Source organism: Vibrio sp. CAU 1672, assembly GCF_029223195.1.
Taxonomy (GTDB): Bacteria; Pseudomonadota; Gammaproteobacteria; order Enterobacterales; family Vibrionaceae; genus Vibrio.
The window spans coordinates 461,374-515,602 of sequence record NZ_JARHUF010000001.1 but is presented as its reverse complement, the minus strand read 5'-3'; the positions used below and the strand labels follow the sequence as shown (position 1 = coordinate 515,602).

Below are 54,229 nucleotides of genomic sequence, written 5' to 3'. Positions count from 1 at the left end.
TAATACTGATCGTCAAATCGATCCATAAGTCATTGCATTTTTTATGACATCACTGTAGAAATGAGTAAAAGTAGGCTCTCACTTAGGCCTTATTCCACAAGAGTTTTTCATGATCTTGCCCTGCTGCATCACCACATTCCTCATACATTTTTACCCACTGTAGTCTTTGTTGGATTTCTCTGTCCATAGACACCCAGTATAGTTGAAAGGATGTCTATGAATCACACATCTAATGATAGGGCTTGAAGCCTAAGCCCTATCATTTTTTAATATCAAGATAGTTTGCTTGATAGGGCCGATATTTGTTTGTGATTACGCACGGAAGCAATCCCATCTTCAACATGTGCTGCCCAAGCTTGTTGATATTGTTTACTATCAAGCTCTGGGTAGTACATTTTCAAAACTAACTCAGTAACATCGCTAGTCTCACCAAGCCAAGTATACTTATCCAACACAAGTGAACCGTCTAACTTAGCTTCTTGACCTTGGTAACGGAAATCACTTTCAATTGAACGGAAGAAAGCGATACGCGCCGATACGTTTGGAGTGATGCCAGTATAGCCCTTCAACTTCTTAAGCTGCTCTTCAGTAGTTCGGGTTAGGTTCATACGATTTGGTAGCATTACACTGCCTCCTTAACTGCTTCTCTCCAGAAGTAACCTTCTTTTAGCCTTGAAGATTTAGTCGAACCATCAAAACAAATTTCGTAAGTACGAGCCATATCGTCTTGGAGGCGACTCATGAAGTATTTCTTATCTATCTCAGTATCAGTAGATAGTATTACTACTTGATGGCTTGCGTGAGGAAAGTAACTCTCTACTAGTTTGTCACGGTGGTGTGAGTCCAGTCGGCCAAGTGGTGTATCAATAATAATTGGCAGTTTACGGCCAGAGGTTTTACCCAGAGCTTCCAGTATTGAGATAGCGTAAATTTGCTTTTCACCGGCAGACATAGCTTTACGGTTGATCTTAACGCCGTGTTCGTCCATCAGCTCAACGTCAAAAGTCGATGGGTTAATTGCTGCGGTAAGTTTAAGATCTTCTTTACGGGCCAGTTTCTTGTATGACCGAACGAACTCACTTTCCAGTTGGATAACACGGGCTTTGGTGAGCTGCTCTCCGAACTTGTCCAGAAGCAGGATTGCATTTTGTGCATTGCCGATGCTTTGGTTTTTACCTGCCTGATCTTTGTGCTTATCGTGAAGCTTCTGAATTTGGCGAGCGATTTCCAGAGCTTGTCGAAGCTCTCTTTTCGCGTGCTCCAAAAGTTCGTGATACTCGATAATCAGTTTTTCTTTCTTTTTATCTAGTTCGCGAATTTCAGCAAACAGCTCTTGCACTTGCTCTTGCTCTGGAGCTCGCGCGATATTGTTTGAGGCATTATCGATTTCTTCTTCTACCTTTTTAAGCCGTGTTCTCGCATTCTCAAAGCGGTTGAAAGAATCGGAGGACAGTTGTGTTACTTGATATTCTATCGTTGTTGCCTGTCGGTCAGAGATATCCAGTAGTAGTTCTTGGTTGTGAGCATCTCCAAGATGTTCTTCAAGACTGTCAGTAATCGCTTCTAATGCAGCTGGCGCTGAACTGCTAAGGTTAAACGATAATTTTGCTCGGAGAGTCTCAAGGAACGAATCTAGTTCATGGCCAAAGTTTTGCTTTTGCTTAACACTTTGTTCTTTTTTAATTAACCCAAGGAGAGAGCTCATTGTGTTCGGGGCCAGTGCGAAAGGTAGGCTTGTCTCCATCTCCATGCGGATTTGTTTTTCAAGCTCTATTTTCTCTTTGAGCAAGCTATCTACTTTTTGTTGCTCATCTTCTCGAGTTTTAGCCCAAGCGCCACCATTTTGGGACAACTTGTTTTCTAGTTTGAGGATATCGCGAGAAACAAGCTCTATTTGCGCATCAACAATGTCAGCTTCCCCACGTAACTTCTCTGCTGCGCGTTCATGGCTGATACGTAGCTCATCCAGAGAGTTCATTTCCTCTTTCAAAGACTGACTCAACATGCCAGAGCCTTGCTTTTTCAGGAAGATGTTTAAGTCGCTCTTGAGTTTAGCAATAACATCTAAGCCTAATAGTCGACGAACGGCCGTTTTCAGAACCGTACCTGACTCATCTTCTGCAAGATCAGCAATCTTTTCTCCGTCAAAGAAGAATAAGTCTGCGATGCCAGTAGGAATCAGCTCATTCAAAAAGCCCTGACATTGATCGTAATTAAGTTCTGGAATCTGAATGCCATCTTTTTCAAGGCAAAGGCTGTCTTTTTTACCGCGTTTCCAGCCACGAATCACTTTGTACGTGTTCTCTTCGCCGTTTTGGCTGTATTTGAACTCCAGTTCAATAGAAGCATTATCTTGAACGCCACCATGGCCGACGCCTTTGTGGATGAGCTCTGACAAAGCTTCAATGTATTCGCCGTTTGACAGTACTTGGCTAAAGGATTGGCGTCCGAATAGTGCTAAGCGTACAGCAGTTAAAATAGACGTTTTACCCGCGCCATTTAACCCACCAAATAAAATAATAGGACGTTCGGTGCCTTCAATAGGGCCATTTTTGCTCAGACGAGCAGGAGCTGGGCGTAAATCAACCTCATGTACGCCACGAAACACACGAAAGTTGTTGAGAGTTAGTTTAGTAATTAGCATGTTAGTGTTTAAAACTCTTTTTGAAGCTGCTTATCTAGGTCTGCAAGTTGCTCGTTGTAGCGCTCAATTTCTTTTTGGTGAATATCAAATTCAGCTTTGCTTTGTAGCGATGCATGCTTCTGTTTGATCTCTTCCAAGCTTCCCCAGTCTTGCTTCAGTAGTGACGCAATTTTATTCGAAATACCACTGCGACGACTTAAGCCTTCCATCGAGATTTCCAGCTCTATAAGTTTCATGATCATTTCTGGAGCGACATCGAAGCTATCACAAAGCTCATGAATCAGTTGAGCGTCATCTTTGCCAAAGCTAGCGTTGTCGTCATATACCCAATCAAGATCGTAGCCATATACTTCTCTAAAAATCGTTGGCAGAGAGTCATCCCAATCCGGCTCGTTTGGATCATGAATCCACTCCTGACGAATCGCGTGCAGCTCTGGAATGGTAATCAGCTCTATTTCCCTACCTTCTGATTTGAACTTCTTATCGAGTTCAAGTAACTCGCGTAACCATTGGCGACGATATTTTAACCAATAAGGGCCTGGTACGTGCTTACGCTCAGTGGCAATATCTTCGCCTTCTTTCGCGTATTGATAGCTTACTTTTCCGGTGCGGCGTTTGTGGTTTCGATATTCTTCTTTGTTAGCCGGATCGGTCGTCATTGATAACTTGTTCCGGAATTCCAGAAGCGGAGCCATCCACTCCTCGCCATTTTGGATAAGGCTTTCCATCGCACGGTCTTTGGTTACGACAGTACATGTCCAGCAGCCAAAACGAGAGTTACCACAAGATGGTGTTGTCTCATCAATAACCATTGGACACTCCCCCTGACCCGAGGAATCTTTGTATAGATTCCAAAGAACGAGGTTTTTACCACCCCAAGGGTTTTCCCATTCAAGATCGTACTTGTCGATCCAAATGTTCTTTGGCCCATAAGGTGTGTGCTTGGTTTCTAAATGGCAAAGACGCAAGAGTTTCCATACATCGTCTACACCCCATGTATCAATAGGGGTAAAAATGAACGCATTAGCAAGTGTTGTATGACGTGCTAATCGAGAGCCATCGATTTTATGTTTGGCGATAACTTGTGCACGTGACGCACTTTCTTGGCTACGAGAACCCAGAACAACAATCACTTCGTCAAATTGTGAAACTTTTGACTTGATGAAGTCGCTCACAGGATCAATCTTCATACGCTCTGTACACCAACGGAAAGAACGTGTTGGTGCCGGGTAGCCTTTACCAAGCAAATTTGCCCAGAACGTTTGGTTGTCTTGTGGAACTACCTTGTGACAAGTGATCGGTAGGTTATCGCGTTTTGCACCTTTCTCGATTGCTGCTAGTGAATCTTTGATATGGTTTACAACAACGGGGGTTTCAACCAACGTATCTGAAGAAACAACAAATACTGGTTTATGGCGGTCATTGGGCTCTAAGCCAAGTAGCGCTAAATAAACTAGTGACATCACCGCTGATGAATCTTTGCCGCCACTGTAACCGATAACCCAAGGGCGTTTGTCTGCGCAGTAGACGCGCTGCACATCTGCAATGTAGTGACTTAATTTGTTGTTGGCGAAGTCTTCTGCATTAATGAAGTCTTCGTATTCGGCTAAATCTTCTGCCAATTGTAGCTCGTGTATCATGATAACTGCTTCTCTAGAGCTTTTTCTTCAGGGGTTAATGGTAACCCGAGTTCAATTTTTAGTGCGTTGGCAGTAAGCTGAATGTTCGTGGTCGACTTACTCAGTTTACCGTGGTTCATGCTTCGCTGGATCCATTCCGGATTGGTTTTTAGCCAGTTCACTTTGGCTAGTTGTTTAAGCTTTTCTTTCCAATGTTTAGGTTCTTGGCAAAGAAGGTGTTTTCCTAGCACGCCAATGGCGTGTAATCCAACGCCGTGCGCGTGAATATACTCTTGGCGGAGTTGTGCAGGCGATACTTCTTTATCAATCACCATTTGCCAATCTTTAATGTGGCGAGTGACTTCTTCCCAAAACTCAGCAGCTAGCTTCTTCTCTTCATCACTGAAACCATCTTTCGGTCCTTTACTGAGTAAAGCTCGAGTTGATTGCTTAATGCTGCTTAAAGTGAAAAGTTTGTTTGATTTAGGACTGATGTTGGATTTTTCCATTTCGGTCAGGCCCATAAAGGGTCTGACGTTAGTTGCTAACTCGCGTGCAAGCTCAGAGCTTTCATCTCTATGGTCATATAGAGTACCCAGTGAAGGACTAGGTTTTACTGCGTATTTGTTGAGATCCGCAAACATTTGTTGACTGCGAGTCAGGCCTTCGTCAATGAAGAACAAAACTGGAATGTTGTCTTGGCCTAAATCAGGGTTCTCTCTCAGCGCTTCTTCAATGGCTTTGCGGCGGTGTTGTCCGTCATTAATCAGAATCTGAGCATCCATAGGAATTTTAAGGGTTCCCAAGTTTGGTGCTCCGTCATGATCCGCAAAGGCAATGTCTACGCCAACAGACGCAGTGAGTGCTGAGAAAACGTAATCTTTTGGGTTATCGAGTAAGTATTTGACCATTTCAGGTATACGAGTTTTGTTGAGAGTTCTCTGAGCTCTTAGCTCAGGAGGAACGTCATCTTCGTTATAGCTGAAAATTTTAGGGATGATCCTGAGAGGGCAAGTCGCAATGTAGAAAGGACGCCCTGCTTGAATGCCTCTAACTGCCGGGAAAGAGTAGCAGTAGCCTGAATCTTGAATTTGCATACGATACCTTAGTTGGTTTGTTATTTTATGACGTAATGACTAAAGGTAAGCCAAGTTTATATATCTTGGTATGTCAAAAAATAACATACTAAAAGTTCGATTATGTTATGTATGAGTTTCAGCTTTGCGAAATATTGCATCGGTTTGCCAAAATAGGTCGGACATTTTACAGGTATGTATGTGAGATTTCTATGCTGAAGTATGGATTTTCTGAAGGTTTAACTGACTTGTCGAGTACTTAAGCAGAACCCTTTGATTTGTTTATTGTGCTTACTCAAAAGTACCTCAAACTCAGTTCTATGCATCTGAGTTTCTTCATCAGGTTCAAACTCCATCAATTTCGCTAAGCGCTTGTCAAAACTCAACTGTTTTTTGTACCTTTCGTGGTCGGTTGGCATGTACAGGTGCTTGTTTATCAGAGGTGGCCTGCGCTCTTCATTCACATAGTCAAAGAAGTCGATATCTTGCTCCGCCATTTTGATTTTGATGCGCTCGACTAAGAAGGGCACAGATTTCTCAAAATCATCATAAGCGGTTAGGGTGAGTTTGCCTGAGGTGATGTGGATTTTGATGAGATCGATTTCTTCATCCAGCTCGCCATACATTTGCAATCCTGCGCCAACGTATGTACGAAGTAGCAACGGCAGTTCATCGATATAGTCACGGTGTAAGATGAGTGAGTGGCCGGTATTCAATAAACTTGCAGGCAGCTGTGAGTGAGCTTTTTCACACTGGTTGTTTATTAGCCCGGTATCGGCAATCGCAAACAACAGTTCTGCAGCGAGGTTAAGAGCGGTTTTGTAATCATCAAACAGCGCTTTGATATCGCGTTTGAGTGATTCTGGTTGCTGTGTGTAGGGCTTTCTTTTTTCAAATAATCCCATCGCAAAATACAATAGCAAATCTTCTTTGCGGCGTTTTTCAGCTTGTTCAAACTCTTTGGTATCAAACATCTCTTGCAGCAGGCTGAAGACTTTTTTATGGGAACCAATAAGCTCTCGTACCTTATTGGATTGCTCAAACTCATCGTTCGATGGTATACGGCCAAGGTCTAAACAGGTGTTCCAGAATCCGTCAAACAGTTCTTGATTTTGAGTAATCAAAAGCTTGGCTTTATCTTTCGCTTCAATAGGTGCCGGCGAGGTGAGTTGCTGCCATTTATGATGACGTTTGTACTTGCTTTGTAGATACAGCTGCTCTTCTAGCTTGTCTTTGAAGATGTAAAAAATGCCAGGTGCAACGGTGATGGCATCTTCTTGTAAGCTTCTCTCTATGTAGGCTTTTATTTCCGACTGGGCATAGTATTTTTGAAAGGTGTTGAGAGAGGTGATTACACCATCTTTATAAGGTTTGAACTGGGCGATATAGCTTTCGTTTGCTAGCATGACTGACACCACCAGAAACTTGTTTGCGAGCTCCCACGCCCCCAGTAGGGCGTCTAAACGTTCATCTTGATCTTCGATAACGTTGAGCACAAACCCCAAGTTAACGATGTCAGAACTTACTCTGTCGTTGTCTGGTTGAAAGTTTGGATCCCAACCTAACGCATCTAACCCGTGCGCTTCCAGTTCACGTAAGTCATCACCTCGTCCGCAGCCATAATCAAAAATAGAGTAAGTTCCCTCAAGGTAACCATGTTTAACCAATGTCTTCATCGGGGCTGATAGCTCATGCCTTACCAATGCGGTTTTGTGTCGGTCGATGCCGGATTCTTTTGTTTGAGCAACGGCGGAGCTGCGGAATAAACGCCCATCAACAAGTTCATAGCCATGACGTGCAATGATGTTCTCCCAAGAGCGCTTAAAACCGATCAAGCGGCTGTTTTCATACAAACCTGCGTTATCGCCTTCTTGTGTTAGAGAGGTGAAGTGTTGGTAATGCTCACTGTCCGGCAAGATCATGGTCTCTTTTCGGTGCAAGATGGGCGGATTATCAGAATCAGCGTAACTTGTGATTTTGTGGCTAAGTTTTGAAAGGTCGACGTTCAAGCTTTGTCGTAAGGCCGGGTAGGAATCTGTATAAAAGTCGGGGTAGTGCAGTAAAGATAAGCGGAACTCTCTTTTGAACAGCTTAACGAGGTTCCAACTTTCGTCGTCCAAACTCACCGCTTTTGCGACAGCAGGAATGAACTGAATCAAGACTTTAGGCAGGGCATTGAATGCGTCTTTGTGAAGGTAGATGGCATCTGGCAGTTGTTTTCCTATCTTAATTTGCGCGACGAGTTCAGCAAACAGCTCTTCGTTCATTCCCAATCCTTAGTGATGTTTTTAGGATTATAAGCCAGCAAATAAGGTCTGTGAGTACTGCCTTTTGCGCTTATTGCGTTTATGAAAAAACCGGTATTATGTATAAACTAAATGCATATAAATATGATAGTGATCACATATGGTTCGCAGTCGTATGATGTAAAGTTGGCAGCCTTTGTTAACTAATAAATAATGATAGAAATATAATAAAAACAAATAACTATTAGTAACTGTTGTGGTTTTCTGACCAATCACATGACCCCGGTTCAATCGGCTTATAGTCAGAAGTATAGAACTGTCTTCAATACCATTAACCTTGTTTCGAGGTGTCGGGAATAGATGGGAGTTGATATCTGACTCTTGACATAATCTATCTATGGAAAACCTATGGATTTTTTTAATCAATTAAAAACAAATATAAAATCGTCAGCGGCGCTAAATCAGATTATCAGTCATGAAACATTGCGAATTAGGGCGGCAATGATTCGGGCTGCGAGAGAACTGGAGTGCGAGCTGTTCACCTGGAACAGTCATGACAAATTGCGTCTCTACGAGGAGGGTATATGGCGTGACTTGGAGGATGGTGATCAACCCCATGAAGTATTGGAATGGTTACTTGAGCATAGTAAAACCGAGGGCAGGCGCGATTTTATTGTACTGCTAGAAGACTTTCATCATCACCTAACTTTGGCAGACCACGCTCTCATCAGTAGGCTTCGAGCATTTGCTATCGCTGTCGCATCCAGGGAAATATCAGGTTGCTCTGTTGTTTTGTCCCAGCCAATTCCATTGTTGCCAGTAGAACTGGAAAAAGATGTCCAGGTTATAGAAATGCCATTACCGGATATTGATGATATGCGTAAACTGATGCAGCAGGCAAAGGAACGCTATGATCTTGATGAGCGTGATTGTAGTGATTCACCTGAGTTACTTGAAGCAGCATTGGGCCTTTCTACTAGTGAAGCTCAGTTGGCTTTTTCTAAGGCTATCGTAGAGTTTAATCGCCTTACAACGACCGAGATTCCTTTTATCGTGAAGGAAAAAGAGCAAGTAATTCGAAAGAGTGGTCATTTGGAGTATTTTCACCCAGTAGCAACATTGGAAGATATCGGTGGTTTAGATAACTTGAAATCCTGGCTGAAACGGCGGCGTCAGGCTTTTACCTCGGATGCTCGTTCATTTGGTCTTGAATCCCCACGTGGAGTTTTGCTATTAGGTTTACCCGGGACGGGTAAAAGTTTGGCCGCAAAAGCTGTCGCTAATGCTTGGCAGTTGCCACTGTTACGATTAGATATGGGCAAGATTTATGGTGGCATTGTAGGTCAGTCAGAGGCCAATATGCGCTCAGCCTTGCAGATGGCAGAGGCACTATCACCCAGTATTCTCTGGGTCGATGAAATTGAAAAAGGGCTTTCAGGGATGCAAAGCTCTGGTTCTACTGATGGCGGTACCACTGCCCGTGTACTCGGGAGTTTTCTAACCTGGATGCAGGAAAAGGATAAACCTGTCTTTGTTGTCGCAACAGCCAACCATATTGCTCAGTTACCCCCTGAGTTACTCCGAAAAGGACGAGTAGATGAAATTTTCTTTGTTGATCTACCTGTAGAGCAGGATCGTAAAGAAATCCTTTCTATTCACCTTAAGCACAAAGACCGGCTAGATGATTTCTCTGATGATGAACTGAGAGACTTGGCACGTATGAGTGAAGGGTTTACAGGTGCGGAGTTGGAAGAAGCCATTAAAGAAGCGATGTTTCTCGCTTTTGATGAAGGGCATCAGCTTAATAAGGACGATATTCTTAAGGCAATTACCGCAACAACTCCATTGTCTCAAACTATGGCAGAGATGATTAGCCAGACTCGTCAATGGGCTGAAGGGCGCGCTGTGCCTGCTAGCTCTGCTCCACCAGAAGCATTAGCAAAGTCAAATACCAAAAAGCCGCGCCTTAAACAGGAAGGCGAGAATCCTTTTATCTGAGTGGTAGGGACTAATGGATAACCCGTTTTTTACTGCTTTAGAAAGTCCAGGTTTTAAAGCATCTAATTTGGCGTCTCAAACCGAAAAGGTTTTGATGCCGTTCATACATTACCTGGACAACAGCATTAACGCTCTTGAAGACAAAGAGGTCAGTTGTGAATGGCGTCCGGTTGCTGGTCGACGTTACCAATTGACTCCCGATAAACGAATTTATCAGGTAACACCTGTCAGCCAGATAGAGATCCTTTCCGAAGAGGAAGGCTGGTATGAAATTTTAAGTGAGGTCGGAGGGGGCTCTCTTGATGAGAATTTTGTCCCGACGATTGAAGACCCGGTAATCGTTGGTAAAGGAGCGGAGCGTCGTCGTTTTGTACTTGAAGAACCTCATTATCAATCTGGAAGTGGCCAGTTTAAGCTCTACCTGCCTGAGCTTGATTCAGCGACGGAAGTACAATGGAGTGGCTATCAGTTATCGATTCGCGCTCTGACCGTTTCATTAGAGGGGCTCAAAGAAGTACATGTTGATAGCCATGCCTGCAAGATTAAGTTAGTTAATCGTAACTGTGTGCACTTGTATGGTCAGGTTAATCCCCAAAGTACAGTGACTATCAATGGACAAAATACTCGGTTTGAGGTCATTGCGTCACTGGATGACAATCAGTTAGAAAGCTATTCACCACGTCAGAATGGTACTAGTTGGCTACTGTTTGCTCCTAATAAACCCAATTTTGATGGTTATCCTCTAAAGGACGTTACATCTAAAATGTTTGGTGAGCTGGTACCTGAGCATTTAACTATTGATGGTAGTGGATTAAGTCAAGAGCTTTGGTCGTTAGAGAACAATGATGAAGGCATACTTGTTTTGGAAGCAAGTGATATGCAATCCCCAGAGTTTGAGAATAACACTAAGCTTAATTGCACTCGTTTTTCTGAGGTCTTATTTAGTGTCAGCGAAGCGAAGGTTGATGAAAAATGGATTCAGCTTGTAGAAAAAGAATCTGGTGAGGAAACAGGTAAGTCTGATCTTGATCATTTCTTTGGTGACAATATCAAGATCCTAGATCATACCCAAAGAAAGTTCGAGGATGGGTTTCGGGTTATAAAGTCTAGACCGGAAGAACGGCAGATTTTGCTAGCGAAAAATACCCGGGGTAAGAAAAGCTGGAAGAGTGAGTATCCTAACAACCAAGGAAAAGTTCCTGAAATACGGGTTAGTGTTGATACGTCTCAGTTGAAGAGGCAAAAAGAGGCCATCAATCAGTTACGGAGACGCCCATCCTATGGGCATTTACCAATCATACACTTGTTACAAGAACGACAAAGGGTGCGTTGGCAGGATATTCAGCCAGAGAGCGGTATTGACTGGAAAGTTTTGACCAACTCTGACTTTGATGGTTGTGATCGTCAGCGTGAGTTTGTTGGAAAGGCGTTGGCAACACCAGATTTTGCCATTCTAGATGGCCCGCCGGGGACTGGCAAAACTACGACTATTTTAGAGCTGATAATCCAATTAGTGATGCAGGGTAAAAGGGTGTTACTTTCGGCTTCAACTCATGCTGCGATAAACAATGTTCTTGAGCGGATTCAGGAGGATTCAAAACTAAGTCAGCATATATTTCCTTTGCGAATCGGTGATGAGAGTAATGCTGTAGGTGTTGAAGGCTTTCAGTTTGATAATCTACATAAGCAGTTAAAGAGCAGCAATTGTGGGGAAGCGTTTAGTAAACAATTGATGGTCGATGCTTCTAACCTAATTTGTGGCACAACAATTGGTATATTACGGCTGTTTAATGAACGTGAAGTGGTACTGGATCGTGGTGAGCCACCGTTCGATGTCATGATTATTGATGAATGCAGTAAAACCACGTTTCAAGAGTTTTTAGTTCCGGCTCGCTTTGCTAAACGTTGGATTCTGGTTGGTGATGTCCGCCAGTTATCGCCTTTTACTGACCGTGAGCAGATTGTCGCGAATTTGGACAATTTGATGCTGACACCTCGTCGAGGCAAAACAGATGCTGAGACATTGTCTCCTGCCATACAACAGGCTTGTTTTCTGCTTGAAGAACTTAGAGGGAATAATAGGAACCCATATGAACAACCCATGTTGGTTTCGGTATCTAAAGGAGTTTTAAAGGCATTAAACGATGAGATTGAAGCTCGTGTGGGCTCTGAATTATTGAGCAAAGGGTTAGAAAATATTCTTCTCATCCAAAGTCGTCGTATAAGGGCTCATGAGCCTGCGTTTAACCAACTGACAGATATGAGAACACTGGAGAGAGAGCCTTGGCGGCTATATTCCCGTACGCTTTGTTTTGTAGATGAAACGTGTTTGAGCAGGCTACAAGCCATGCTTCCAGATGATATGCTGATGTTACACTCAGACTGGTTTAGAACAGAAAATGCTTTTCTTCATAAAGCAGCGGGTCAAGCTTCTGATAAGTCGTTTACAGTTAAAAATTCAGATATTAGTTCGACTACCGAGATTCATGGTGAGTTGCTGGATCGCATAGGTAGCACAAAGTGGTCAGAACAAGTTTGTTGGAGGTTGGAACGAGAGTACTGGCTGCGATTGTCTTCGAATAAGCGGCTTAAAAACAATTATGCGTCAACCCTAGACCGGTTATTCCCCAAGTCGATCAAAGCAGATGGACGTATCCACATTCTTAAAAATATTGCTTTCCCTTCAATTCTGGAAGCGTTATCAGGTGATGGTTTACAAAAACGTAAGAATGATGATCCTATAACTTTGAACCAAGGTTTTAAAAAACATGAGAAGAAGCAGCGTCATTCAACGTTAACTTATCAACATCGTATGCATCCCGATATTTCAAGTTTTCCCCGCAGCCAGTTTTATGAGCAAGGCGTGTTATTAGACGGAAGTAAAACACGAGGTGATCGAGATTGGGAATACAATCGTTACAAAAAACGTAACACCTGGTTAGATGTTCAAGGCAGTGTATTTAGAAACGTTAATACGAAAGAGGTAGAAGCTATTGTCCATGAACTTAAGTTATTTTGCGAATGGGCTGAAGGGAAGAGGAAAAACAAAAAAGATGAGGCATATGATGTAGCTGTTTTGACTTTTTATAAAGGTCAGGAAAAAGCGTTACGGGAGATGATGCAAAAATCCTTACCAGGTAATAATAATCGGTATGCACGTTTTAACTACAAAGGTATTTCTATAAAGCTCGCGACAGTCGACTACTTTCAGGGGCAGGAGGCTGATTTGGTTTTCTTGTCTATGGTAAACACGAGTCGGGATGGATTTATGGATTCACCAAATCGGCTTAATGTTTCAATTACGCGAGCACGCTATCAACTGGTGGTTGTGGGCAGCCATAATTATTTTAGTCAGCGCTCACGAACAAAAGAACTTAGTGAGTTAGCAACGTCAAGTGATGTGGTAGTGCCGAATAAAATGCACAATAAGAGAACCAGAAGGAATAGAAAATAGTGAACAAAAAACAAAATCCTTCAGTGAGCAAATCGACAGCGATTGGAGCTAGTTTTGGGAAGAATGAGTTAAATATTATTCTTAGACGAAAGGTTGAAGTTAAGCGCTACCCGGTTGTCGCCAAGGTGACTTTCAAGAAAGAAAGGCAAGATTTGGTATCGTTGCTGAAAGCAAGCCAACGGAGCGACGTGCAAATACCAGCTCGGTTGAGAGCATACTTAAAAAGGGAAACATTGTGGGATCCTGAAACGGCAGGATTAACCCAAAAAGGTCAACAAGTTATTGATACCTGTTGTATAGATCAGGAGGAGAGAGGGCTATACCATATTTGGTATACCAACAATGACCCTTTGCTGGGTACCCGTCCAATATTCGTTCAGAGGTATTCAGCTTTTGGTGAGCCAAATCATAATGTATGGAAGAAGGGAAATGATGCGTTTAATTCTGGTTTTGCTGTAAATACAAATTGCGAAGTAGATTTACTTGAGGAAAAACTCAACGCTCCGAAAACGGATCAACATCAGGGTAAGGCCATCATAGCGTCTATTAAGCCAGAGGTATTGTGCTCTGCAGAGGCTAAGGCTCATCTGGATTTAGAGTGGGCACTTAGTTATGGGCATTCAAGCGTTACTTTAAAAGGGCAAGTAGAAGCACTGAAATTCACAAGCAAGAGTGCTAAGGCGGTTGTCCGCGATTTAGAAATGAATATCGAAGACTATCAAAACCATCTTCCGGAGGTACTGGGTTATATTGCAAAGCAATTTGGTGGGGTGTGGGATACGCAAGCTAAGCGCATGCGCGTTACATTAGATGCGGTTCGCAAATATTCGCAAGCAGTACAAAAGCTTGAAGTGGGCAGTCGAACAATTCCGGGGCTGAATACACTTTTTGGAAACTTTGAACGAGTTCAGTGTCAGCATCTGCCAATTAAACCGGAAGATCCTTCCGATGCGAAACAGTGGCATCAATACTGGTTAGCGAGCTTTCATAGCAAAAAGTATTCTAGTGATTCAGAGGCTCACTTACAGCAGTCAAACTGGTTAGATCATGAAGGAATGAGTGATTTCGATCTTCCTCTCAAACTAGGTCAGGAGCTATTGGGTAGTTTTGGGCGTGAAAATAATCCTGAAGCATATTGGCACGTAGCAGCTGTAGCAGATTTGTCACCATCGAACAGTAAAAAACAATCCCTGCCAATTACCTTAATGCAGTCCGATGAACTCAGCATTGAGGCTCTTATTTATCAACTTGCCCATGGTCAGCAGGTTCAAAAGATAATTTATTCAGACCGGTATGTGCATACCAGAAGACAGAGTCATAACCTCAAAGTGTTTGCTGACAAATCGCGTGCGTCTCACGGGTTGTTGATGACATTAAATCCACCTTTAGGGAAAGGTGAAGCAGAGTTACCGATGAACTGGGAGAGGCGTACTTTTAAGAAAGATAGCAGTAATCACGGTCGTTACTGGATCTTGTTTGGTCGCTCACAAATATGGTGCTGGGAATGTAGCAGCGGGGTAGATTTTATTAGGCATTCAGGTGATACCTATATGGTTGAAGGTACACCAACTTTTACACCAAAGGAGAAAAACGAGTTACCACACTATCTGCAGGAAGAAATTAAAAAAATGAAAATGGAGGAAGTCATCTGATGGCTGTAATCGAAGCAAGGCAGGAACAGTTTCAAATTGATTATACAAGTGAGCTGTTACCCGGGTTATTTCATAAGCAGGATAGTGACAGCAACTTTTCGGATGCTCTTCTTCATGTCGATTGTGAATGGCTTAAAGCGAATTTGATTAAGTCGTCCAAACTCACTCTGTTAATTGCAGTTGAGCAAATCAGTGATCAAGGGTTAATTAAAGTCATTCAGGAGACAGCAGATCGCGGTGTTCGTATTTATTTGCTGTTAGGTGATGAACGCGTTAACCAAGCAGCCATCGATGCGTTGTCAGGACGTTGCTTGATTCGTACCGGAGTTGCTCAGTGCGGAGCGTTGGTGTTGGCCGACCATTCAACAAATAAAGCTCAAGGGTGGCTAGTAATGAACCATCTGATATTTTCCGATGATAAAGCTGAGGCTTGGGCGATTCAATTAGAGGCTGACCAAATAGACGATAGCTTTCGAAGCTTTTGTAAATTGTTCTGGGAACATAGCCAAAACGAATATTTGCAACAAAATTTGTTAACACAGAAAACAGAGCACCCAGACAAAAAGATCGTGACTAACCATTCTCACCATTTGTGTGGCACGCTAGAAGAATGTTTAGGAGATACCTTAGCAACACTTCAGGCTGTGAGTTGTTCTGAACTTGGGACTGAGGGTTCAAATTACCGCTTATTAAAGCATACCGACTCTTCTTCGATTATTGGACGGCAGGGCGTAGCTCTGACGGATACAGCAATTCCTTCTCTACTCATCTCAGAGCAAGGGAGTTGGCTGCTTCCTGATGCAATGGCGTTTAAGGTCGCTAACTGGTGTTTATGTTTATCTGAACAGCAAGGAAAGAAGATGGTTTCTGCTTATGAGGTGGCTTTCGAGGAAGCTGCCTGGCAATACCAATCAGAAGCTATACTTGGTGAGCTTTCAGATGAGCGAATGCTCCGTTTTTCTGACCAACCGGAACTGATCCGGCGGGTTAAAGCGGTTAGGAAAAAAGAGTTGGAAGCAGTATCAGTCCAAAGCTTGGATAGCTTCCTATACTCCAGCGCAGAACAACTGACAAAGTCTCAAACGGGTTGCCAAAGAAATTTCCTATCTCACAGGATTGATTACTCAGTTGTAATTCATCCACCTTATTGCCCCGTAACTGCGCAGCCTGACAAATTGTATAGTGATTGGCAGCAAGCTGAACATATTTGGCAGGAGCGACTTTCATCACTGCAACACAGACAAAGCTTTATTGATGACCAGCAGTCGGATATTGCGGACAAGCTAAAAGGCTTCCTGAAAAGTTTTATCCTTGGGCAAGGACAATCGGTGAAAGCAATAAACAGAGAGTTGGCTGAGCTCAAAGACTGGAGTGTAACGAAGGCAACACCTTCAGAGCGTCAGGAGTATCGTCGCCGTTTGGTTAAGTTGGCAGAAGACATTTCAAATAGAGGGCGGCATACAGCAACAGAACTGGATAAAGCCGAGCAAAATCATCGCTGGGAAGAGAAGTTGCAGAAGCTTCAGAGACAAGAGAGAGTGGCTCGTGAATTAGTTAGGGCTAAAAAGAGTGCTCACGATGCTTTGCTTGCAGATCGCAACAGTAAAAATCGGTCCGCAGAGAGAGACTTCACGCATAGCTGGCAAGATGCGGTGCAGGTGCTGTCCGATGAACAACTGAGGCAGGTTAGATTGGACGGGGTCAAACCAGAACAGTTTCTCCCAAACGAAATGCCGGAAGACAAAGAAGAGCAAGCAGCTGTAAAGCTACAAGCAGAAGGAGATTTTCTAGGGGCAGTCAGGGCTGGATTACTATCTATGGATCACTTGATGGCGGATGCGCTTCGTCAGTCAAGTAAGGAAAAAATATTCAGGAAGCATTACAGTAAGCTGAATCGGGCTATTGAGGATCATCATCAGGCATTACACAAAATTGATCGGGATTTGCAAGAAGCGCTGAAAGATGTTGAAAAAGCAAAGGTAACTTTGGCTGCTGCTGAAATGGCGTTGAAGAGTCACGGCTCTAAGTTTGAGTACCAGGTTAAAAATAGTGCAAACGCCTTCGAGCAGCAGTTAGGGCTCAAAGGTAGCAAACTAAATACTCACTTTGATTGGCCAAAAGAGGAGTTACCAGCAGCAGGTTCGGAACTGAAAGTTGACAATCAGCGGCGCTGGTTGGTGATCCGAAATACTGATCAAATTGACCAAGCTAAGATAGATGCTGAACTGCTGAATGCTACTGTTTGCGTAAATCGTCCGGCTAGTTATGGAGTGAAACATGCCTGAGCAAAAAATAATAATCACGATAGATGAAGAAGGTAGCATTACCGCGAAAACCGCCGGTTTTAAAGGTGAAAGTTGTTTAGAAGCACTGGATGAGTTACTTGATACTGAAGGGACAATAGCAAGTCTGAAGAAAACAGATGAGTTTCATCAACAACAGGCGGTGCAAACTAATCGTAATCAGAAAATTAACCGGAGTTAATGATGAGTGCAGTAATAAAAACAGCTACTCCTTTTGTCATAAAGTCAGTGTTGATGAAAGCGCTTGAAGAGGTTGGCGCAGAGCCTGTATTGGTGACTGAGCAAGAACTTCGGACATTTAGTCATCGAGGGGAGTTACAACTCGGAGACATTCTTACTAACCGCACTGATTATTACGGCCCGCAACATTTCCGCCAAGCTAATGAACAGTGGATTCTCAGACATGACTCTAGTGAGATGAACGGGCGGGTTACAACGCTTTCTGCTGCATCGAAAGGATATAAAAAGGTTGGTGATTTTTTGCAACTTGTTGGCAACGCTTATCAAAAGGCGTACCAGGAACACTTGGAAATATTGGCTGAGCAAGAGCGTATTCGTTTACAAGAAGAGCGTAAAGCACGAGTTGAAGCGACTCGAATGGCAGCGATAGAAAAAGCCAAAGCTCAGGGATATTCGGTAAAGGAAGTTAGAAAAGGACAGCAGATCCAGCTGGTTCTTACTCGTACGGTGTAAGTCAGTGGTTCAAGATTACGGCGAGTATTTTAATCTAGCTCATATCGAGCCATTGAGCCATATTTATGGCCCTGGTGATCGTTTTGTGGTGTGGTTTCAGGGGTGTGCGCTTGCCTGTGATGGCTGCTGGAACCGGGAAATGTGGTCTTTCAAAAGCAATAACCTTGTTCACAAGGAAAAGCTGCTGGAAGAAATATTAGATACGCCTGGCATTCGGGGGGTGACTTTCCTTGGGGGCGAGCCACTACATCAAGCTGATAACCTCTGGTGGTTAATAGAGCAAATCAGGATGCGCTCTAACTTAACTGTGTTTTTATTTACTGGTTATGAAGAGGATGAGCTGCTTCAGCAGGGCAATTTATCGCATATTCATCAGTTTTGCGATATCGCTGCGATAGGTCGATATCGCTCAGAACAACGAAACGTCGAGCAGCAATGGATTGGTTCAGATAATCAGGTTGTTGTCTATCCAAAAAGCTCCAGGGAAAACACTAACCCTTGCTCTGTCAATGAAGTAGAGATCATCATTGATGAAGATGAAAGCTTGAGGATTTTGGGTTTTCCGGATAACAAGTTAATAGAAGTATTATGTGAATAACCAGCTAAGTTATTAAAATAATTGGTAAGTAAGGATATACAAATGTCAGAGGCAGGAAAGCGGTTTGAACAGTCGATTACAGATGCAGAGGAAATGCTTGCTCGTTTCGATGTGGAAAAAGGTATACAGCAAGATCACAATGCTGAATCTTTGAAAAGAGCTGGTATGGTGCTTGCCTTAGCCTCTTGGGAAACATACGTTAAGGACCGATTTAAAGAAGAAATTAATGTTTGGCTCTTATCTGTGAGAGGCAGTCAATTGGGTAATTTTGTCCAAAAGCGAGTGGATGAAGATTTGAAACGTTTCTTTAATCCAAATACAGATAAAACCAAGCAATTATTTATGACCCATTTTGATGTTGACGTGACCGAAGGTTGGAAGTGGGATAGCTACCATCCACCTCAAGCTAAAAAAGTGCTTAACGAATTTATATCAAAACGCGGTGATGCAGCACATCAGGCTAATACATCAAATGGTCAGAGGCACTTAATTAAAAGAGATGAACTAGAGAAAGCGATACGATTTCTCAAGGGATTAGTACGTGCGATGGATGAGGTTCAAATAGCAAAATAACAGGTTGGACAAAGGAAATTGCTTAGGCAAGTTGCAGGGTGTCAATTCTACATTGAGCTATTTGGGCGAGAGGTAAAAATGCTATCAAAACCTTTTTTCATTACATAGTTAGTTGTCTAATGGCTTTATTTTAAAGAAGTTGATGAATGTATAGGTAAAGTAATGGTTAGCTACTAAGCCCGCTGATGTATCGTTAGCGGGCTTTTTGTTATTCAAAAGTCCAAGTGAAACCGTTGGTGTAGCTTCCATCTGGATTGGTCTGGAAGTAGCTCTCAACCTTGTTCCCATTAAATTCCGTTACGTAGCAGTGTGTGCTGCGAACGCCACTGGTTAAGCCGTTATTGACAAACGTCTGCCGCGAGGCTTCATGGCAATCATTGCCGGTAAACTGCTGCTGTTTTGGCGTTAAGCGTTGTACATATGATGCGCTCAACGAGTCGGTCAAACCTAACTCTTCCTCAAGGTTATCAAGAAATAGCGCATCGGCAGCCGCGGTACAGGAAAACAAAATCAATAGTGCACTTGGCACAGTATATGTCATAAACATCAAAACCCCGGTCTGATCAATGGTTCGGTGTGATTTGATTACTAGCGTAAATCGTTCTTTGGTGGCTTTCAATAAAAACTTATCGAAAAACGATAAGTTTTTATTGTGTTTTTGATTTCCGGTCACTAAGATAGCCTCAAATTATTAATTATCGAGGTTGGATATGTCACAGCAATCTATTAGCTCTTTTAGCCGTAAGTTGCTTGTTTTGTTTTGGTTTTCATTTTTCTTTGTGGCTGCGCTTGATAGCACCTTATGGTTCAGTGCGACCTTGTTTAACGCCCAGTGGTTCGATGCCACTTTTCCCGTTGAGGTCGAACTACCCTTGTCGTTGACTCGTTCATTGGTCGGTTATATCCCAAGTATGTTCTCCGCCTTTTTGACCATGGCGATGTTGTGGCAGTTAATTGTGTTGTTTGGTTTGTACGAAAAAGGACAAATTTTTGAACAGCAGAATGCCTACTGCTATAAGAGGCTGAGTTATATATTGATTGCTACTCCTTTTGTTAGTGCAATCAGTGAGTTACTTATGACTCTTGCTTTAACTTACGATGGCGAATCTTGGTACTACTCCATCGGTATTGATGACGTGGATATCACCATGATGGTGATCGGGTTGGTCGTGCGTGTCATCGCTGTGGTCATGGAAAGAGCGGCAGAACTGCAACAAGAGAGTGAGCTGACAATTTGAGTGAATAGTGTATGGCGATTGTAATTAATCTTGATGTGATGCTGGCGAAGAGAAAGATGCGTTCGAATGAACTTGCCAAACTGGTCGGTATTACAGAACAAAACTTATCTGTGCTGAAGAATGGTCGCGCTAAAGCGGTCAAGTTGGTCACGTTAGACGCGATATGTAAGCATTTAAATTGCCAACCCGGAGACATTCTGGAGTACACCCCGAATGAGACTGAATCTCAGGGTTAACTCAGACGGTTCCTATATTCATCATTGAGCGCGTAACCGCCGCTGACGTAGCGTATTTTGGCGGAGGTTATGAATTCACGGTAGTCGGATGGCTACACAACACAAATTATCGGAAGTAAACCATGGCGAAACGTTGGCTCTTGTCTGCTGTGAGTGTGGCACTACTCGGCGGCGGCGGGTACTTTTATCTGCAATCTTCTTCTCAACCCCAAGCCTTTGCGACTTTGAGCGTCGAAAAGGGAACGATAGAGAAACAAGCGGTGGCGGTAGGCAGTATCGTTCCCGCTCACTCTGTGTCAATCAAGTCACAAATTGACGGCATTGTCGGCGAAATATACGCCAAAGTGGGGGAGAAAGTGGCACAAGGGCAACCACTGATTAAAGTGCGTCCTAACCCTACGCCGCAAGCATTAACCGATGCCTCCACTGAGTTAATGCGCAGCGAAGCCGATCTGGAATCGGCCAGGCAAAAGCTCGCCAACTTAGAAAGTCTGGTTGAGCAAGAGATCATTCCGACGAACTATGATGAGTATGTTACTGCGCGCTCGGTGGTGAAATCCGCGCAGGCTAACGTATTGCAGAAGCGGCAAAATCTCGAGCTGATCCGCAGTGGTGAAGCGTCAATTGGCGATGCGCGTTTAACATCCACCATCTACGCGCCGATTGACGGCACCGTGCTCAATCGCAAAGTGGAAGTGGGTGAGCCGATCATCTCAACCCAATCGAGTCAAGCCGCGACAGAGATGATGTCACTGGCGGATATGAACAGCCTGATCTTTAAAGGCAGTGTCAGTGAACACGATGCGGCGCAGTTATCGCCGGGTATGAGCGTCTTGCTCACCGTTGCACCCTATCCAGAGCTGGAAATTGAGGGCGTACTGACCAAAGTCGCTATCCAGTCAGAAAACCTTAACGCCACGCAAGCGAACTCGGGTGCCAAGAGTTTTGATAATGGTTTTGGCGTGGAAGTGGGGGAGCTCAAGATCCCTGCGGGTATTTTATTGCGTTCGGGGTTCTCATCCACAGCGCACATCACCCTGCAAAAGTCGCAAGATGTGCTGACCTTACCGGAACGAGTGCTTGCGTTTGAGGGGGATAGCCCAACGGTGTTGATTCCGGATAGCTCAGAGCAGGGCTTCCATCGACAGCCAATTAAGCTCGGTTTATCTGACGGCATCAATGTCGAAGTGTTGGATGGCGTTGAACTGAATCAAGAGATCATTGATAACAGTATGATGGGAGTGGGCCATGGCTAAGTTGTTTCAGTTAAAAAGCAGCGCAGTACTACTGTTATCGGCGCTCAGTCTGCCAAGCTACGCCCTCTCTATTGAACAGGCGTGGCAGCAAGCGAAGCAGAATGATCCAAGTTTCGAACAGGCCAAAATAGCGGTTCAACTTGGTGAGGTGGGGATCGATTCAAGTCGCAGCTCTCTGTTGCCCGCTTTGAGTGCGACGGCATCTACTAGTTGGAATGAGACGTCCGATCACAGCAACAGTTACGGGGCGACGTTATCACAAACGATCTGGGACAGCCGTCTTTGGTCAAATTTGGAACAGGCCAATGCCAACTATTTAAAGACCCAACTTGAGTTATCCCAGGCTCACAATGCGCTGGCCGAGAAACTTCTCGCCAGCTATCTTGATGTGGCGAGTGCGCAAGGCGATCTGCAACTGGCCCAGTCCAAGCTGGATGAGGGGAGTAAGCTACTCAGCATTATTGAGAAGCGTTACCGTGCAGGTAAAGTCAAATCGATTGATGTTGAAGAGATGCGTGCCACGCAAGTAGCAGAGAAAGCGGGAATTTTGCGTGCGCAGGCCGATTTGCAAGCCAAGCGAGCCGAACTTGCCGCGCTGATTAATCATCTGCCTCAACAGGTGGACCAGGTCCGGACGGATTCGCTTATCCAGCCAACCATGTTGGTGACATCGCAGCAGCAGTGGCTCAGGCTAGCTAAAGACAGCAGCCCGGAGTTGTTAGTTGCCGCTCAGAATGTAAAAGCAAACGAGTTTGCGAAAGAGGCAGCCCGTGGCGGTTATTACCCAACCGTTACCGGTAACCTTGGCTACAGTGACGACGACCGAGGTTCGGATGGTGAGTTTAATGCCGGGCTTACGTTAAGTGTGCCGATTGACCTCAACGGCGCGACGCGTGCCAGGGTTGATCAGGCGTCACTCAATATTCTCAGTGCCAAGCAAGATTTGCGTAAAACAGAGATTGATATCGAGAAGCGCATTATTCAGCAATATACCTTAGTTGATATCAACTGGCACCAGATCCTGATGGCGAATGACTTGGTTGAGTCTCGGGCCAAAGTTTTGCGCAGTAAAGAAAAACTCTACGATGCCGGGCTGCTCGAGGTGTCAGAAATCATCAATGCCCACAATAGTCTATTTGAGGCAAGAAACAGCCTGCAAACCAACTGGTATAGCTATTGGCGCCAGAGAGTCGGCTTGCTGCGCACGGCAGGTAAGTTAGATGACGAGACAATGGCACAGATCTCGCGGGCTTTTAACTCATGAGCAGCCTGATACAGCAAACATGGCAAACCATACTGGCACACCGGATGAAAAGCGTGCTGGCCATTGTTGCTATTGCCTGGGGCGTGATCTCTGTGGTGGTGTTGATCGCTCTTGGTGAGGGCTTTTACCGCCAGCAAACCATGTCACTTTCGTTTATGGTCAACAATGTACAAGCGGCATTTCCTGCCCGTACCAGTAAACCCTGGCAGGGCTTACCCGCAAGACGTGAGATTAGCGTCGCGCAAGATCAAGTCGAGTTGATTAAGCAGGCCGGCTTCGTCCAGGCCGCATCGAGTGTCTATGGCAAACAGGACGCTAACGTCACCAATATTAAAGGCCAGTATTTATCGGGCTCGGTAAGTGGCATCGATGCGTCATACTTCTCGCTGATTCAGCGTCAGCTTGTCCCTGGTTCGAGAAACATTTCGCCGAGCGATATGGCTAATCACACCAGAGTGGCGGTGCTCGGCGATCAGATTGCAAAAATGGGCAATATCGCGATTGGTGAGCAGGTTAAAGTCAACGGGATTCCGTTTTTGGTGATTGGCGTGATCAAAGACGAAGATGCTGGCATTAGCTTTGGTGACAGCCGCAATGTGTTTATCCCACAAACCACCTATCTGGATCTGTGGGACAGCAAGCCGTGGATGCTACTGCTTAAGCCTGTTGATGGCATGGCGGCGGCCTCATTCAGACAAAGCATTGTCCACTTTTTTGCCCGGCAACTGCATTTTGACCCGAGTGACAAAGAGGCGATTAACTTACCTGATTTCAGTGAAGGTGCCGCGCTGATTAGCGGCATTTTTCGCGGTATCCAGATATTTCTTGGTGCCAGCGGCGCAATGACAATGGCGGTCGGCGCGCTGGGGGTGGCGAATATCATGTTCCTCTCTGTCACGGAGCGAACCAGAGAAATTGGGGTTCGACTTGCGATTGGTGCCACGCAAAAAACCATACTGAGCCAGTTTGTTCTGGAAGGGTTTATCTTGGTGGCGGCAGGGACGGCTTTGGGCCTGATGGTGGCATTTGGCGTGGTATCGCTACTTGCCAATATGGCGTTACCGCAATGGTTGGGTTCGCCCGTGATCACCCCTGACTCGATTGGCTGGTCGCTGCTGGTTGTCTTGGTTTTGGCTCTGCTCGCCTCTTACTTTCCGGCCAGAAGAGCATCGCGTTTGACTCCGGTTATCGCGTTAAGTGCGAGGGCGTAATCATGTTGTTACCGATGAGGCAAATCTTTCAAGAGATGGCGGCTGAGAAGCTGCGCTTAGGATTAACCATTCTGGCTGTGGCATGGGCAACCTGGTGTATCGCTGCAATGCTGGCCGTGGGGGAGGGGATTCGTCAGGGGGTGCTAAGAACGGCGCAAAATGGCAACGGCAATCTTATTTACCTCACTGGCGGTATGGCGAGCGTCGATCATGGCGCGTTCCACCAAGGCAAGTTCCTGACGCTGAACAAAGCGGATGCGAATGTGGTCCAGGCGCTGCCTGGGGTCCAAGCTGTTGCTCCGAGCGTGAAATGGAATGAGCCGATTAGCGTGGGTGATCGCGGCACATGGCTAGAGCCTTTAGCGGTCACGACCGAGTTTGCCGCGATGACCAACCTCACCCCGCTGCCCGGCGGGCGATGGTTGAATCCATTGGATCAAAAAGAGATGCGCAAAGTGGTGGTTCTGGGCTACTCATTAGCGGCTGACTTATTTAATCCGGTCGACGATTTTAGCTGGTTTGCTGCGGTAACCCTGCAAGTCAATCCGGTCGGTGAAAAGATCAAGATTGGCAACGAAGAGTTTACCGTTGTCGGGGTACTGGCCAAGAACAGCGCCATCATTGAGCAGGGTGATCAAATCAACTACTCGAGTTTTGTGCCGTTAGCCACCTGGCAGCGTTTTCATACCAATGGTGATATTGGCGCGATAAACGTTGAACCAGGCGCCGATGTGAATAGAGAAAGACTTGCGCAGACAATTCGCCAGGTCATTGCCCGCAAGCATGGGGCAAGCGTCAATGATGAGCAGGTTGTTCAGGTTGAAGATATGTTCTTACAACAAAAGAGCATGCAGCAGTTCCTGATGGGCTTACAAAGCTTCCTCGGCATTATTGGCTTTGTCACTCTCGCTGTCGCGGGGGTTGGGATCGCCAACGTAATGTACGCCACGGTCAAACGATCGACGCGAGATATCGGCGTGCGAATGGCAGTCGGTGCAACGCCAACGGCGATTCGGCTCCATTACCTGGTGCAGTCCTTGCTGACTATGATTATGGGTGGAGTGCTCGGACTGGGGGTTACTTATGCTCTGGTTGCAGCGATTGGCTCTATCAGCCTTGAAGGTAACGTTTTATATGAACAGTTAGGCAAACCTGTCCCGGAGCTCTCTTGGGCAGTGGTGGCCGTCGTGATCACGACCTTAGTGATCATCGGTGTTGCCTCTGCGTGGTTGCCTGCCAGTCGCGCGGCAAAAGTGAGCCCGCTGGAGGCGTTACAAAGTGAATAACCAACACTCTGGAGAGAGAATGTCTGACAAGCCGCTGGTCGAACTGACCAATATTTGCAAGTACTACTCAAGCGGAGAGACACAGGTACGGGCGCTGGATGGGATCGATTTGACGATTTACCCAGGTGAGCTGTTGTCGATCCTTGGCCCATCCGGTTCAGGTAAATCAACCTTGATGAACATATTGGGCTGCCTGGATAAGCCGAGTGATGGTGACTATCAGCTCGGTGGGCACAATGTCGCCCGGTTAAGTGCTGATCAGCTCGCGGCGATTCGCAATCAGAGAATTGGCTTTGTTTTTCAGAGCTTTAATCTGCTTGAGTACGCCAGCGCTCTGGATAATGTTGCGCTGCCGCTGGTCTACTCGGGAGTCAAAGCCAAACAGCGCCGTGAGCGAGCGGCCAGACTGCTTGAACAGGTCGGGCTCGGCGACAGGTTGGATCACAAACCGAACCAATTGTCTGGTGGGCAGAAACAGCGGGTCGCTATCGCAAGAGCGCTGGTGAATGATCCGCAAATCATTTTAGCGGATGAGCCTACTGGTGCGTTGGATTCTAAATCAGGGGCTGAGATTGAAGCCCTGTTTAACCAACTGCATAGAGAAGGCCGCACGTTGATCCTTGTCACTCACGACAATGCGCTCGCCCGGCGGACCGGACGCATCATTACCATTAAAGATGGTAAAGTGATTTCTGATCGAGACCAAAGCACAAATGCGGCGCAAAACAGTAAGGAATGTTGAGCACGGTTTAGCGCGGGTTGAGAATGATAAGGCTTATTTTGACAGACAAGAGCAGCATGAAGATATGCCGTTCTAGTGGTTCGCTCTGGCTGTTAATGAAGGCGGCTGACGGTTCCCGGCAAAGTCAGGGCGCTTCGGTTGATGCCCCTTGCGCCGTTGTTGTCCATATCCCGTCTGCCAAAGGATTAGCGAATCTTTACTATAGTTATTGATAACGTGTTTTCAATAATTTAAGGGCACGATTATGCTGCTTCTCTCCCTGCTGTTTATTGCCATTATCGGCTTTTTGGCACAAACCACCGGACTTTGTATGGTCCGTGGGGTTAAACAAGCCATAGGTGGCAATCCTGTTTTTTTGATGTCCATACTACTCAGTGGCGCTTTTGTCTGGCTAGCGATTGGTGCGGCGTATTCGCTGGGACAACCTGTCAATCTCAATGCCCAGTTCCCGACGTTGTTGTCGGCAGTCGGGGGACTCATTTTTGGTTTGGGCGCGGCCTTTAATGGTGGTTGCGGCGTGTCGACGATCAGTCGTTTTGCCCGGGGCCAGGTACTGATGGCCGCGACCATGATCGGGTGGTTGGCGTCATGGTTACTGTTTGCAGAGTTGTTTGTTGGCCACACGGGAAAGGGATATACCATTGCCCCTGTTTTACATATGAGCGTGTTGATTGGCCTCTCCGTCGCTTTGTTGGTGGTGGCTTTTAAAAATTACGCTAACGTTCGCAAACTATGGCTGTCGATGTTCGCTATCGGAGCCATGGCCGGGTTGGTGTTTCTTTATGAGCCACACTGGACACCCAGCGGGTTATTGAAATCGATGGGACTATCCATATGGAACGATCATGATGCGAGCTGGCCTAAAGCTGAGCGTTTTTACCTGTTTTTCTGTCTCGTTCTGGGGATGGTGGCCGCTGCCGTAGTGACGAGATCATTTCAGTTTGAACTGGCGGCCGTATCCCGACTGTTTAAACACTTTCTGGCGGGGATGCTGATGGGCATAGGGGCGGTGATGGCCGGTGGCGGGAATGACTCACAGTTACTGGTCGCTTTACCTGCGTTATCTGCCGCAGGCCTGGTCGCGACGGTGTCGATTGTCATCGGGATTTATATTGGTGTGAAACTTCAGGGTAATAGGCAATAAATGCGCCTCTAATCACACCGATGCCATAGCGCTTAAGTAACTGAACAATGCCAGCGATAACAAGCTGGCATTATTTTTTGTGTGGCTAGTGTTTGTTGCGGCTGAAACAGGTTTTAGCGAGGCTGGGGCCGGGGTTAACTGGCTACTGATGAGATTAACGCCGCCGTGAGACCGTTTTTACCGAATAGCGTCGCTGATGTGCATTCTATCACCTAAAATTAAAGGGAATCCCTTTATTGAGTGGTGGTAACAATGACAATAAAACGGAAATATCCACCCTTCATGCCCGCCGCGAGTATGATCCGGCATACCTTGACGGTTAACCCGGCCGGCTTAACCACCCTCGAAAAGCAGCTTTTTACCGATGCCCTGTATCAACTTCACTGCAAGATTTTTGATGGCGTGACCAGAGAGAGTTTTTGTTCTTATGTGGTGGATTCACCAGCCGACTATACCCGGATTCGGGTTTACCAGAACGAGCACAAAGAGTGGGTTGGCTACTGCGCGGTACATCGCTTCAAACGGCGCATCACCGGCCGGGAGCGGGTCATTTTCCGGGCCGAAGCCGGGCTGCTCAGGGAGTACCGAAAAAGCAGTCAGACCCTCTGGTTTGCTTTTAATCAGGCAGTTAAGTTTCGCCTGTGGCATCCGCTGAGTTCGATTTACTATCTGGGATCGTTTGTCCATCCTTCAGTGCTGTACATGTTTTCCAAGTATTTTAACCGCTGTTATCCGCTGCCCGGGCAGGTTATTCCGCCGCCGGTCAAAGCGATGATGCTGGAGCTGGCCGACAGCTTTGGCCTTGAACGGGTTGAAGGCCAGAGCGAGCTGGTCAGAAAAGTCGGCTGGATCACCAGAGAATCAGCGGCAGACAAACAGTACTGGCAGGCCAACATTAACCCGGTGGTACAATACTACCTGCAAACCAATCCGGGCTATGGCCGGGGTAACGGGCTGCTGACGCTGCTGCCTTTGAGTTTTGCCAATGTGTTTCTCTCTCTGGCGAAGTTCTTACGCCGAAAGCTGAAGGGATACATGCGCTGATAAAAGCTAATCACCTGCAGCAAAAAGAGCGAAGCTGAGAAGACGCAGGAGGGCGGCTTTGCGCCGCCTGAACGTTAATGCCTTGCCGGCGATCGTGTTGCGAGCCTGAACACATTAGTCAGGCTCGTGAGTCAGCGCTCTTTACTCCTCCAGCGTGGCTTGTGCCGGTCGGACAAGCCTTACAGGCCGAATGGCAGGCCGAGGCCATACCAGATAAAAAACAGCGCACTCCAGCTGGTGAGTATCGCGATTGAATACGGGACGGCGGTGGTCAGCAGATGACCCAGGGAAAAGGACTTGTTATAGCCCTGGATCACCGCCAGTATCAAGGGTAAGTACGGGTTAATCGGCGAGATCACGTTGGTCGAGGAGTCGGCAATGCGGTAGGCGGCCTGAATCGACTCCGGCTCTAACCCCAGCAGCATCAACATCGGCAGGAAAATCGGTGCCATCAGCGCCCACTGTGCAGAACCGCTGTAGATGAACAGGTTGATAAATGCCGCCAGCAAGATAAACCCGCCCAGTACCAGAGCGGGCGGCAGGTTAAGATTCACCAGCCAGTCGGCCCCGCTAACGGCGCCCACGATCGCCAGGTTTGACCAATTAAAGATCGCGATAAACTGGGCCACCATGAATACAATCACGATAAACCCGCACATGTCGCGCATTGCTTCTTCCATCAGGCGCGGAACATCACCGGCCCGTTTGATTTTGCCGACCAAAACCCCATACACAATCCCGGTTGTGCAGAAGAACAACATGATAATGGGCACCAGGCCGGTCATAAATGGCGACGGAAGTAAGCCGCCCCCGGCATTCCTTAACCCGGAGCTTTGCGGCACAACCAGCAGCGCTACCAGGGCAATATAGGCCAGGGCAACCAGCCCGGTTTTGCGCAAGGCGCGTTGCTCGGCCGGAGTGAGCTGCGCAACAGTTTCTTCTTTTTGTTCTGAGTCGTTTGAGACAAAGCGTGCCAGCATGGGTTCACTGTATTTGTCGTTGATGATGGTGATCACCAGCGTCATGAACGGCACCGAGACACACATAAAGAACCAGTTCGCCAGTACGCTGACCTCATAGCCCGGCCGTACACTCTGTACCACCTCGGTTGAGATGCCGGACAATAACAGATCGGTTCCGGCAATAAAGAAGTTGGCACTGAAACCAGCAAAAATGGAGACAAAGGCCACCACAATCCCGGCGATTGGATTGCGTCCGACGGTTTTATACATAATGGCGGCCAGCGGGGGGATCAGAAATACTGCGGCATCGGAGACCAGATTACCGATGATCGAGGTCATCACCACGGCGGGTGTGATCAGGCGAGGTGACACGTTAGCCAGCATGCGTTTGATGGTGGCGTCCGCCAGGCCGGTTTTTTGGATTAGGCCAAGTGCCAGCACCATGGTTAACACCAGGCCAAGCGGGCGGAAGCTGGTAAAATTGCTGACCGTTTTAGTGACCATAAATTCAAGCCCGTCCCAACTGAGTAATGAGCGAACCTGCACTAACTCGTTGGTGGCGGGATGGTGAATGGGGTTGGCCAAGATACTCATCAGCCCGGACAGCAGGAGGGTAATCGCAAACAAGGCGAAAAACATGATAAACGGGTGGGGTAAGGCATTGGCCAGGCTGGCAATGCGGTGCATTACGCCGGTGTTAGTCTCGGGGGCAAGGCTTTTACTTTCTTCCATGATCATTCTCCTTTGTTGCGTCTTACAGTTGTGGCATTTCGTGTTCAATCAGGCGGACAAACAAAGACGCGCCAGCCGAAATAATGTCGTCGTTAAAATCGTAATTCGGGTTGTGTACACAGACGCCGCCGGTTTCTCCTTCCAGGCCGTTGCCGATCAGCAGGTAACAGCCGGGGACGGCCTGGAGCATAAAGGAGAAATCTTCACTGCCGGACAGTGGCAGGCAGTCAGGGTTAACGTTCTCTGTGCCGACAACCTCACGGGCGACGGTGGTTGCGATGCGCGTGGCTACCGGGTGATTGACCGTTGCGGGGTAATTGCCGGGATGGAAAATGACCGATGCACTGGCGCCATATCCAAGCGCGGTGTTTTCGACCAACTGCTTCAGGCGTGTGATGGTGCGTTCACGTACCCCTTCATCAAAGGTGCGGATACAGCCCATCATGGTGGCCTTATCCGGAATGACGTTGAACGTACCGGATCCGGCGCGCACATCGGTGAAAGACAACACTGCCGACTCAAAGGGTGAGGTGTTGCGGCTGATGATTGATTGGCCGCCATTGATGATGGCACTCAGCGCCAGAAGCGGATCGACCGCCTGATGCGGCATCGCAGCATGGCCGCCTTTACCGCTGATTTCAATAGTAAAACGGTCGGAGCTCGCCAGGATTGCGCCTTCGCGCAACCAGAACTGCCCTTTGGGGATACCGGGCATGTTGTGCATGCCATAGATTCGCTGACACGGAAAACGCTCAAACAGGCCCTCGTCCAACATCACCTTGGCGCCGCCCAGGCCCTCTTCCGCTGGCTGGAAAATAAAGTGAACGGTTCCGGAGAACTCACGGTGGCGCGAGAGGTACCAGGCGGCGGCGAGCAGCATGGCAGTATGCCCGTCATGGCCACAACCGTGCATTTTCCCCTGATGACAAGATGCGTGGCGGAATGTGTTGTTCTCCGTCATTTGCAGCGCATCCATATCCGCCCGCAAGCCAATGGCGCGGGGAGAAGAGGTGTTGCCGTGCAGGACACCGACCACCCCGGTGCCGGCGATACCGGTATGCACTGCATCGAACCCCCATTCCGCCAACTTATCAGCGACGATCTGCGCAGTACGGTGTTCTTCAAACCCCAGCTCCGGGTGCTGATGAAAATCGTGGCGCCAGGCTTTAAACATTTCCTGATGCTGACAAATTTCTTCGATCATGACTTTATCCTTCTCTATTCCAATTTGTTATATTTAAATGTTATACAATTGGTGTGCGTGTGATATTTTTGTTGCTTTTTACTTTATAATGGCTCTGTTGCTGCTTTCTAATGACTTGTGATTATTGATGGATAAGGAAATGTTATGGCTCACCGAGGGTTTACCGACAGCCAGATCGAAGCTTTCATGTGGGTAATGAAGACCAGTAGTGCGACGGAAGCGGCAGATAAAATGCTGATCTCTCAGCCAGCCGTCAGCCGACTGATCAAGCAGTTGGAATCCCGACTTGGATTTGCGTTGTTTGAGCGTCAAAACAACCGCCTGTTGCCGACACGGCGCGGAAGTTTGTTTTATGATGAGGTGCAGCGGGTGTATCTTGGCCTGAGTCATTTGCGTCAGTTTGCTCATCGCCTGCGCGATCAGGCGGCGGGTCAACTGCGGATCGTCACAATGCCGTCGTTTTCGATGAGTCTGATCCCTGATGCGGCGGCCCAACTGGCAGAACCACGCCCGGATTTAGAAATCAGCCTGTATTGCTACCGTTCTTCTCAGATCCCGGATGATATGGTGGCGCAACGTTTTGATTTTGGCATTACCACCGATCTGCGTCCTGACCCGCGTTACCAGAGCTTTTTCTATTCACTGCCCGGTGTTTGTTTAATCCCGGCGGCGCATCCGCTGGCAGAGAAAGCCGTGATTGACATCGACGATTTTGAAAATGAAACCTTGATCTGCGGTGAGCCGAATGAGCAGGGCCGGAGTTTGCTGACCCAGCTCATGATGGAAAATCATATCACGCCACGGAAAATCTGGACGGTATCACTGAGTGAGATGGCACTGAAGCTGGTGGAAAATGGCACCGGTTTGTCGGTAGTGAATACGGTATCGGCTTGTGAAGCGCAGCGTGCAGGGATTGTTGTCCGCCCGCTGTCATTTGAAGTCCGCTACGATTTTCAGATCATTTTGCCGCTGGCAAAGAATATTGAGCCGGCGATTAATGCGCTTAACAATCAATTGGTCAGCTTCGTCGAGGCAAAGATACAGGCTAGCCTGGAGGTGTTATCCCGTGCGGATAAAGAGAAGCTTAATTGATGTTTAAGTACTTGTTTGTATATAGTATTTAAGCTTTAAGCTTCAGGAAGGCAAGCCACAGCTATGGCGAACAAGCCCTGAGACGCCCGGAAAGCACAGCAAGAAGAGGCTGCATGGAACGGGAGTGACGGGCAACAAAAAGCCAGTCACTGCGAGACTGGCTTTACTTTAACGTGGTTAGGTAGTTTGGGGTCAGTTTTGCTGGCGGATCAGGTAGTCAAATGCCCCCAGGCTTGCTTTCGCGCCTTCGCCCATGGCAATGATGATCTGCTTGTAAGGGACCGTCGTGGCATCGCCGGCAGCAAACACGCCATCCATACTGGTTTCGCCGCGGCTGCCCACTTCAATTTCACCTCTAGGTGACAGTGTCACATCAGAGTCTTTCAGCCACTCGGTATTCGGAACCAAACCGATTTGGACGAAGATACCGGAAAGCTCGAGCTGTTTGATTGCGCCTGTGCTGCGATCTTTATATTCCAGACCGGTTACCCGTGTGCCGTCGCCAAGGACTGCGGTGGTCTGTGCCATGGTAATGATGTCGATGTTAGGCAAAGAGCGGGCTTTATCGATCAGCACCTGATCGGCACGCAGCACATCGGCAAACTCCAGTACGGTCACGTGCTCAACAATACCGGCCAGATCGATCGCCGCTTCGATACCGGAGTTACCCCCGCCGATCACCGCGGTTTTCTTGCCTTTGAACAGAGGGCCATCACAGTGAGGGCAGTAAGCCACCCCTTTGTTGCGGTACTCTTGTTCACCAGGCACGTTCATCTCGCGCCAGCGAGCGCCCGGGCTTAAGATCACGCTCTTACTTTTCAGTGTGGCGCCGCTTTCCAGCTGAACATGAATGTAACCATCGCTGGTATGCGCGGCACCCATCAGTTTGCTGGCCTGCTGCTCGGTAACCACATCTACCTGGTACTCTTTTAAATGGGCGGCCAGATCGCTGGCCAGCTTAGGGCCCTCAGTATGCTTCACTGAAATAAAGTTTTCGATTGCCATGGTGTCCATCACCTGGCCGCCAAAGCGTTTGGCCACAACACCGGTACGGATGCCTTTGCGTGCCGCATACAGGGCCGCCGCACTGCCGCCAGGACCGCCGCCGACCACCAATACATCATACGGATCTTTCTGACTGAGAGTCTGCGCCGCCTTTTCTGCGGCGGTGTCATCCAGTTTGCTGAGAATTTCATTAAGTGACATACGGCCCTGGCCAAACAGCTCGCCATTTACATACACACTCGGCACGGCCAGAATGTCACGTTGCTGAACTTCTTCCTGAAACAGGGCACCGTCGACCATGGTCGTACGGATCTTCGGGTTAATCGCCGCCATCATGTTGAAGGCCTGCACCACGTCCGGGCAGTTCTGACAAGAGAGCGAAATAAAGATCTCTACCTCCAGTGATTTGTCCAGACGGGCAATTTGTTCGATGACGTCATCGTCCAGTTTAGTCGGATGCCCGCCAGAGTGGAGCAGTGCCAGCACTAGGGAGGTAAACTCATGCCCCATCGGCACTCCGGCAAAACGCAGTTCGCTGCCTTTGTCCGGGTTAGACACCGTCATTACCGGTTTGCGTTCGCTGGCACTGTCATCACGCACCACCGAAATATGGTCGCTCAGCCCGGCGATTTGATTGGCAAGCGCCAGCAGATCCTGAGCGGCTTTGCTTTCATCGAGACTAACCACTAGCCGGACGTCATGGCTGACGTTTGATAGATACTGTTTTAACTGTTGTTGGATTGCTTGGTCTAGCATGTTGAATCACACCTTTTAAATACAAAGAGAGTGGTTACTCTGGATAAAATCTTGTAGTGAGAGCAGGCCGGGGCAAAATTAATGTCTGCTATAGGCACCCGGCGTGCTCTTTTATTAAGGAAAACGCGATGAGCGTGGGTTGGTTAAGGCTTAGATTTTGCCGATCAGGTCCAGAGATGGAGCCAGCGTTTCTTCACCTTCTTTCCATTTCGCCGGGCAAACTTCCCCTGGGTTTGATGCGACATACTGCGCGGCTTTGACTTTGCGCAGCAGATCGTCCGTGTCGCGGCCGATGCCTTCTGCGGTGATTTCCATTGCCTGGATCACACCTTGCGGGTCTATCAGGAAAGTGGCACGGTCTGCCAGACCCTGGCCTTCACGCATCACACCAAAGTTATTGGTGATGTTGCCGGTTTGGTCACCCACCATGTAGTAGTTGATTTTGCCGATGGTATCGGAGCTGTCATGCCATGCTTTGTGGGTGAAGTGGGTATCGGTCGATACTGAGTAGACTTCTACGCCGCGCTTTTGTAGCTCTTCGTAATGGTCGGCCAGGTCGCCCAGTTCAGTCGGGCAGACAAAGGTGAAGTCGGCAGGATAGAAGAAGAACACCGCCCATTTGCCCAGAACGTCTTGTTCGGTAATTTCGACAAACTCACCATTTTTAAATGCTGTTGCGTTAAATGGCTTAATCTGAGTGTTAATCATAATCTTTACTTTCCTTTAAGTTATTAGAGTTGCAATGTCTTGCTGACGGAAAGTATCTTCCCATTTGACTGAATAAAAAGAAAATTGCTTGTTTCTATCCAATTGATAGGCAAAAGTTATCAAGACCAGATAAGCACTCGTGGCTGTCCGGGGAACTAAATCAGACCGGCAGTTTTTAATACTACGATGCCTAGTGTGCAGCTCAGGGTGGAGAGTAACGTGGTGAGGGCAATGATATTGGCGGCGAGGGTGGCATTGCCTCCCATTGCGCGGGCCATGACATAGCTGGCGGCCGCGACGGGAGAGGCGTTCATAAAAAACAGGATCCCAAGTTCCAGCCCTTCAAAGCCGAGCAGGTAGGCGCTAAGTGTAATTATGCCCGGGGCAACTATCAGTTTGTAGCTGCTGGCAAACCACGCCGGGCCGGTTTCGCGTTTCATTTGGCCAAAGTTAAGCGAGCCGCCGGTACAGAGCAGGGCAAGCGGCAGCGTCATTTTTGACAGGTAATCACCGGCTTCAATGGCGATCTGCGGGACCGGTATTGCAAGCAGGTAGAACAAGAACCCGGATAAGATGGCAATAATCAGCGGGTTTCTGGTTAAGGTGCCAAGCATCATTTTTACTGCTTGCGTGCCTGAGTCACGGTTTCTGGGTGACAGACAGAGCACCGCCTGGACGTTGTAGACAAACGTAATGGCGGCAACATATAACGCCGCCAGCGCTAATCCCTGTGAGCCGTAAGCATTGGCGACATAAGCGATGCCGATGATACCGGTGTTGGCGCGGAAGCTGCCTTGAATAATGATCCCGCGATCAGGTGAGCCGCTAAAGCACCATTGCACCGAGGCAAAAGTGAAGACAAAAAAGGCAATACTGGCCAGGGCCGAAAAATAGACGAACCGGCTGGCTGCCGAAAAGTCATGCTCGGAGGTGACAATACTGAGGAACAACATGGTCGGTAGGGTGACCTGAAACACCAGTTTCGAGCCAATGTCGATAAAATTATCGTTGATCACACCAATGCGTTTAAACACTACTCCGAGTAGCAGCATTAAGCAGATCGGTCCGGTGATCGACAGAGAGAATTGCAACTGGTGAAAAACAGCATCCATGCGAATCGTCACCTGAGTAAAAGTGGGTTAATGAGCCTGTATGCACAATTAAATCATGGTTTTGGGTGCAGCGGGGCATTATCCGGATATTTTTTGTCAGTTGCGCCAGGATGAAGAGGCAGCAGCGCCCACCGCTGGGGTGGGCGTGAGTGGGGCTGAGTATGCTTAAGCCACGTCGCAGAGCGGAATACCACTGTGGAACTTAAAGTCGTTATCCGGCGTTGAAATCAGCTCGGCCTCTACGCGGCCAAAATAGGCCACGCGCTCGCTGATGTCTTGACCGGCAATTTGCTCAGCTAACAGCAGGTAATCCTGATAGTGGCGCGCTTCAGAGCGCAGTAGCGATATATAAAACCTGGCAATGTCGTCATCCATGTGCGGTGCCAGTTTAGCAAAACGCTCACATGAGCGGGCCTCGATGTAAGCGCCGATGATCAGTTTGTCGATCAGGGTTTCTGGCTCATGAGTTTTCATGTGTGAGATCAGCGATTTTGCGTAACGACTGGCGGCAATATTCTGATATTCGATACCACGGCTGTGCATGATCTCCAGCACTTGGTAGAAGTGGTGCAGTTCCTCTTTGATCAGCAGGACCATTTTATCGATCAGCTCCTGGCTGTAGGGAGAGTCTGATTTCGCGATGATCGCTTTGGAGATATTGCTTTTTCCTTTCAGGGTTTCCAGCGAACCGGTTTTCCGGTAGGCAAAATCTTCATACGGTTTGAACCAATCCAGCAGCACATGGGCACTGCTCTGATCGACGGCATATTTGCGGATCAGATACATCGCAGATTGTCCCGCCTTAAGTTCACACAGCAGGTGATCCAATAAAATGGTGGTGAGGTTTTCCGGTTTTCTGGCTTCGGTGATCCACTCCTCAGGTGTTGCGCACTGTAGGAAGTGGCTGATAGGCGCCAGAAGATCTTGATAAGAATCTAGGTTAATCATTGTCGTTTTTTTGGCTTTACTTTCTTAATATACGAAAAAGGCTGCGAATCGCAGCCTTTATCCTGGTCTGGGTAGCAAAAACTACCACTTTTTCTTTTCGCCGAAGAGTTCGTCCATATCGTTGTTACGCTCACGATCAACGATTTGCTGCATCTCGGCATCATTTTTATCCTGACGGCGTTTATCCAGGTCACCGAGCATCTCTTCCAGCTTTTGTTTGGCTTGCACGGAATAAGCGTCATTTTTGGTGCTCAGTGCATCGATGCCTTTACGCAATAATTGCAGTGCCGTGCCTGGCTGGCCACGCGCAATGGCGTCGTTGGCACGCTTGATCACGTTCTCAATGTTGATCCGGATCTGCATGGTTTCCAGACGGGCATTTTCGGTGACGTAAGTTTGGGTATCCAAACGACCTTTGTTATGTTCATTACGTATGGTATCGCGCAGGCGCTTGACCAGTTTTAACATCACAATGGCTTGCTTGTCACTGCTGGGCATTTTGAAGCTGCTGCTTTCACCACCCTGGTAATTCTCTCTGAGCTGCTGGATCTGCTGCTTCATATTTTCAATACGTTGCGCCAGTTGTTTATTTCTTGGATCGAGCTCGTACATGTTCTCTAAAGCATCAAGAATTCGGTTGTTGAGGCACACCAACAGCTCTTTGCTGTAAGGAATGTGATGGGCGTGGCCAATCAACTCTTCCGTTCCGTCGATCAGGGCGACGTAGCGGGCTGATTCCTGACGCCTTGCTGTTTCGACCTTCACTTTGTATTGCAACATGATGTTATAGCCAAGGACTAACACCAACAGAATGGCTACTAAAGCGATAATTAAACCAATATTCATATCTTTATTGTCTGCTCTTCCGTTTTAATGGCTAGCGTTCAAGAATACATGAATATTATCTCAGTCGGCAGTTAATTTGTGTGAATATTTCGTCCATCACACATTTTGCTTGATATCTGAGTGCCCTATATCCAATCAAGCACTGTCATTGTTGCTTGCTAACCGGTACTTTTTGCCTCACTGGCTAGAGATGTAGCTATAAAACAACGATATAAGTTAGTTTTTCCTGTTCATTTCGTAATGAAAGCGTTATAACTATTGATTATATAGTCGGCGTTTAGTCTGTGGAATGAGTTCAATATGCATAACCTCTCTTTATTCGGGATGAGGGCCGGGCTCAATCTATCGTAATCGGTTTGACACTTTCTATCTCGAATTAATGAGTAAGGGATTACCATGAAGCTGCAGCAACTGAAATATATTGTTGAGGTTGTAAACCATAACTTAAACGTCTCCGCCACCGCAGAGAGTCTGTATACTTCGCAACCGGGGATCAGTAAGCAGGTAAGGTTGCTGGAAGATGAGCTGGGCATCCAAATTTTTGAACGTAGCGGTAAGCATTTGACGCAGGTCACGCCAGCCGGGCAGGAGATAGTGAGAATTTCGCAAGAAATTCTGGCACGGGTGGAAAGTATAAAAGCGGTTGCCGGTGAGCATACCCATCCGGAAATGGGGACGTTAAACATCTCAACAACCCACACTCAGGCTCGTTATGCACTGCCTGATGTGATCAAAGGCTTTACTGCTCGTTACCCGAAAGTGTCGCTTCATATGCATCAGGGAACGCCATCACAAATGTCCGAGGCGATTGCCAAAGGCACGGCAAACTTCGCGATTGCGACTGAAGCACTGCACCTGTATCAAGACGCAATTATGCTGCCTTGTTATCACTGGAATCGCTCTATTGTAGTCCCGAAAGACCATGCGTTAGCGAAGAAGTCGTCGATCACCATCCACGATCTGGCGGCATACCCACTGGTGACCTATGTGTTTGGTTTTACTGGTCGATCAGAGCTTGATACTGCCTTCAATCGTGAGGGGCTGACACCTAAAGTGGTCTTTACCGCTACGGATGCTGACGTGATCAAAACCTATGTCCGAATGGGGATTGGTGTCGGTGTGATTGCCAGCATGGCGGTAGATGAAGAACAGGACAGCGATTTGGTTGCGATTGATGCCAGCCACCTGTTTGGTGCGAGTACCACCAGCATTGGTTTCCGTCGCGGGACCTTCCTGCGCTCTTACATGTTCGACTTTATGGAGCGTTTTGCGCCACACTTGACCCGCCCGGTAGTAGAGCAGGCGATCTCACTTAAATCGAACGCGGAAATTGAAGAGATGTTTAAAGATATCGAGCTGCCGGTGAGATAAACTCGCATCGCCCGATAGTCTGGATGCCCAAGCCGTCACGAGATATGTTTCAGTCTGGCGGGCTTGGGTATACAATACGCCCCCATTGTAGGGGGAGCCATGAAAACGCAATTTCAATTTATTAATGACTGCTTGATCGAAAACCAATCGTTATGGCGCTTCGAACCTTTTCAAAGCAGCATTCATTCATCACTGCCCTGGCAAGAAAAGTACCCAGAGCTTTGCGACTGGCTGAATGCTCTCTCTCACTCTCAAATTGTCAACCTGAAGTCGAATCCGGACCTGGCGTTTACAGAAATCAGCGCATTTCTGCCCGGGATAAAGTCACTGGGTGACTTTGCCCATCTCGATTTGATGTCATTGCACGGCCTTGAGTTAGTTCGAGGTTTAGACAGTGGTATTCCCGGCCGCAAATTTGAACAAATCAGCGCCATGGGGGAAGCGGCCATTCAACACCACCAAGGTGATGAGTGGCTGGAGTGGTGCTCAGGCAAAGGGTATTTAGGCCGCATTCTTACCAGTCAGACCAGCCAGCCTGTGACCAGTTTTGAGTATCAGCAGGCCCTGTGTGATGCCGGGCAGCAGGCCGCGGATGAACAGCAGTGGAAGATGACGTTCATTCAGGGAGATGCGTTTGACGTGCAAGCCAAAGCGGTATTTAAGCCCAATCAACACGCAGTTGCGTTGCATGCTTGCGGTGATTTGCATGTCAGGTTAATGGAATATGCCAGCGAGAGTGGCGTGGCGGCCATGACAATTTCGCCCTGCTGCTACCATTTGATTCAGGCGCAGCAATACCAGCCTCTTTCAACTCTGGCTAAGGCATCGGCTTTAACACTCTCAAAACAGGAACTGCGTATTCCGCTGCAACAAACAGTGACCGGCGGCGAGCGTGTGCGGCGTCATCGTCAGCAGGAGATGGTATTCAGGCTGGGTTTTGATCTGTTCACTCGTCATGTACTGGGTAAAGAAGACTACCTGCCTGTACCGAGTATTCGTAAGTCGCAATTAAATGAGGGATTTGAAGCATTATGCCGTTGGGCTGCAGAATGCAAGGGCATACCGATGACACAAACTATCGACTTTGCTCACTTTGAACAATTAGCACAACAGCGCTTCTGGCAGATGGAACGAATCAGCCTGATCCAGTTGGTCTTTCAACGGCCGTTGGAAATATGGCTGGCGCTGGACAAAGCACTTTATCTTGAAGGGCGGGGTTATCGTGTTACATTGTCAGAATTTTGCCCTAAATCGATCACACCTCGAAATATTTTAATTTGTGCTTATAAGGTTTAGTTCTTTTTTATAACTAAATGCTCTAATTAAAATGCCCACTCTCACGTGGGCATTTGTAAATAAAACGTGACAATTTGTGTTGTCTATTGTCAGTTAGTTGAACATCGCGATGGCTTGTTCCGGTTCGATGTACTCCAGATCAAAGCTGTCTGCCACCTCTTTACAGGTTACTTTGCCGTGAATCACGTTCAGGCCTTCCAGGAAGCCCTGGTCTTCCAGTAGGGCATCACGGTAACCTTTGTTGGCTAGCTTCACAATGTATGGCAGGGTGGCGTTATTCAGCGCAAACGTCGATGTACGTGCTACAGCCCCCGGCATGTTGGCCACACAGTAGTGCACGACATCATCAACCACGTACGTTGGTTCTGTGTGCGTGGTTGCGTGAGACGTTTCAAAGCAGCCGCCCTGATCGATGGCGACATCAACCACGGCTGCGCCTGGCTTCATCTTGGCGATGTGTTCTTTAGTGACCAGTTTTGGTGCTGCTGCTCCCGGGATTAATACTGCTCCGATCACCAGGTCGGCAGACAGAACATGCTCTTCGATCGCGCCTGCGGTAGAATAAACAACTTTTGCACGGCCCTGGAATTCTTCATCCAGCCGACGCAGCGTGTCGATGTTACGGTCTAAAATCGTGACGTCGGCGCGCAGACCGATTGCCATACGAGCGGCGTTAGCGCCTACTACACCGCCACCAATGACGACGACTTTTGCTGGCTCAACACCGGGTACGCCACCCAGCAGCAGACCGCGGCCACCGTGAGATTTCTCCAAAGTTTGCGCACCAGCCTGGATAGACATCCGACCTGCCACTTCTGACATTGGTGCTAATAGTGGCAAACGACCCATATTATCTGTTACAGTCTCGTAGGCTATACAGACAGCCTTGCTCTTGATTAGCTCATCAGTTTGTGGAAAATCTGGTGCTAGGTGCAAATAAGTAAATAAAATTTGCCCCTCTCTGAGCATTGCTCTCTCAACAGCTTGGGGTTCTTTTACTTTAACGATCATGTCTGCTTTCGCGAAAACGTCAGCAGCAGTAGGAAGAATGGATGCGCCTACAGCGATGTAATCATCGTCTGAAAAACCAATGCCGGCACCCGCATTGGTCTCAACATATACTTGGTGACCATGTGAGATAAGTTCTCTCACGCTAGCTGGGATCATACCCACACGATATTCGTGGTTTTTGATTTCCTTCGGTACGCCAATGATCATCCTGTGTCCTCTTTCTATTGTGGTTGTATTAACTGTTGGTAGGGTGTTATTGTCGAATTTGTAACTAGTATAGTTATGCTTTTGTAAAATTTGGCACTGAATATTAAAAAGTTGTAGTATAATTTTTTGCAAGGAAGTAATAAGGTGGAATAAAAAATGGCAGACAACTATAAAAAGCCGTCCAAGGAGCTTGACCGTATTGATCGCAATATTCTTAATGAATTGCAGAAAGACGGTCGTATTTCGAACGTTGAACTTTCAAAACGTGTAGGGCTTTCTCCGACGCCGTGTCTCGAACGTGTGCGTCGTTTAGAGCGTCAAGGTTATATCACCGGATACACAGCATTGTTGAATCCGCAGTTCCTCGACGCATCACTATTGGTGTTTGTGGAAATCACGCTTAACCGTGGTGCTCCAGACGTGTTTGAACAGTTTAACTCAGCGGTGCAAAAGCTGGACGACATCCAAGAGTGTCATCTGGTATCGGGTGACTTCGACTATCTTCTTAAAACCCGTGTATCTGACATGGGGGCATACCGTCGACTATTGGGCGATACGTTACTGCGTCTTCCTGGCGTAAATGACACGCGAACTTATGTCGTAATGGAAGAAGTAAAACAAACTAACCAGCTAGTGATTAAAACTCGTTAATTTCTTGTAAAGAAAGCGGCAGATACTTCCGCTTTTGTCATTGAAGAATTGGGTTTTTCTCTTTGATATGGTTAAATCAATTTACCGAGCGGCTTTGGCCGCTCGGAATGTTTTTGCATATACCAATCTCGTCAAGTCAGTGTCCCGGGCACGTTGTGCGGAAACCACGTGTTGTACCGCAGCAACGGTCGCCGGTTTATAGATATAATGAAGGATGTGCTCACCGACCGGGTAATGTTCTTCATGACCGGATACCTGGCAGATTGGTATTATTTACCATTCACTCCAAATTCAAGTTGATTTATGTTCAAAGAGAACGCAAAGAAAGTCGAAACGATAATTAAAACCAGTGAAGAGCCTCAGTCTTCACGTCTAAATGGCTTCCAACGCTTGAAAGAGTGCTGTTTTATCGTTGCCGTTCTTAGCTCCGTAATACTCGCAATTGCTCTTCTGACCTTTAGCCCCGCAGACCCGTCCTGGTCACAAACTGCCTGGGGAGGGGAGATTAATAATGCAGGAGGGGTGCTGGGTGCCTGGTTAGCCGATACCCTGTTTTTTACCTTTGGTTCACTCGCTTATCTGATCCCTGTGCTGATTACCGTCGGTGCCTGGGTGGTGTGTCGTAAGCGCGGTGAAGATGAACCGATTGATTTAATGCTGTGGGGAACCCGTTTACTCGGCCTGAGTATTCTTATCCTTACCAGCTGTGGCCTGGCTGACATCAACTTTGACGATATCTGGTACTTCTCCTCTGGCGGCGTGGTTGGGGATGTACTTTCCAATCTGGCATTGCCGACATTTAATGTGCTGGGCACCACGATCGTTCTGTTGTTTCTTTGGGGAGCGGGCTTTACCCTGCTTAGTGGTATCTCCTGGCTGACGATTGTTGAGTGGCTGGGTGACACTACGTTGGCATTAATGGCTGCGCTGGCGAATAAAATCCGTGGCAGTGAACCAGAAGTGCTGGAACCACAGCTGGATGATTATGTGGAAGATACCGTGGCAGATCGCCGTCCAGAGCCTGAGGACGAGGAAGAGCCTCTGCCGCATATGACAGCTTATGATGTTGAGGAGGCCACAACAACGCCGCCCGCCCATGAGTATCCGATATATATACCAGCTTCCGGCTCGGTGGATGATTCGGCAGGCAGTACCGTTGAAACGCAACGCCCGCTGGCGCCGTTAACTGATGATCCAGCGCCGGCTTCAGACTGCGCCCAGGCAGCATCACCGGCTAGCACGATTGATCCGACAATCGAACGTAGCCGCCAGCTCAACGTCACTATTGAAGAGCTCGAACAGGCTGCCCGCCAGGCGGACGATTGGGCCGACGTGGCTCATGGTTCTCAAGAGCAAGCACCGCAGCAGATACCTGAAGACCCTGGCAGCAATGTTTGGGAAGAAGCCACGACATGGCAAGAAACTGCGACATTGGAAGAAGCCGGGTCGGTTAATCTTGATATTCAATCTTCGCAAATCCCGGATACATCAGGCGATAAGCTGCAACCGGCGGAGCCAACACTGGATTCAGCAGCACTGGATGACATTGCGGCCGAGGTGTTACCGGGCGAGCATATTGAGCCAACCATCTCTAACTTTGATGTGCTGGATGACGATGTGGCCGAGGTAACGGTTCCGGTTGAAACGGTTACGCCAGACAATCACACCATTGCTCAGGCGGCTGCTGTAGATGAACAGCCGCAGTCGGCGGTTGATGTTGAAGAAGTGAACGCAGAACAAGATGATGATGTCGCAGCGTTTCAGAACATGGTAGCCGGTGCGCAGGCCAAAGTTGCCGCACAGCAGAACCCGTTTCTGGTCCAGCAAGAAGAAAACCTGCCGGTTCCAGCAGAGCCGCTACCCACCCTTGAGCTGTTGTACCATCCGGAGAAGCGCGAAAACTTTATTGATCGTGATGCGCTGGAACAGGTGGCACGCCTGGTAGAAACCAAGTTAGCAGATTACAAGATCAAAGCGGACGTAGTGGGTATTTACCCTGGCCCGGTCATCACGCGTTTTGAGCTGGATTTGGCACCTGGTGTAAAAGTGAGCCGTATCTCCGGCCTTTCAATGGATTTGGCGCGCGCACTCTCTGCGATGGCGGTACGTGTTGTTGAAGTGATCCCGGGCAAACCTTATGTTGGTCTGGAACTGCCTAACATGAGCCGACAGACCGTCTATCTGTCTGATGTGATTAACAGCCCGCAGTTTGAGCAGGCCACGTCACCAACGACGGTGGTACTTGGTCAGGATATTGCGGGTGAAGCTGTAATTGCCGATATCGCCAAAATGCCTCATGTGCTGGTGGCCGGTACCACAGGTTCGGGTAAGTCGGTGGGGGTCAACGTCATGATCCTGAGTATGCTCTACAAAGCGTCGCCGGAAGATCTGCGCTTTATCATGATCGACCCGAAAATGCTCGAACTGTCGATTTACGAAGGCATCCCCCACCTTCTTTCTGAAGTCGTTACGGACATGAAAGATGCGTCCAACGCACTGCGCTGGTGTGTCGGTGAAATGGAGCGTCGTTACAAACTGATGTCGGCCCTTGGCGTACGTAATGTGAAAGGCTTTAATGAGAAGCTGAAGATGGCGGCGGAAGCCGGTCACCCCATCCACGATCCATTCTGGCAGGAGGGTGACAGTATGGACAGTGAACCGCCGCTGCTGGAAAAATTGCCTTACATCGTGGTGGTGGTAGACGAATTTGCCGACCTGATGATGGTTGTAGGTAAAAAGGTAGAAGAGCTGATTGCACGTCTGGCGCAGAAAGCGCGGGCGGCGGGGATCCATTTGATCCTGGCGACCCAGCGGCCGTCGGTGGACGTGATCACCGGCCTTATCAAAGCCAACATCCCGACTCGCGTGGCGTTTACCGTATCAACCAAGACCGATTCACGTACCATCTTAGATCAGGGTGGGGCAGAATCACTGCTCGGTATGGGTGATATGCTCTACCTGCCGCCGGGCTCAAGTCATACGACACGTGTTCACGGTGCATTTGCATCAGATGATGATGTTCACGCGGTGGTGAACAACTGGAAAGCCCGCGGTAAGCCGAATTACATTGAAGAGATCATCAGTGGCGATCAGGGGCCGGAAAGCCTGCTGCCCGGAGAGACAATGGAAGCGGATGAAGACGTCGATCCGTTGTTTGATCAAGTGGTGGAGCATGTGGTGCAATCGCGCCGCGGCTCAGTATCCGGAGTGCAGCGACGCTTCAAAATCGGTTATAACCGTGCTGCCCGCATCGTTGAGCAGCTTGAAGCGCAAGGCATTGTCAGTGCACCTGGGCATAACGGTAACCGTGAAGTCCTGGCGCCGGCTCCGGCAAAAGATTAGTGAACTTGTATTCCTCACCTCAGTCAAATTGGGGTGAGTTGTTCTTAACAGTAGGTATTTGAATGAAAAAATTGTTTTCCGCTCCGCTTTTCTCAGCACTTGTCTTAAGCCTTTCTCTGGCATCTGTGGCTGAGGCGGCATCGCCTAAAGATGAGCTGAGCCAACGTTTGGCGATGAACGATGGGTTCAGTGCGGATTTTTCCCAGCAGGTGATCAGTCCTGAAGGGGAGACCATTATGGAAGGCGAGGGGACGGTTGAAATTGCCCGTCCGAGCCTGTTCCGCTGGAGCACAACCGTTCCGGATGAAAATTTGCTCGTCTCTGACGGTAAAACGCTCTGGTACTACAGCCCTTTCATTGAGCAGGTGAGTATTTACTGGCAAGAGCAAGCGACCGAACAAACCCCGTTTGTCCTGCTGACTCGTAACCGCACCAGTGACTGGGACAATTATCGCGTGTCGCAGCAAGGTGATCAGTTCACTCTGGTCCCGACGGCGGTAGATTCTACTCAAGGCCAGTTTCAGATTAATATCGATGCAAAGGGTGTGGTGAAGGGCTTTAACGTCATTGAACAAGACGGGCAACAGAGTTTGTTCTCATTTCGCAACGTGAAACTTGGCAAACCTGATCCGGCCCGGTTCACCTTTACGGTACCCAATGGTGTGGAAGTAGATGATCAAAGGAACTAATTGGTCGTGACAAATTACACATTAGATTTTTCAGGGGACGAGGATTTTCGTCCCCTTGCTGCTCGTATGAGGCCGGAAACGGTCGAGCAATATATCGGGCAGCAACATATTCTGGGCCCTGGCAAACCGCTGCGCCGGGCACTTGAAGCTGGTCATATTCACTCAATGATCCTTTGGGGACCGCCGGGGACCGGCAAAACCACCTTGGCGGAAGTGGCCGCCAATTACGCCAATGCTGAAGTTGAGCGCGTTTCTGCCGTGACCTCCGGGGTCAAAGATATCCGCGCGGCGATTGAGAAAGCCCGTGAAAATAAGATGGCCGGCCGGCGCACAATTTTGTTTGTGGATGAGGTGCACCGCTTCAACAAGTCGCAGCAGGATGCCTTCCTGCCGCATATCGAAGACGGGACGGTGACCTTTATTGGCGCGACCACAGAAAACCCGTCGTTTGAGCTTAATAACGCATTGTTGTCTCGTGCCCGGGTATACAAGCTGACATCGCTGGATAAAAGCGAAATTTCTCTGGCGTTGAACCAGGCGATTAACGATAAACAGCGAGGCTTGGGCAACACCCCGGCGCATTTTGCTGACAACGTATTAGATCGCCTGGCTGAGCTGGTCAATGGTGATGCGCGCATGTCGCTTAACTACCTTGAGCTGCTTTATGACATGGCAGAAGACAACGCTCAGGGGGAAAAAGAGATCACCCTTAAGCTGCTGGCGGAAGTGGCCGGGGAGAAGGTTTCGCGTTTCGATAACAAAGGCGATATCTGGTATGACTTGATCTCTGCGGTACACAAATCGATTCGCGGTTCGAACCCTGATGGGGCGCTTTACTGGGCGGCGCGAATGATAGCGGCCGGTTGTGATCCTCTGTATATCGCCCGGCGCTTGCTGGCGATCGCATCAGAAGATATTGGTAATGCCGACCCACGCGCAATGCAGGTTGCCTTGTCGGCGTGGGATTGTTTTACCCGGGTTGGCCCGGCAGAAGGTGAACGCGCCATCGCTCAGGCCATCGTATACCTGGCTTGCGCACCGAAAAGCAACGCGGTGTACACTGCCTGGAATCAAGCGTTGTCTGATGCGCATCATCAACCGGAATATGAAGTCCCGCACCATTTACGCAATGCTCCCACCAGCCTGATGAAAGAGATGGGTTACGGTGCTGAATATCGTTACGCCCATGATGAACCCGGCGCGTATGCCGCAGGTGAGCAGTATTTACCGCCAGAAATGGGCGGGCGTCAGTATTATCAGCCGACAAATCGGGGACTCGAAACTAAAATTGGTGAAAAGTTAGATTATTTGGCTACTTTAGATGCAAATAGCCCACAAAAGCGCTATGAAAAGTAGGCGTTTTTGGATACATTGTTTCAGTTAATTATTTTAAACGCGCAGGTAGTGGATCGGCGCGTGATTTCACAACAAAAAGCATAGGATTAACAATGCTGGATTCTAAATTACTTCGTACAGAGCTGGATGAAACAGCTGCTAAACTGGCACGTCGTGGCTTTAAGCTGGACGTAGAGACTATCCGTAAACTTGAAGAACAACGTAAGTCCATTCAAGTAGAAGTTGAAAATTTACAATCCACGCGTAACTCCATCTCCAAGCAAATTGGCCAAAAAATGGCGGCAGGCGATAAAGAAGGTGCAGAAGAGATCAAGAAGCAAATCGGTACCCTGGGTAGCGATCTTGATGCGAAAAAAGTTGAACTTGAGCAAGTAATGGCCCAGCTAGACGAAATCACGCTTTCTGTGCCAAACCTGCCTGCAGATGATGTGCCTGTTGGTAAAGATGAAAACGACAACGTTGAAATTTCGCGTTGGGGTGAGCCAAAAACCTACGACTTCGAACTAAAAGATCACGTAGACCTGGGTGAAATGGGCGGTGGTCTGGACTTTGCTAGCGCAGTGAAAATCTCTGGCGCACGCTTCATCGTGATGAAAGGCCAGTTTGCTCGTCTGCACCGCGCAATCGCTCAGTTCATGCTGGATCTTCACACAGAAGAGCACGGCTACACAGAAATGTATGTTCCTTATCTGGTTAACTCTGACAGCCTGTTCGGTACCGGTCAGTTGCCTAAGTTCGGTAAAGATCTGTTCCACACTGAGCCATTGGCTGAAAAAGTGAACGACGAAGAGCCACGTAAACTGTCTCTGATCCCAACCGCAGAAGTACCGGTAACCAATCTGGTGCGTGACACCATTTCTGACGAAGCGGATCTACCACTTAAGATGACAGCGCACACGCCATGTTTCCGCTCTGAAGCGGGTTCTTACGGCCGTGATACGCGTGGTCTGATCCGTATGCACCAGTTCGACAAAGTGGAACTGGTACAGATCACTAAACCAGAAGATTCAATGAACGCACTTGAAGAGCTGACTGGTCACGCTGAGAAAGTTCTGCAACTGCTGGAGCTTCCTTACCGCAAAGTGGTTCTGTGTACCGGTGACATGGGCTTCGGTGCGCGTAAGACTTACGATCTGGAAGTGTGGGTTCCTGCTCAGGAAACGTACCGTGAAATCTCTTCATGTTCTAACATGTGGGACTTCCAGGCACGCCGTATGCAGGCTCGTTTCCGTCGTAAAGGCGAGAAGAAACCTGAACTTGTCCACACGCTGAACGGTTCTGGTCTGGCGGTTGGTCGTACCATGGTGGCAATTCTGGAAAACAACCAGGAAGCCGACGGCCGTATTGCCATCCCGACTGCACTGCAGAAATACATGGGCGGCGCTACGCACATCGGTTAATTGATTGACCATTTCAATTGTAGAAACCCAGCTCTTGAGCTGGGTTTTTTATTGGCTATTGAAGTGACTGTTACTGAAAACAGGCTGGATTTTGCAGCGCGGCTTCAATGGCGTCAACCAGCTGTTCGATGTGCTCAGGTTGGCTGATAAACGGTGGCATCATGTAAATGAGTTTGCCGAATGGGCGAATCCATACCCCGTGTTCTACAAATAACCCTTGGATGACTTCCATGTTGGCCGGGCGGTGAGTTTCCACCACACCGATTGCGCCAAGCCAGCGGGTATGTTTGACTAAATCGTATTTTGCTAGCTTTGGAAGTAGCTCAGAGAACAGTGTTTCGATTTGTTTGGTTTGTTGCTGCCACTCTCCTCGTTCGAGGAGTTCTAAACTCGCAGTCGCTACTGCGCACGCAAGTGGATTACCCATGAAGGTTGGCCCGTGCATAAAGCAGCCAGCTTCGCCACCGCATACTGTATCTGCAACGTGCTTGCTGGCCAGTGTCGCAGATAAGGTCATGTAACCCCCGGTCAGAGCTTTACCCACACAGAGGATGTCTGGCTGAACATCAGCATGGTCACAGGCAAATAGCTTACCTGTGCGGCCAAATCCGGTTGCGATTTCGTCAGCAATCAACAATAAGCCATGTTTGTCACACAATGCGCGCACGCCTTTGAGGAACTCTGGGTGGTAGATGCGCATCCCCCCGGCGCCCTGAACAATAGGCTCAAGGATCACCGCGGCCAGCTCGTGATGGTGCTGTTCTAATTTCTGGGTGAAATCCGCCAGATCGTGTGGTTTCCATTCATCCCAGTAACCACAAGTTGGTGACTGTGCAAAAACATGTTCCGGCAGAAAGCCTTTGTAGAGTGAGTGCATGGAGTTGTCTGGATCGGTCACTGACATCGCGGCAAAAGTGTCACCATGATAGCCATGGCGCAGAGTCAGGAATTTGGGCCGGCGCTCACCTTTGGCATGCCAGTACTGCAGTGCCATTTTGAGGCTTACTTCCACCGCTACGGAGCCGGAGTCGGCCAGGAAAACGTGTTCGAGATTGTCAGGGGCCAGAGACAGTAGCTTTTTACACAAACTGATCGCGGGTTGGTGGGTAATGCCGCCAAACATCACGTGGGTGACCTGATCAATTTGCTGATGTGCTGCCTGATTTAAGTGAGGGTGATTGTAGCCATGGATCGCCGACCACCATGAAGACATGCCATCGACCAGCTCTGTTTCGTCCTCAAGTTTAATGTGAACACCATTTGCGGAGATGACCGGGTAGCAGGTCAGAGGTGTCAGCGTAGAAGTGTAAGGATGCCAGATGTGCTGGCGGTCGAAGGCGAGATCCATGTTCGTTTCCAATAATAGATAAGGTTTACATATTAATCAGATGTAAACCTTGTGGTCTTATGTTGTGTTGACAGTTTATCGAGACTTAGTAGACTGTCAACACTACAAAAAAAGTGACCAAAGGAATACACGTGGAAGTTCGTCATAACTGGACGCATGCTGAAGTGCGCGAGCTAATGGAAAAACCATTCATGGATCTTCTGTTTGAAGCGCAGCTTGTTCACCGTCAATACCAACAAACCAACCATGTTCAAGTCAGCACACTACTGTCGATCAAGACCGGTGCCTGCCCGGAAGACTGTAAGTACTGTCCGCAAAGTGCCCGATATACCACTGACATTGAAAAAGAGCGTCTGATGGAAGTCGAGCGCGTGTTGGATGCGGCACAAAAAGCCAAAAATGCCGGTTCGACGCGATTCTGTATGGGGGCGGCGTGGAAGAACCCGAAAGAGCGTGACATGCCGCATTTAACCGACATGATCAAAGGCGTGAAAGGTATGGGGCTAGAAACGTGTATGACCTTGGGGATGCTGACGCCCGGCCAGGCCAAGCAACTGGCTGAGGCTGGTCTGGATTACTATAACCACAACCTTGATACTTCACCTGAGTTCTACGGCAATATCATTACCACCCGCACCTATCAGGATCGTTTAGATACCTTGTCTCATGTCCGTGATGCGGGGATGAAGATCTGCTCTGGCGGCATTATCGGTATGGGTGAAAGCGCTAATGATCGGGCCGGGTTATTGGTCGAACTGGCAAACCTGCCAACCCACCCGGAAAGTGTGCCGATCAATATGCTGGTCAAAGTCAAAGGTACCCCGCTTGAAGAGGTCGATGATGTGGAGCCGTTCGACTTTATTCGCCTGATCGCCATCGCGCGTATCATGATGCCGCAGTCCTCGGTACGTTTGTCGGCGGGACGGGAAAACATGAATGAGCAGATGCAAACCTTGTGTTTTATGGCCGGGGCAAACTCTATCTTTTACGGCTGCAAACTGCTGACTACGCCGAACCCGTCGGAAGACAAAGATATGATGTTGTTTAACAAGCTGGGAATCAACAGCCAGCAAGTGAGCCAAAAGCCGGATGAAGTGGAAGAGAATGAACTGCTCGATCGTGTAGTGGAGCGTGTGGCAGCCCGTCCGGGTAAAGACGATTTGTTCTACGATGCCAGCCTTTAAGTCCCGTATTGAGTCAGCCCTTGCCAAGCGAAAGCAGCAGGGGCTGAATCGTCGTCTCAATGTGGTATTGTCTGGTAATCAATCGATACTGGAGTACAACAGCAAGCGCCTGATTAATTTTTCCAGTAATGATTATCTCGGGCTGGCGAATGATCAGGAGCTGTTACGTGCATGGCAGCAGGGTCTGAGTGTGTATGGCAGTGGCAGCGGAGCCTCGCCGATGGTCACCGGGTTTAGCCCGGCGCACAGTAACCTGGAAGCGGCATTGACCCAGTGGTTAGGCTATGAGCGCGCTGTGTTGTTTGGCTCCGGCTTCAGTGCCAATCAAGCGCTACTGTTTAGTTTGCTGGAAAAGTCCGACCTGCTGTTACAGGATCGCCTCAACCATGCCTCATTGATGGAAGCCGGTGCATTGTGTCCCGCGAGCATGAAACGTTTCAAACACAACGACGTCACTCATCTCAATAAGCTGTACCGCTCCGAAACAGACACCCTGGTGGTAACGGAAGGGGTGTTCAGTATGGATGGTGACCGGGCCCCACTGGCAGAAATCGCCCGCAGCGCTGCGGCACATCATGCCTGGCTGGTGGTTGATGATGCCCATGGCATCGGTGTGCTGGGCGCATCGGGGGGCGGCAGTTGCGAAGCCAGCGGAGTTAAACCTGATTTGCTGGTAGTGACTTTTGGTAAAGCGTTTGGACTGTCAGGGGCTGCCATCCTGTGTGACGCCGCTGTTGGTGACTATCTGACCCAGTTTGCCCGCCATCATGTCTACTCGACCGCGATGCCTCCTTCCCAGGCATTTGCGCTGACCCATGCCGTTTACATGATCCAAACCCAGCACTGGCGCCGGGAAAAGCTGGCTGAGCTAAGTGCTCACTATCATGAAATGATGCATGGCTTAAAGGGCTACGTGAATAGTGAAACACCGATCAAGCCATTTATGATCGGTGACCCGGATCGGGCCGTCAGCATTGGCGAAAAGATCAGGCAACAGGGGATATGGCTAACGGCAATCCGTCCTCCTACCGTACCTCAGGGCACCTCGCGACTCCGGATTACCTTAACAGCGAATCATAATAAGCAGCAGTTAACTATGTTGTCGAATGGATTAAAACAGGTTTTAGGAGAAGATGAATGAGTTCCGCCGAGTTGCAAATCAGCACTGCAGGTTATCAGGACAAAGCGGCTATCGCTTCTTCGTTTGGTAAAGCTGCGCAATCTTATGACCAGCACGCGGCATTTCAGCGTGATGTTGGCGAACGTCTATTAGCGAGGCTGCCACAAGATCTGAGCGGAAACACGATACTGGATCTGGGCTGTGGCACGGGGTATTGTTCCGCCGCTTTACGCGCCAGAGGTGCACAGGTCGTGTGTGGTGACATTTCGCAGGCCATGTTGGATAAAGCGCAGGAGCGTTGTGGAACCACCGGTATGTTGTACCGCATTGCTGATGCTGAGAAGCTGCCGTTTGCCGATAACAGCTTTGATTACGTGTTTTCCAACCTGGCATTGCAATGGTGCGCGGATCTCAGTGTCGCGCTCAATGAAATGCGTCGCGTGGTCAAGCCAGGCGGGCGGGTGCTGTTTACCACGCTGTTGGACGGCTCATTAGCGGAGCTCCGCCGGGCCTGGGGAAAAATTGATGCATATCAACACGTGAATAACTTTATTACTCACAATCAGGTAAAAATTGCGTTAGCGCAAGCTCGTTGCCATGGCCATCAACTAGACTTGAACACCATCACAGTTTGGTACGAATCCGCGTTTAAAGTGATGCGCGATCTCAAGGGGATTGGTGCAAACCACGTAAGCGGCCGCTCACAGGGTCTGACCAGTCGTCGAGTGCTGTTGCAAGTTGAGCGTGAGTACCAAACATTCAAGAATAATCAAGGTCTTCTACCTGCAAGTTATCAGGTTTGTTTTGGAGTCATACATCTATGATTGATGCATTTTTTATTGCTGGTACGGATACTGATGTAGGAAAAACGGTGGCCTCAAAAGCCATTTTACAAGCACTTGCTGAAAAAGGTTTGAGCACGATAGGCTATAAACCAGTGGCTGCAGGAAGCGAAAAGACACCCGAAGGATGGCGTAACTCTGACGCGCTTCATTTGCAAAAAGCGGCGACGGTGGAGGCTGCCTATGAGGATGTTAACCCTTACGCGTTGTCGTTGCCATCTTCTCCTCATATAGCGGCCAAACATGATCACGTTGAAGTCGAATTTCAGGTATTAAGTGAAAAATTAGCCCATCATAAAGAGTGTGCTGATATCGTATTGGTTGAAGGGGCCGGTGGTTGGCGTGTACCTGTTTCCGATACTGACGGGCTTGCTAGCTGGGTTGAGCAAGAGAAATTGCCGGTGGTTCTGGTCGTGGGGATCAAATTAGGTTGTTTGAGCCATGCGATGCTAACCGCTGAGGTCATTAAGTCGGATGGCCTGAATCTAGTGGGGTGGGTTGCTAACCGCGTGAACCCGGGCACGGAACACTATGCCGAGATCATTGAGATGCTGGAACAACGTATCGACGCACCTAAGTTAGGTGAAATTCCGTACGTCCCGAGTGCCAAACGCAAAGATCTGGGCAAGTACATTAATGTTGAACCGCTGCTGAACGTGGCAGAGTAACCTCTCGACATTGAAGAGTCATCGATCTTCACGAAATAAGAAGGGCTGCCGAGGCAGCCCTTTTGTATACTATTGACACTTATTTTTCCTGGCTTAAACCCA

The 54,229-nt window shown here is 48.2% G+C and carries 45 protein-coding genes (1 of these 45 cut by a window edge); 29 read left to right on the top strand and 16 right to left on the bottom strand.

Annotated features, from left to right (window positions below; all coding sequences use genetic code 11):
• Window positions 1-272: 272 nt before the first annotated feature.
• From dndE to P2G85_RS02245, 5 genes are all read right to left on the bottom strand, one after another.
• Window positions 273-623 carry a DNA sulfur modification protein DndE gene (gene dndE / locus P2G85_RS02265; RefSeq protein WP_275862479.1) on the bottom strand — a complete coding sequence of 117 codons (351 nt, stop codon included), beginning with the start codon at window positions 621-623 and terminating at the stop codon, window positions 273-275.
• The gene (dndD, locus tag P2G85_RS02260; RefSeq protein ID WP_275862478.1) at window positions 623-2,644 is read right to left on the bottom strand and encodes a DNA sulfur modification protein DndD; all 2,022 of its coding nucleotides are present in this window, start codon (window positions 2,642-2,644) and stop codon (window positions 623-625) included. The genes dndE and dndD overlap by 1 nt, the downstream gene beginning before the upstream one ends.
• Before the next feature lie 8 nt (window positions 2,645-2,652).
• Window positions 2,653-4,284, bottom strand: a complete 1,632-nt coding sequence (locus P2G85_RS02255; RefSeq protein WP_345795417.1) for a DNA phosphorothioation system sulfurtransferase DndC — start codon at window positions 4,282-4,284, stop codon at window positions 2,653-2,655.
• Window positions 4,281-5,360 carry a DNA sulfur modification protein DndB gene (dndB, locus tag P2G85_RS02250; RefSeq protein ID WP_275862476.1) on the bottom strand — a complete coding sequence of 360 codons (1,080 nt, stop codon included), beginning with the start codon at window positions 5,358-5,360 and terminating at the stop codon, window positions 4,281-4,283. Before dndB ends, P2G85_RS02255 begins: the two co-directional genes overlap by 4 nt.
• A gap of 218 nt (window positions 5,361-5,578) precedes the next feature.
• Entirely contained in the window at window positions 5,579-7,606 is a 2,028-nt protein-coding gene (locus P2G85_RS02245) for a DNA phosphorothioation-associated putative methyltransferase (protein ID WP_275862475.1), read from the bottom strand.
• Between the two features lie 387 nt (window positions 7,607-7,993).
• Between P2G85_RS02245 and P2G85_RS02240 the strand changes: the two genes are divergently transcribed.
• From P2G85_RS02240 to P2G85_RS02205, 8 genes are read left to right on the top strand one after another with little or no spacing between them, the layout of a single operon-like run.
• Window positions 7,994-9,583 (top strand): AAA family ATPase, encoded by a 1,590-nt coding sequence (locus tag P2G85_RS02240; protein WP_275862474.1) that lies wholly within the window; start codon window positions 7,994-7,996, stop codon window positions 9,581-9,583.
• A gap of 13 nt (window positions 9,584-9,596) precedes the next feature.
• Window positions 9,597-13,037 carry an AAA domain-containing protein gene (locus P2G85_RS02235; protein ID WP_275862473.1) on the top strand — a complete coding sequence of 1,147 codons (3,441 nt, stop codon included), beginning with the start codon at window positions 9,597-9,599 and terminating at the stop codon, window positions 13,035-13,037.
• Window positions 13,037-14,689, top strand: a complete 1,653-nt coding sequence (locus tag P2G85_RS02230) for a hypothetical protein (protein ID WP_275862472.1) — start codon at window positions 13,037-13,039, stop codon at window positions 14,687-14,689. The genes P2G85_RS02235 and P2G85_RS02230 overlap by 1 nt, the downstream gene beginning before the upstream one ends.
• Window positions 14,689-16,974 carry a hypothetical protein gene (locus P2G85_RS02225; RefSeq protein WP_275862471.1) on the top strand — a complete coding sequence of 762 codons (2,286 nt, stop codon included), beginning with the start codon at window positions 14,689-14,691 and terminating at the stop codon, window positions 16,972-16,974. The genes P2G85_RS02230 and P2G85_RS02225 overlap by 1 nt, the downstream gene beginning before the upstream one ends.
• A complete protein-coding gene (locus tag P2G85_RS02220; RefSeq protein ID WP_275862470.1) occupies window positions 16,967-17,173 on the top strand; it encodes a DUF2997 domain-containing protein in 207 nt (68 codons plus the stop codon). Before P2G85_RS02225 ends, P2G85_RS02220 begins: the two co-directional genes overlap by 8 nt.
• A 2-nt stretch (window positions 17,174-17,175) precedes the next feature.
• Window positions 17,176-17,685 (top strand): hypothetical protein, encoded by a 510-nt coding sequence (locus P2G85_RS02215; RefSeq protein ID WP_275862469.1) that lies wholly within the window; start codon window positions 17,176-17,178, stop codon window positions 17,683-17,685.
• 4 nt (window positions 17,686-17,689) lie between these two features.
• Window positions 17,690-18,283 (top strand): 4Fe-4S single cluster domain-containing protein, encoded by a 594-nt coding sequence (locus P2G85_RS02210; RefSeq protein WP_275862468.1) that lies wholly within the window; start codon window positions 17,690-17,692, stop codon window positions 18,281-18,283.
• A 42-nt stretch (window positions 18,284-18,325) separates the two neighbouring features.
• Window positions 18,326-18,856: a HEPN domain-containing protein gene (locus P2G85_RS02205; RefSeq protein ID WP_275862467.1), complete on the top strand. Its 531-nt coding sequence runs from the start codon at window positions 18,326-18,328 to the stop codon at window positions 18,854-18,856.
• A 208-nt stretch (window positions 18,857-19,064) separates the two neighbouring features.
• Here the strand turns inward: P2G85_RS02205 and P2G85_RS02200 are convergent, their stop codons facing one another.
• The gene (locus P2G85_RS02200; protein WP_275862466.1) at window positions 19,065-19,397 is read right to left on the bottom strand and encodes a hypothetical protein; all 333 of its coding nucleotides are present in this window, start codon (window positions 19,395-19,397) and stop codon (window positions 19,065-19,067) included.
• A 169-nt stretch (window positions 19,398-19,566) separates the two neighbouring features.
• Between P2G85_RS02200 and P2G85_RS02195 the strand changes: the two genes are divergently transcribed.
• The 9 genes from P2G85_RS02195 to P2G85_RS02155 all read left to right on the top strand — a co-directional run bounded on the left by P2G85_RS02195 (window position 19,567) and on the right by P2G85_RS02155 (window position 28,277).
• A complete protein-coding gene (locus P2G85_RS02195) occupies window positions 19,567-20,094 on the top strand; it encodes a DUF2975 domain-containing protein (protein WP_275862465.1) in 528 nt (175 codons plus the stop codon).
• A gap of 11 nt (window positions 20,095-20,105) precedes the next feature.
• Window positions 20,106-20,330: a helix-turn-helix transcriptional regulator gene (locus P2G85_RS02190; protein WP_275862464.1), complete on the top strand. Its 225-nt coding sequence runs from the start codon at window positions 20,106-20,108 to the stop codon at window positions 20,328-20,330.
• Window positions 20,331-20,452: 122 nt separating this feature from the next.
• Window positions 20,453-21,586, top strand: a complete 1,134-nt coding sequence (locus P2G85_RS02185) for an efflux RND transporter periplasmic adaptor subunit (protein ID WP_275862463.1) — start codon at window positions 20,453-20,455, stop codon at window positions 21,584-21,586.
• Complete coding sequence (locus tag P2G85_RS02180; protein ID WP_275862462.1) at window positions 21,579-22,850, top strand: TolC family protein; 1,272 nt, start codon at window positions 21,579-21,581, stop codon at window positions 22,848-22,850. Before P2G85_RS02185 ends, P2G85_RS02180 begins: the two co-directional genes overlap by 8 nt.
• On the top strand, window positions 22,847-24,061 hold the full coding sequence (locus P2G85_RS02175; RefSeq protein ID WP_275862461.1) for an ABC transporter permease: 1,215 nt from the start codon (window positions 22,847-22,849) through the stop codon (window positions 24,059-24,061). The genes P2G85_RS02180 and P2G85_RS02175 overlap by 4 nt, the downstream gene beginning before the upstream one ends.
• Before the next feature lie 2 nt (window positions 24,062-24,063).
• Window positions 24,064-25,347: an ABC transporter permease gene (locus P2G85_RS02170; protein ID WP_275862460.1), complete on the top strand. Its 1,284-nt coding sequence runs from the start codon at window positions 24,064-24,066 to the stop codon at window positions 25,345-25,347.
• A gap of 19 nt (window positions 25,348-25,366) precedes the next feature.
• Window positions 25,367-26,089: an ABC transporter ATP-binding protein gene (locus P2G85_RS02165; protein WP_275862459.1), complete on the top strand. Its 723-nt coding sequence runs from the start codon at window positions 25,367-25,369 to the stop codon at window positions 26,087-26,089.
• 244 nt (window positions 26,090-26,333) lie between these two features.
• Entirely contained in the window at window positions 26,334-27,233 is a 900-nt protein-coding gene (locus P2G85_RS02160) for a YeeE/YedE thiosulfate transporter family protein (protein WP_275862458.1), read from the top strand.
• A 252-nt stretch (window positions 27,234-27,485) separates the two neighbouring features.
• Window positions 27,486-28,277, top strand: coding sequence for a hypothetical protein (locus tag P2G85_RS02155; protein ID WP_275862457.1), 792 nt, complete (start codon window positions 27,486-27,488; stop codon window positions 28,275-28,277).
• 179 nt (window positions 28,278-28,456) lie between these two features.
• On the opposite strand, the gene P2G85_RS02150 is transcribed toward P2G85_RS02155, so the two are convergent.
• A complete protein-coding gene (locus P2G85_RS02150) occupies window positions 28,457-29,971 on the bottom strand; it encodes an AbgT family transporter (RefSeq protein WP_275862456.1) in 1,515 nt (504 codons plus the stop codon).
• Between the two features lie 22 nt (window positions 29,972-29,993).
• The gene (locus P2G85_RS02145; protein WP_275862455.1) at window positions 29,994-31,175 is read right to left on the bottom strand and encodes a M20 aminoacylase family protein; all 1,182 of its coding nucleotides are present in this window, start codon (window positions 31,173-31,175) and stop codon (window positions 29,994-29,996) included.
• A gap of 144 nt (window positions 31,176-31,319) precedes the next feature.
• On the opposite strand from P2G85_RS02145, the gene P2G85_RS02140 reads away from it, so the two are divergent.
• On the top strand, window positions 31,320-32,267 hold the full coding sequence (locus P2G85_RS02140; RefSeq protein ID WP_275862454.1) for a LysR substrate-binding domain-containing protein: 948 nt from the start codon (window positions 31,320-31,322) through the stop codon (window positions 32,265-32,267).
• Window positions 32,268-32,459: 192 nt separating this feature from the next.
• Here P2G85_RS02140 and ahpF read toward each other — a convergent pair whose 3' ends face one another.
• From ahpF to P2G85_RS02115, 5 genes are all read right to left on the bottom strand, one after another.
• The gene (ahpF, locus tag P2G85_RS02135; RefSeq protein ID WP_275862453.1) at window positions 32,460-34,028 is read right to left on the bottom strand and encodes an alkyl hydroperoxide reductase subunit F; all 1,569 of its coding nucleotides are present in this window, start codon (window positions 34,026-34,028) and stop codon (window positions 32,460-32,462) included.
• 150 nt (window positions 34,029-34,178) lie between these two features.
• Entirely contained in the window at window positions 34,179-34,736 is a 558-nt protein-coding gene (ahpC, locus tag P2G85_RS02130; RefSeq protein ID WP_275862452.1) for an alkyl hydroperoxide reductase subunit C, read from the bottom strand.
• Between the two features lie 155 nt (window positions 34,737-34,891).
• Entirely contained in the window at window positions 34,892-35,848 is a 957-nt protein-coding gene (locus tag P2G85_RS02125; protein ID WP_275862451.1) for an AEC family transporter, read from the bottom strand.
• A 165-nt stretch (window positions 35,849-36,013) separates the two neighbouring features.
• Window positions 36,014-36,796, bottom strand: coding sequence for a tRNA isopentenyl-2-thiomethyl-A-37 hydroxylase MiaE (locus P2G85_RS02120; RefSeq protein WP_275862450.1), 783 nt, complete (start codon window positions 36,794-36,796; stop codon window positions 36,014-36,016).
• Between the two features lie 81 nt (window positions 36,797-36,877).
• The gene (locus tag P2G85_RS02115; protein WP_275862449.1) at window positions 36,878-37,642 is read right to left on the bottom strand and encodes a DNA repair protein; all 765 of its coding nucleotides are present in this window, start codon (window positions 37,640-37,642) and stop codon (window positions 36,878-36,880) included.
• A 396-nt stretch (window positions 37,643-38,038) separates the two neighbouring features.
• Here P2G85_RS02115 and cysB point away from each other — a divergent pair, with 396 nt between their 5' ends.
• Entirely contained in the window at window positions 38,039-39,013 is a 975-nt protein-coding gene (cysB, locus tag P2G85_RS02110) for an HTH-type transcriptional regulator CysB (protein ID WP_275862448.1), read from the top strand.
• A 99-nt stretch (window positions 39,014-39,112) separates the two neighbouring features.
• A complete protein-coding gene (locus P2G85_RS02105) occupies window positions 39,113-40,309 on the top strand; it encodes a methyltransferase (protein ID WP_275862447.1) in 1,197 nt (398 codons plus the stop codon).
• Between the two features lie 93 nt (window positions 40,310-40,402).
• Here P2G85_RS02105 and ald read toward each other — a convergent pair whose 3' ends face one another.
• The gene (ald, locus tag P2G85_RS02100) at window positions 40,403-41,527 is read right to left on the bottom strand and encodes an alanine dehydrogenase (RefSeq protein WP_275862446.1); all 1,125 of its coding nucleotides are present in this window, start codon (window positions 41,525-41,527) and stop codon (window positions 40,403-40,405) included.
• A 156-nt stretch (window positions 41,528-41,683) separates the two neighbouring features.
• Here ald and lrp point away from each other — a divergent pair, with 156 nt between their 5' ends.
• The 5 genes from lrp (at window position 41,684) to serS (ending at window position 48,965) form a co-directional block, all read left to right on the top strand.
• Entirely contained in the window at window positions 41,684-42,178 is a 495-nt protein-coding gene (gene lrp, locus P2G85_RS02095; RefSeq protein ID WP_275862445.1) for a leucine-responsive transcriptional regulator Lrp, read from the top strand.
• A gap of 303 nt (window positions 42,179-42,481) precedes the next feature.
• Window positions 42,482-45,520: a DNA translocase FtsK gene (locus tag P2G85_RS02090; RefSeq protein WP_275862444.1), complete on the top strand. Its 3,039-nt coding sequence runs from the start codon at window positions 42,482-42,484 to the stop codon at window positions 45,518-45,520.
• 62 nt (window positions 45,521-45,582) lie between these two features.
• Window positions 45,583-46,209 (top strand): outer membrane lipoprotein chaperone LolA, encoded by a 627-nt coding sequence (lolA, locus tag P2G85_RS02085; RefSeq protein ID WP_275862443.1) that lies wholly within the window; start codon window positions 45,583-45,585, stop codon window positions 46,207-46,209.
• Complete coding sequence (locus tag P2G85_RS02080) at window positions 46,210-47,565, top strand: replication-associated recombination protein A (RefSeq protein ID WP_275862442.1); 1,356 nt, start codon at window positions 46,210-46,212, stop codon at window positions 47,563-47,565. It abuts the gene before it with no gap.
• A gap of 92 nt (window positions 47,566-47,657) precedes the next feature.
• Window positions 47,658-48,965, top strand: a complete 1,308-nt coding sequence (gene serS / locus P2G85_RS02075) for a serine--tRNA ligase (RefSeq protein ID WP_275862441.1) — start codon at window positions 47,658-47,660, stop codon at window positions 48,963-48,965.
• Window positions 48,966-49,035: 70 nt separating this feature from the next.
• On the opposite strand, the gene bioA is transcribed toward serS, so the two are convergent.
• Window positions 49,036-50,313, bottom strand: coding sequence for an adenosylmethionine--8-amino-7-oxononanoate transaminase (gene bioA, locus P2G85_RS02070; RefSeq protein ID WP_275862440.1), 1,278 nt, complete (start codon window positions 50,311-50,313; stop codon window positions 49,036-49,038).
• 131 nt (window positions 50,314-50,444) lie between these two features.
• On the opposite strand from bioA, the gene bioB reads away from it, so the two are divergent.
• Genes bioB through bioD form a run of 4 tightly spaced genes read left to right on the top strand, consistent with a single transcriptional unit; the run spans window position 50,445 to window position 54,127 of the window.
• Complete coding sequence (bioB, locus tag P2G85_RS02065; protein ID WP_275862439.1) at window positions 50,445-51,497, top strand: biotin synthase BioB; 1,053 nt, start codon at window positions 50,445-50,447, stop codon at window positions 51,495-51,497.
• On the top strand, window positions 51,484-52,638 hold the full coding sequence (gene bioF, locus P2G85_RS02060; RefSeq protein WP_275862438.1) for an 8-amino-7-oxononanoate synthase: 1,155 nt from the start codon (window positions 51,484-51,486) through the stop codon (window positions 52,636-52,638). The genes bioB and bioF overlap by 14 nt, the downstream gene beginning before the upstream one ends.
• On the top strand, window positions 52,635-53,441 hold the full coding sequence (gene bioC / locus P2G85_RS02055; protein WP_275862437.1) for a malonyl-ACP O-methyltransferase BioC: 807 nt from the start codon (window positions 52,635-52,637) through the stop codon (window positions 53,439-53,441). Before bioF ends, bioC begins: the two co-directional genes overlap by 4 nt.
• Window positions 53,438-54,127, top strand: a complete 690-nt coding sequence (gene bioD, locus P2G85_RS02050) for a dethiobiotin synthase (RefSeq protein WP_275862436.1) — start codon at window positions 53,438-53,440, stop codon at window positions 54,125-54,127. The genes bioC and bioD overlap by 4 nt, the downstream gene beginning before the upstream one ends.
• Window positions 54,128-54,206: 79 nt before the next feature.
• Here bioD and P2G85_RS02045 read toward each other — a convergent pair whose 3' ends face one another.
• Window positions 54,207-54,229, bottom strand: partial view of a hypothetical protein gene (locus tag P2G85_RS02045; RefSeq protein WP_275862435.1) — the final stretch only. It continues 145 nt past the right edge of the window; 23 of the gene's 168 nt are visible here — the last part of the coding sequence; its start codon lies off the right edge, out of view; its stop codon occupies window positions 54,207-54,209.

Coding starts and splice junctions, on each gene's coding strand:
- P2G85_RS02145 (WP_275862455.1), bottom strand. CDS start 31,175: ATGATCGAAGAAATTTGTCAGCATCAGGAAATGTTTAAAGCCTGGCGC.
- bioF (WP_275862438.1), top strand. CDS start 51,484: ATGCCAGCCTTTAAGTCCCGTATTGAGTCAGCCCTTGCCAAGCGAAAG.
- ahpF (WP_275862453.1), bottom strand. CDS start 34,028: ATGCTAGACCAAGCAATCCAACAACAGTTAAAACAGTATCTATCAAAC.
- lrp (WP_275862445.1), top strand. CDS start 41,684: ATGGCAGACAACTATAAAAAGCCGTCCAAGGAGCTTGACCGTATTGAT.
- P2G85_RS02175 (WP_275862461.1), top strand. CDS start 22,847: ATGAGCAGCCTGATACAGCAAACATGGCAAACCATACTGGCACACCGG.
- P2G85_RS02120 (WP_275862450.1), bottom strand. CDS start 36,796: ATGATTAACCTAGATTCTTATCAAGATCTTCTGGCGCCTATCAGCCAC.
- P2G85_RS02195 (WP_275862465.1), top strand. CDS start 19,567: ATGTCACAGCAATCTATTAGCTCTTTTAGCCGTAAGTTGCTTGTTTTG.
- serS (WP_275862441.1), top strand. CDS start 47,658: ATGCTGGATTCTAAATTACTTCGTACAGAGCTGGATGAAACAGCTGCT.
- P2G85_RS02155 (WP_275862457.1), top strand. CDS start 27,486: ATGACAATAAAACGGAAATATCCACCCTTCATGCCCGCCGCGAGTATG.
- P2G85_RS02220 (WP_275862470.1), top strand. CDS start 16,967: ATGCCTGAGCAAAAAATAATAATCACGATAGATGAAGAAGGTAGCATT.
- P2G85_RS02200 (WP_275862466.1), bottom strand. CDS start 19,397: ATGACATATACTGTGCCAAGTGCACTATTGATTTTGTTTTCCTGTACC.
- P2G85_RS02240 (WP_275862474.1), top strand. CDS start 7,994: ATGGATTTTTTTAATCAATTAAAAACAAATATAAAATCGTCAGCGGCG.
- P2G85_RS02225 (WP_275862471.1), top strand. CDS start 14,689: ATGGCTGTAATCGAAGCAAGGCAGGAACAGTTTCAAATTGATTATACA.
- P2G85_RS02205 (WP_275862467.1), top strand. CDS start 18,326: ATGTCAGAGGCAGGAAAGCGGTTTGAACAGTCGATTACAGATGCAGAG.
- P2G85_RS02185 (WP_275862463.1), top strand. CDS start 20,453: ATGGCGAAACGTTGGCTCTTGTCTGCTGTGAGTGTGGCACTACTCGGC.
- P2G85_RS02090 (WP_275862444.1), top strand. CDS start 42,482: ATGTTCAAAGAGAACGCAAAGAAAGTCGAAACGATAATTAAAACCAGT.
- P2G85_RS02115 (WP_275862449.1), bottom strand. CDS start 37,642: ATGAATATTGGTTTAATTATCGCTTTAGTAGCCATTCTGTTGGTGTTA.
- lolA (WP_275862443.1), top strand. CDS start 45,583: ATGAAAAAATTGTTTTCCGCTCCGCTTTTCTCAGCACTTGTCTTAAGC.
- dndD (WP_275862478.1), bottom strand. CDS start 2,644: ATGCTAATTACTAAACTAACTCTCAACAACTTTCGTGTGTTTCGTGGC.
- bioA (WP_275862440.1), bottom strand. CDS start 50,313: ATGGATCTCGCCTTCGACCGCCAGCACATCTGGCATCCTTACACTTCT.
- P2G85_RS02190 (WP_275862464.1), top strand. CDS start 20,106: ATGGCGATTGTAATTAATCTTGATGTGATGCTGGCGAAGAGAAAGATG.
- P2G85_RS02235 (WP_275862473.1), top strand. CDS start 9,597: ATGGATAACCCGTTTTTTACTGCTTTAGAAAGTCCAGGTTTTAAAGCA.
- P2G85_RS02245 (WP_275862475.1), bottom strand. CDS start 7,606: ATGAACGAAGAGCTGTTTGCTGAACTCGTCGCGCAAATTAAGATAGGA.
- bioD (WP_275862436.1), top strand. CDS start 53,438: ATGATTGATGCATTTTTTATTGCTGGTACGGATACTGATGTAGGAAAA.
- P2G85_RS02160 (WP_275862458.1), top strand. CDS start 26,334: ATGCTGCTTCTCTCCCTGCTGTTTATTGCCATTATCGGCTTTTTGGCA.
- dndB (WP_275862476.1), bottom strand. CDS start 5,360: ATGCAAATTCAAGATTCAGGCTACTGCTACTCTTTCCCGGCAGTTAGA.
- P2G85_RS02180 (WP_275862462.1), top strand. CDS start 21,579: ATGGCTAAGTTGTTTCAGTTAAAAAGCAGCGCAGTACTACTGTTATCG.
- P2G85_RS02170 (WP_275862460.1), top strand. CDS start 24,064: ATGTTGTTACCGATGAGGCAAATCTTTCAAGAGATGGCGGCTGAGAAG.
- P2G85_RS02255 (WP_345795417.1), bottom strand. CDS start 4,284: ATGATACACGAGCTACAATTGGCAGAAGATTTAGCCGAATACGAAGAC.
- P2G85_RS02140 (WP_275862454.1), top strand. CDS start 31,320: ATGGCTCACCGAGGGTTTACCGACAGCCAGATCGAAGCTTTCATGTGG.
- ahpC (WP_275862452.1), bottom strand. CDS start 34,736: ATGATTAACACTCAGATTAAGCCATTTAACGCAACAGCATTTAAAAAT.
- P2G85_RS02165 (WP_275862459.1), top strand. CDS start 25,367: ATGTCTGACAAGCCGCTGGTCGAACTGACCAATATTTGCAAGTACTAC.
- ald (WP_275862446.1), bottom strand. CDS start 41,527: ATGATCATTGGCGTACCGAAGGAAATCAAAAACCACGAATATCGTGTG.
- bioC (WP_275862437.1), top strand. CDS start 52,635: ATGAGTTCCGCCGAGTTGCAAATCAGCACTGCAGGTTATCAGGACAAA.
- P2G85_RS02105 (WP_275862447.1), top strand. CDS start 39,113: ATGAAAACGCAATTTCAATTTATTAATGACTGCTTGATCGAAAACCAA.
- P2G85_RS02125 (WP_275862451.1), bottom strand. CDS start 35,848: ATGGATGCTGTTTTTCACCAGTTGCAATTCTCTCTGTCGATCACCGGA.
- dndE (WP_275862479.1), bottom strand. CDS start 623: ATGCTACCAAATCGTATGAACCTAACCCGAACTACTGAAGAGCAGCTT.
- cysB (WP_275862448.1), top strand. CDS start 38,039: ATGAAGCTGCAGCAACTGAAATATATTGTTGAGGTTGTAAACCATAAC.
- P2G85_RS02215 (WP_275862469.1), top strand. CDS start 17,176: ATGAGTGCAGTAATAAAAACAGCTACTCCTTTTGTCATAAAGTCAGTG.
- P2G85_RS02150 (WP_275862456.1), bottom strand. CDS start 29,971: ATGGAAGAAAGTAAAAGCCTTGCCCCCGAGACTAACACCGGCGTAATG.